Genomic DNA, 57,158 nt, shown 5'->3' on the forward strand with positions numbered 1-57,158 from the left:
GGCGCTCTGCAATGGCGCGGCCGATGCCCGAGGAGGCGCCAGTCACGATGGCATGACGGGCGGCAGCGGCTTGCGGTGCGGGGCGGGTTGGCATGCTTAGTCCAGCGGCGCGATTTCCACGTCGACCTCGTCGCGTTCGTGGAATGGCTCCAGTTGATCGGGCGATGCACCGTTGTCGGTGATGAGCGTCCAGGGTCGTTCGATAGGCGTCCAGTGCTGCTGGGTGGCGCGCCCGAGCTTGTCCGCCGTGGCCAGCACGATCACCTGCGCGGCCTGACGGATGACGCATTCCTTCAGATACGCCTGATCGGCCGACGCTTCACACAGGCCGTTGGTGGCGACCACGCCGTCGGCGCTCAGAAATGCCTTGTCGACACTCACGCGGCCGAGCGACAACTGCGCGAGCGGCCCAAGCGTGCTCATGCTCGACGGGCGCACATCACCGCCGATGAGCGTGACCGGGATGCCGCCAGCCGCCAGCGATGTCACGACCATCAAGTTGTTCGTGACAACGTGGATCTGCTTGCCGGACAGGTGACGCGCCAGTGCCGCGGTGGTCGTGCCGCCGTCGAGGAAGATGGTGTCGCCGTCGGCGATGTGTGCTTGCGCGAGGCGGGCAATCGCTTCCTTCTGCTCACGTGCGCTGCTGCGGCGCTCTTCCAGCGGGGCTTCGGGTTCGTGCGAACCGACCGCCGCCGCGCCGCCATACGTGCGCAGGATGCGGCGATCGGAAGCGAGCGCGCGCAGGTCGCGGCGCACGGTGGCTTCCGACATGCCGAAGTGCTCGCACAGTGTGGCGACGTCGTTCATTCCGCCCAGCACGGCTTTCAGCATGGCCTCGCGGCGCTTCGTGACTTTCATGTCTGCAAATATCCAACCGACCTCAGATGGGGAGCCACTGTAGCAAATCGGCCCCAAACGGGGTCAGCCGCGCACCCACGATTCGTCAACCGTCACGTATTTGATGCGCTGGCGGAAATAGGTAAAGGCGATGTGCAGCGCGCCGTCGTTCCCTTGCACGATGGAGGGATACGAATACTCGCGGTTGCGCTGGTCGGCAGAATTGTTGGTCATGCAATAACCGTCGCCAATTTCAATGTTGCGGCGGCGCCAGGTGTGGCCACCATCTTCCGAGATGGCCAGCGACAGCGGCGCACGCGGGGCGCCCCAGAAAGCGGTGCCCCGCGTGGATGCCTGCTGGTCGCGCAGCTCGCCATGGTCTTCGGCGTCTTCAATGTCGTCGTACAGCGAGGTGCGTCGACCGGTGCTGTGCGAGGCATCGCTCTCGTTGTAGACCAGCGCGAGATGACCGTTTCGCAGTGCCACAAACTGGATCGACGAATTGTTGTTGGGCAGCGTTGTCGGCTGCGGTGCGCTCCAGGTACGGCCGTCTTGCGAGCGGCTGGCGTAGATATGATCTGCCCAGCGGCTGCGGTACAGCGCCAGCAGGCTGCCGTCGGCCAGCGTCTGCACGTTCATGTGCACGCAGCCGATGCTGTCGGGCACGTCGTGGCGGCTCCAGGTGCGGCCCTGGTCTTCGGAGATCATGACGGCGCTGATGTCGTCATTGCCGACCCAGCGTTCGCCTGGTTGCGTGCGGCACAGGAAGACCGGGCAGGCCCACGCGCCGTCGGGCAGCACGACGATTGGCTGGCGCACGAAGGTGCCGGCCTGGTCGAACAGCGTATCGATGGGCCCCCAGCTTCGGCCGCCGTCTGTCGAGATACGCCGGCGCACGATGGCTGTGTTCTGGTGTCCCGAAAGCTGCGCGGTGTAGATCAGCCAGAGTTCGCCGGTGGGTGTGGTGAACAGTACCGGGTTCTGCTCCGATCGTGTCGGGTCTTCCGATAGCTTGGTCGCAGGCTGCCATTCGGAGGTGCCTGCCGCCAACCGAGACAGGTAGATCGATACATCGGGAATGCCTTCCTGCGTGCCGCCAAACCACACGCACAGCAAGTCGCCGTTGGGCAGCGCGTGCAGGTTGGCCGCGTGGTTTTGAACGCAAGGTGTGGGCAGGAACGCTTCGCGGCGCTCGGCGTCGGTATAGGCAGCTCGCACGTTCGAATCGAAGGCGGCGTAGGCCGGAAGGGTGGCAGTCATGTTATGTCTCAGTTCAATGCTCGGTGTCTGGGGATCAATGCGCCGCGTTGTTTGGCTTGATGTTGGCGACGGGTGCGCTGGCCTGTGCAGGCTCAGCCGCGCGAAAGAGCAGCTTCTCGACCACCAGAACGAGGGCGGGCGTGACGAGCGCGATGTACATGTTGTCGACGCCGAACGGGTTGCCGAGCAGATACCAGATGGTGGTTGCAATCGCGGCCAGGATCAGGCCCGAAACGGCTCCACGACTGCTGTTGAAGAACGGCAGATAGATGCCGATGAGCGCAACGATGGACACCGACAGCCGCAGCGCCCGCGTGAAGAACGATAGCGCCAGGATTTGCGGCACGAACAGCACGAACACCAGTGGCAGCACGCCCACCGCCAGCGAGATCCAGCGTGTCATGCGCATTTCCTGCTCGGCCGACGGGCGATAGCGCGGCACATAGAAGTCGGTCACGATGAGCGAAGCAATGGCGAGAGCCACCGTACACACGCTCACGAAGATCGACGCCACCAGCGAAGTCGTTACCACGCCGGCCAGCAGCGGATGCATGTGTTGCAGAAAGACCGGTAGCGCATACAGGCTCTTGATGCCCGGGTACAGATACTTGGCGGCCACGCCGATGAAGCCCAGCGCAATCGAGATCGGCACGCACAGCACCGCCGCCATGAGCGAAGCCGAGCGGGCGGCTTCAGGGCTCTTGGTGGAAGAAATGGCTTGAATGATGAACTGGGTGGAGAAGATCGCCCCGGCCGAACCGATGATCCACGCGCCGATGGTGCCGCCGGACAGCGCACCCTTCCACGTGAAGTAGTGCTCCGGCATGGCCTGCGCCATCGGGGCAATGCCGCCAGAGAGCTTCCACGCCACCGCGACGATGATGCCGATGCCGACCACCTTGACCGCGCTGTGCACGATGGTCAGATACGCCACGCTCTTGAGACCGCCCCACACGAAGTAGATCGTGCTGACGGCAGCCGTGATGAGCGCCGCGATCGGAAGGTCGATGTGCATGACGGTGGAGATGGCCGCCGCGCCGCTGACATAGTTGCCCACGTTCACCAGAAACAGCGCGTAGATCATGATGGCCGACACCACCAGCTTGGCCGTGTTGCCGTACTTCTTGGCGATGAAGCCGGAGATGGTGAACTGCCCCGACGCATACAGACGCTTGGCCATGAACAGGCCAAACAGCAGAAAGCCGATGGCGGCGGAGATGACCGACCACGACGCTGCAATACCCACGCTGAAGGCTTCTTGCGAGGTGCCGATGGTCGACTTGGCGCCGATGTATTCCGACATCAGCAGCACGGCCACCACCACGGCCGGCATCGAGCGACCGGCCACCATGAATTGCTCGGAAGTGCGGCTGCGCAGCCGGATGCTGGCCACGCTGGTCACCACGATATAGACCACGACCATGGCGATGATCATGGTGGTGTCCCAGGTCGAAAACGAGGTCATCTTTTGTCTCCTGATTCTTGAGCGAATGGCTCCGGCCAGCCCGGCGTGTCTCCGTCGGGTCAGGCATTGCGCGGGGGCGCTACATCAATTCGTGCTGCATGGATGGGATGTCAGGCCGCACGTACGGCTTGCGGGTCATCGTGTCGGGTGGCGAGTTCACAGGCCTGGCGAAACGCTTCGAGCATGCTGCGTTCATCGGCGATGCCCTTGCCGGCAATGTCGAACGCGGTTCCATGGTCGACCGAAGTACGGATTACCGGCAGGCCCACGGTGACGTTCACACCGGCTTCCAGGCCCATCACCTTGACCGGTCCGTGGCCCTGGTCGTGATACATCGCCACCACCATATCGAAGTCGCCACGGCCGGCGCGGAAGAACAGCGTGTCGGCGGGCAGCGGGCCCTCTACGCGCCAGCCGCGTGCCTGCAGCACCTGCACGGCGGGGATGATCTTTTGCTCTTCTTCGCCATGGCCGAACAGCCCGTTTTCTCCCGCATGCGGGTTGATGCCGCAGACACCGATGCGCGGGTTCTCGATGCCGGCGCGTACCAGCGTGGCGTGCGCGCGTTCGATGGTGCGCTGGACCAGGCCCGGCTCGATGCGGCGGATGGCGTCTAGCAGCCCGATATGGGTCGTCACGTGGATCACGCGCAGGTTGGGCGCCACGAGCATCATCGAAACCTCATCGATGCCGGTCAGGTGCGCCAGCATTTCGGTGTGGCCCGGGAAGATGTGGCCGCCGGCGTGCAGCGCTTCCTTGTTCAGCGGCGCGGTACAGATGGCATCCAGTTCGCCAGCGGACGTCAGCTCGACGGTGCGGGCGATGTACTGATACGCGGCATCGCCCGCGATGGGAGAGAGCTTGCCGTAGGGCAGGTCGGCAGGAATGAGGCCGAGGTCGATGCAGTCCACTACGCCGTAGCGGAAGCCGGCATCGGCAGGGCGCTCGATCGAGCGAACTTCCAGTGCCACGCCGGTACGTTGGGCGGCATCGCGCAGTCGTGCCGTGTCGCCAATCACCAGAGGTCGGCATTGCTCGTACACCGCGCGGTGTGTGAGCGCCTTCATGATGATCTCGGGGCCGACACCGGCGGCATCGCCCATGGTGATGCCGATGACAGGACGATAGGTCATTGCGTGAGTTCCTTTGGGTGGGGTGCTGGCTGCGGTTTCGATCAACCGTCGCCAAGCGGCATGCAGGGAGCCGGGTGTGCCGAAGCCCCCCGCCTTGGTGACGACCGGCAGCACGCGGCCGACGCCAGTAAGTTGGGCATGCAGCAGCGGCATGCCGGATTCGATTTCGTCGCACAGGCGCAGCGCGTCGATGCCGGCGGTCGACAGCACGGCGCGCGCGGTCTCGCCGCCGGTGGCGATCAGCCCGCCGGCATGCGGCAAGGCCGGCGCCAGCAACGTGGCGAGGCGGCGGCAGAAGTGCAGGCCGTCGGCGCCGTTGCCGCGCGTGGTTTGGCTGAGCGTGACTAGCACGTCGCGGCCTTCGCACAGCGCATCGATGACGGTCTGGGTGATGTCCGCCTGCGGTGTGTCGAGCGCTTCCACGGGCAGCTTCAGCGACAGCAGGCGCGCACCGGCAGCGGCCTTCAATTCCGACGCCTGCGCATGGGACACGCTGGACATGCTGCCCACCACCGTCAGCACCGGCCCGGCGATTGCGGTTGCCGCATCGCCTTCGACAGCGGCGTTGGCGCTGCCGAGCCCCGCCGCGCGAATCAGCGCGGGCGCCAGACCGGCGGAGCCGACCCAGAACACATGCGCCAGCCGCACGGAGGTCTCGGCGATGTGCGCGAGGTCGTCATCGGTCTGGGCGTCGCACACCACGGCTTGCACACCGTCCGCCTGTAGTGCCGCCAGGCGACCGGCCAGCGCGGCGGCACCGGCGCGGATGTCGTCAAGCGTCAGCACGGCGGTCTGAAGGCCCTGGCGCTCCAGCATGACGCGCAGATCGGCGCGGCCGCCGATGCTTTCGTTGCGCCACACCTCGGTGTCTTCCACGGCCACGCCGTACAGCCACTGGCGGCCGTCGCGGGTGGTGCGTCCGGCTGCCGGAAACGCCGGCGCCACGATGGCCAGGCCCGCCAGCGGTGCAAGCGCGGCCACCTCAGCAGCGACGTTGCCGCGCAGGGTCGAATCGATCTTCTTGTAGAGCCGCGTGGCTGGCCGAGCCAGTGCATGCCATGCCGCCACCTGCGTGGCCGCCGCATCGACGGCATTGGCGCGCCGCGTGTCGGTGTCCAGTGCGAGGACGTCGGCGGTGGTCGGATACCCGATGGGGTGTCCAACATCGGCGCGCAGCATGACCGCGCTGCGCAATCCGGCCCGCACGCCGGCCACCGCGCAATCGGCGGCGCCCGACAGGTCGTCGGCCAGGATCAGCAGCTTCGGAGCGGTGTGGGCGGACGTGTTCACGGCAGCAGGCGCTGGTAGATAGCCTTGATGTCTGCGTGGCTCAGCGGCTTGGGGTTGTTGCCCAGCAGACGCTTGACCTTCGACGCGGCCTCGGCCAGCACGTCCAGGTGCGTTTCCGACACGCCGAACTGGCGCAAGTCCTGCGGAATCTGCACAACGTCGGTCCACTCGGTCAGCCGTTCGAGGAGCGCATCGGCGGCGGTCTCGTCGTCACTGTCATGGCTGCTGATGTCCAGTGCACGTGCCACGTTGGCCAGCCGCCCGACGATGGCATCCTTGTTGAACGACATTACGTGCGGCAACAGCATCGCGTTGGCCACACCGTGCGTAATGCCGAACATGCCACCGAGCGGATACGCCAGCGCATGCACGGCGGCCGTGCCGGCGGCGGTCAGCGCCAGGCCGCCGTACATCGAACCCAGCATCATCGCCTCGCGCGCCTTGACCGAGCGGCCGTTCTGATATGCCTCGACAAGGTTCGCGGCGATGAACCGCATCGACTCCATCGCAAACATGTCGCTCACCGGGTTGGCCTTGGTCGAGATATACGACTCCAGCGAATGCACGAATGCGTCGATGCCCGTGGCTGCCGTGATCGGTTTGGGCAGGTCGAAGGTCAGTTCCGCATCGAGAATCACCAGTTGTGGCAGCAGATGTCGGCTGACGATACCCACCTTCAGTTCTTCATCGGGCAGCGTGACGATGGCGTTGGGCGTGACTTCAGAACCCGTGCCCGCCGTGGTTGGGACCAACACCAGCGGAATGCCGGGGCGCTTGATCAGATCAATGCCGAGCCATTCGCGCAGCGGCTGTTCGTTGGTCAGGCGCACTGCAAACAGCTTGGCCGCATCCAGCACGCTGCCGCCACCGATTGACAGGATGGCATCCGGCGCAAACGGCGCGATCTGCTCGCGGAAGACGGTCTCGACGTTCTCAATCGTCGGTTCCGGTTCGACGCCGCGTACGATGCGCGCCTCGATGTCGCGCGCGGCCAGCGCTTGCACCACGCGGCCGATCACGCCGTTCTGCTCCATCACCGGTTGGGTGATGAGTGCGATGCGTTTGACGGGCACATCAAGCAGCGCGAGCTTTTCGGGCAGCAATGCCAGACTGCCTGCGCCGTGGACGATGTGCTTGACGGTCTGGAAATGGTAGGTGGAGGACATGGCGATCGATGATGTTGGGGCGGGCGGCAGTGCTTAGGCGACGTTCAGCGCGGCACGGTAGATGGCGAGCGCTTCAGCCAGGCGTTCGCGGCTTTTCTCATCGAGCGGCTTGGCCGGCGAGCGTGCCGGCCCTGCGGGCATGCCGAGCATCTCGGCGGCGGTCTTCAGCACTACGGGCATGGTGCCGAGCGCAAACGCGTCACGCAGTGCACGCAACGATTCCTGTGCAGCACGCGCGGCCGGAATGTTGCCCGCCTGGAATTGATTCCAGATCGACATGACCACGTGCGGCACCGCATTGGTGGTGGCTGCCACCGCGCCGTCGCCACCGGCAATCAGTGTCCAGAGGATCATCGAATCGGTGCCGGTGAACACGGCAAAGTCGTCACGGCGCAGGTTGATGAGCTGCAGCAGGCGGTCGAAATCGCCACCACTGTCCTTGATGGCGCGGATGTTCGGGATGTCCGCCAGCCGGCGCACGGTGTCGACGGTCAGCGTCACGCCGGCCTTGGCCGGAATCGTGTACAGCAGGATCGGCAGCGACGTCGCGCGCGCGATCTGCTCGTAATGCGCAAACAGCTCCGGCTGCGTGGCGCCGTTGAAGTAGGGCGTGATGACGGATACGGCGTCCACACCCACGTCTTGCATCTTGTGGTTGAGCGCGATCACATCACGCGTGGCATAGGCGCCGGTGCCCGCCACCACGGGCACGCGGCCGCGCGCCTGCTCGACGGTAATACGGGCGATGCGCAGCTTCTCTTCTTCGCTCAGCGCAATGAATTCGCCGTTGGTGCCGAGCACGAAGAGCCCGTGGACGCCCGCGTCGATCAGCCGATCGATCAGCACGCGCAGGCCGTTTTCGTCCACGTCTTCCGTCGGGGTCATCGGGGTGATCAGGGCAGGGACGATCCCTTTGAACGACGCGGTCATGTGGCAATCCTTTCGTGGTGGGCTGCGGCCCGTGGGTCAGCTTGAACCGGAGGGATGCACGGCTGAACGCCTCAAACATCGATCGGTCCAGTCATTGTAATCAATAAAATGATTGAATCGATCAATGTTTACCCTGATCCCACTCCGCTGCACGAAAGCTGAGCAGGCGCCGTATCGCGCACTAACGCTACTCTTCTTGGGTGTGGGTGAGGCGGCGTGCTCTTATGACACGACTAATTTTTGATCGAATCAGTCACGCGTGGGTCGCCCCGGTCATCCCATTCGGCAGTTGATTTACGCGGGCGCGTATGGACGTGGGGTGGACTACCGCCAGTCCTGGAATGGAAGCAGCCTATGAACGGGTTTGCTATCCCTTTGGAAATATGGCTGCGTGCATGCCGAAGTAGTACCGAGGCGCGCTCGTGGCACTTGCCTCGACCACGACTTTCTTGTCGGGGCCGATGGGGGTGGACAGCAACCACGGACAGGCGATCAGCCCCACTCGCCGGCGCGGCGAACGGGTAACGACCTTTCCGGCGGGAGGCATGAGGTCTCTCCACGCAAAGGGATTCCCGACTACGCACTAGCAGGGCTCCGCAACGATGGCTTTGTAACGGGCATGGGTGGTGTGGGCGCGCTTTTCGCCTTGGCACTGGCAAACACGCTAGTTGTTCGTCCACCAGCGACCAACTGCTCAAGCTGGGTGCGCTGCAGGCGAGGAGCTTGGGCGCTTCTCGCTTGCGGGATGCAGCACGGGAATGCCCTTAGACCTTGCGGCAATGCGGTGCCCGCGTGAGATCGAGAAAGCCCTGTGTGAGATGCCACTGCGCGAGTGCTGCCAAGCGCTGGCGTAGCGTGTTGATGGAGAGCGTCTGAGCGTGGTGGGCCAACTGTGCGCTGTCCGCGCTTGCTAGCAGGAACCCACCCCATTCGACCTCGAAATGACGGACTGCGGGCTGATAGCTGTGGCGCGTGAGTTCTCCCTTGAGGAAGGAGTTGGGCCGCTATGACAACTTAAATCTGATGTAGCATACCCCCCTATAGTATATTTTGGTTGAGGTGATGAATGAGCCACACTATCCGCGAGAAGCAGAAGCTACTTAATCGCGTTCGCCGGATTCGCGGCCAGCTCGATGCCATCGAGCGCGCCCTGGAGGAGGAGCAGGGATGCGCCCCCGTACTGCAGCAGATCACAAGCTGCCGAGGCGCCATGAATGGCCTGCTGGCCGTGGTGCTGGAAGACCACATCCGCACCCACCTGACCGAGGTGGATGACGAACATGAGCACGCCGACGGCAGCGCCAAAGAGCAGCTGATCGAGGTCGTGCATAGCTATTTCAGGTGAGCCGGCCATGAGCAATTTCTACGACACGCCGTTCCACGCCAGCCACGACCACGTGTTCCTGGGCGAGGGACATGAAAAGAACGAGCGCAAAACCTGGGCCGTGATCGTGCTCTGCACGCTCATGATGGCCGCCGAGATCATCGGCGGAAGCGTGTTTGGCTCGCTGGCACTGGTGGCCGATGGGCTGCATATGTCGACGCACGCAGGCGCCATGCTGATCGCTGCGCTGGCTTACACCTATGCGCGACGTCATGCGAACGACCCGCGTTTCGTGTTCGGCACAGGCAAGCTTGGTGATCTAGCCGGCTTCACCAGCGCCATCATCCTGGCGATGGTTGCACTGTTGATCGGCTACGAAGCGGTGGCGCGATTCTTCTCGCCGGTGCCGATCCACTTTAGCGAGGCGATTCCGATTGCGGTCGTCGGTCTGCTGGTGAATATCGCCAGCGCCTGGCTGCTGAGCGGTGGCGACCACGGTGGTCACAGCCATGGCCACAGTCATCACCATGGTCACGCCCACGGACACGACCACGGCGCAGCCGGACTTGGCGACACGCATCCGCATGGCAGGGAAGTGCAGCACATCGACGCGCCCGGGGGCGTGTTCGCACTGTCGATCTTCGAAGATGGCGTACCGCCAGTGTTCCGGTTAGCTGGAGAAACCGCTCCGCTGCCGGGCGATGTGGCGACGGTAACCACCATTCGGCCGGACGGGAGCCGCCAGGAATTCCTGCTGGTCCGCAAGGCAAACTATCTGGAATCCACCACCGAGATTCCGGAACCACATGCCTTCACTGCCGTACTCGGCATCGGCGGCCAGGAATACAGCGTGGCCTTCGACGAGCATGACCACGATCACGCCGACGGTCACGGGGCACACCATCGCGACCACAACATGCGCGCGGCCTATGTGCACGTTCTGGCGGATGCCGCCGTCTCTGTGCTGGCCATTATCGGTCTGCTGCTCGCCAGAACATTTGGCTGGCTCTGGATGGACCCCCTTGCAGGCGTCGTCGGTGCGGTGGTCATCGCCAACTGGGCGTACGGATTGATGCGCGACACCGGCGGCATTCTGGTCGACGTGACGCCGGACAAGCATATCGGCAGGCGCATCAAGACGGCGCTGGAGTCCGATGGCGACACGCTGCTCGACCTGCACGTGTGGCGCATCGGCCCTGGCCACCTGGGCGCGGTGGTCTCGGTGAGCACAGGCCAGGCGCATCGCGGGCCGCAGTTTTATCACCAACGGTTGCGGCGACTCCAGGCACTGTCGCATATCACCGTGGAAGTTCACGCGTCGCCGGGCAAATAGCCTATTGGTCGACTCGGACATTTGCTCCGCATCACCAGCATGGGGCGCGGCACCCTGCCATGCGTGCCGCATCTGCCCGACCACAACAAAACACATTCGCGGTCTGACCGCAGATTCTTTCGACCATGTACGGCCCATCCGCATTTGTGCGCATTTGCGCAGCAGCGCTCGCCCTTGCTGCATGTGGCGTTTCCGGCCCATCGCGTGCGCACGGCATTGCGGGCAACCGCTTTTTTCCAGGGACACTTAATTTCGATGACCCAGCCGTTGCTGACGAACTCTCGATCACCGCGGGTGCGGTAAAACGCCCTGATGACAGCGGAAACGTCACCGATCGCGCTGCAACGATCTCGTTCGCGAGGCTCCTGACGCCCGAGGTCTCGATCGGTTTTGACACGGGCTTCATTCGGCGCGACTGGGGCAGCATGCGTCAGCCCGGCGCAACCGGTTCCGACGTGGTGCTCAAGTCCAGGCTCTACGAGGACGATCTGAACGAGACGCTTGTTGCCGGCTCGCTCATCTATGGACTGCCCCATACCGGGGCCAAACGGCTCGGCGCCAACACTTCAGCGACCATCGCGCCCAGCCTTTATATAGGCCAGGGGTTCGGCGCCTTGCCTGACGCATGGTCTTGGTTGCGGCCATTCGCCATCACAGCGGGCGTCAGCGTGGCTGTGCCGACCGGCAAAACGTCGGGCAACTTGAGCTATGACCCGACGACGCGGCAGTTCAACAGTGTGAGCACAGCCAACGTCACCGCGGTGCACTGGGGATTCGCATTGGAGTACAGCACGCTCTATTTGACGGATCGATTTGTGCCAGGCGTGCTGCCCAAGGAAGAACCCCTGCACCAGTGGATTCCCTTGGTTGAGTTCGCGTTCGACTCGCCACGCGGGCAACGCACGCGCGGCACCGTCAACCCAGGAATCGCCTATGTCAAGGATACGTGGCAGGTCGCCGCGGAACTGGTCCTTCCTGCAACCCACGGATCGACGCGAGGTGTCGGCGCAACTATTCAGGTGTTGTTCTTCCTTGATGATTTCCTGCCGTTGCTGTTCGGCAAGCCGATCCTGGCTCGCTAGCGGGTTGTCTTGCTGTGCGCAGCTACGGTGGCAGTCACACCGATTGAAAGGGTCGACCTGTGGCCATGTCCATGTCGCCCACGCAGGCGTGCAATCCTTGACCGGGCCACTGAAATAGATCCCCGCGGTATCGCTTAAGAATCCGTTAAGAAGAATTCGAGAGCATTAAGGCATTCCTCAGTGCGAGAGGCCGCGATGCCAATCTCAAAGTTTCCTCCTGTTGCCTGCCTGCATTCGGTCTTGGCGTTAGCGCTAGCCGCTGCCGCTCCCCTGGCACATGCGCAAGCGCCCGCGCAACTGCTTGATCAATATCGAGCGCAGGCCGGAGCCCCCTCCGACCCGTCCCGCGGCCAGGAATTTTTTACATCCAAGCATGGCCGTGAATGGAGCTGTGCGTCTTGCCATGGGAACCCGCCCACGCAGACCGGCCGGCATGCCGCAACTGGCAAGTCGATCGCGCCGCTGGCTCCGGCATTCAATCCTGAGCGCTTTACCGATGCCGCCAAGACGGAGAAATGGTTTCGGCGCAACTGCAACGACGTGGTCGGGCGCGAGTGCACGGTGGCCGAAAAAGCAGACGTGCTGAGTTGGCTGATGACCCTCGGGAAGTAGGGCCATCCAGCAACCCGTTCAATTCCTGACCTGATGCGGAGTATCCAAATGTCTGGCCGTTTCGTTGTTACAGGCCGAGCTGCACGCGCTTGCCTGGCAATCGCGGGCCTCGGGCTGTCGTTTCTTGCCGCCGCCGAAGAGGGGCCTGGCATGCGCGCTGCACCGCTGCTGCCCAAGTATCGGCAGGAATGCGCGTCTTGCCATATCGCCTATCCGCCCGGAGCGCTACCCGCCAGTTCCTGGCAGCGCATTCTGGGCAACCTGCAGCACCACTACGGGACGGATGCTTCGTTGGACCCCGCCACCGTCAAGCAACTCGATCAGTGGCTCACGGCCAACGCGGCGGATCGCTCAAGGTCAATACCCCCGCCGCCCGAGGACCGGATCACCCGATCGGCGTGGTTCGCCCGCACCCACGACGAAGTGCCGGCTGCAGTGTGGCGCCGGCCTGCCATCAAGAGCGCCTCGAACTGCGCTGCCTGCCATACCAAGGCGGATCAAGGCGACTTCAATGAACACAATGTCCGCATCCCGCGCTGAAGCCATGAAAACCGATTCCATCACCCGCCGCATCCTGGTTTGGGATGCGCCGACCCGCCTCTTTCACTGGCTGCTGGCGCTGAGCTTCCTGGGTGCCTACTTGACCGCGGAAAGTGAGCAGTGGCGCCTTGTCCACATCACACTCGGATACACGATGGCGGCGCTGGTCGGCTTTCGACTGGTGTGGGGCATAGTGGGCACGCGATACGCTAGGTTTTCCAGCTTCGTACGGTCCCCCGCTGCCGCACTCCGCTATTTGACCAGCATCATGCGCGGGCGGCCGGAGCACCATATTGGCCACAACCCCGCTGGTGCGCTTGCTATCATCGCCTTGCTGCTGATGGCGTGCGGCCTGGCAGGAACGGGCTGGGCCACCTACAACGATGTCGGCGGTGACTGGCTCGGCGAACTGCACGAGGGCTTCGCCAACGCAATGCTTGCACTGGTGGGCATTCATGTTCTCGCCGTCTTTGCCAGCAGTTGGCTGCACCGTGAGAATCTGGTTGGCGCGATGATCAGCGGACGCAAGACCGGCCTGCCGAACGAGGGCATCCGCCGTGCGTGGTCGAGTGTCGCGGGCCTGATGTTGGTGGCTGTGCTGGGCTTCTGGTGGATGCAGTGGCAGTCCGCGCCGCCGGCCGGGGTCACTGACCGTCCCGCGGCCTCCGCGAAGCATCACGACGCCGACCGCGACGACTATTGATCCAAACCGGTACCGAGCGGAGATCTCATCCGTGCGCATCCTGCTTGTCGAAGACGACCCCCTGCTCGGAGACGGCATTCGTGCGGGCCTGCAGCAGCAGGGCTTCCAGGTCGATTGGGTGCGCGACGGCGAGGCAGCGTGGCGGGAGTTGCGCACGGACGCCTACGTCGCCGCAATACTCGACCTTGGGCTGCCCCGCATGGACGGCGTGGACGTGCTGCGAAAGGTGCGTGGCGCAGGCATTGCGGTCCCCATCCTGGTGTTGACCGCGCGCGACGCGATACCAGATCGCGTGCGCGGTCTCGATCTCGGCGCCGATGATTACATCGTCAAGCCCATTGATCTGCACGAACTCAGCGCGAGACTGCGCGCGCTGGTGCGCCGCGCGCATGGTCATCCCACGGAGCAGTTGCGGGCGCGCGGTATTGTTCTTGAGCCGGCGTCACGCACGGTCTTCTGCAACGGTCGAGCCGTCGCACTGTCGACGCGGGAATTTGACCTGCTGCATGCCTTGATGCTGAACGCGGGGCGCGTGCTGTCACGTGAGCAGCTCGAGCAGTGCCTATACCCCTGGGGGCAGGAAGTCGGAAGCAACTCCGTGGAGGTGCATATCCATCATCTGCGCGTCAAACTTGGCAGCGACCTCATCGTGACCGTGCGCGGCGTCGGCTATATGCTGCCGCGTGACAATGCCGAAGCGCCATGACGCGACCGCGCTCGCTCCAAGGTCGGCTGCTGTTGTTGGTGCTTGGCGCCGTCGCCGGCCTATGGCTCATCACCGCATTGATCACGTGGTACGACGCCCAGGACGAGATCGATCAACTGCTGGACAGTCATCTAGCGCAAGCTGGTGCGCTACTGGTCATGCAGCACGCACAGGCCGTCGACGAGGACGATGAGCCGAGTCACGACCTGCCTGTCCAGCATCGTTACGCGCCCAAAGTCGCCTTTCAGGTCTTTCACGAAGGGAAGCTGGGCATCCACTCGGCCAACGCGCCGAACCAGCCGATGGTTGCGCCAGGCGAGCGCAGTGCGTCCGGATTCTCTACGGTGCAAATCGGAGGCAATGCTTGGCGTGTCTTTGTAGCGCAGGGGGTCTACAAGGACATCCAGGTCTACGTTGGCGAGCGCATCGACTCGCGCACCGCAATCCTGTCCGCCCTCTTGCGCAACATGCTGTGGCCGATGGCGTTGGCGTTGCCGTTACTCGCCTTGGCCGTCTGGTGGGCGGTCAAGCGCGGGATGCTGCCGCTGCGCAGATTGGGTAACGCGCTTGCCGAGCGTGACCCGCGAGCACTCGATCCGGTCCGGATGCCCCATGCGCCGGTTGAGATGACGCCCATGCTCGACGCGCTCAACGCGCTCTTTGCCCGCATTCAGACCATGCTCGACGCCGAGCGCCGCTTCACTGCCGACGCCGCCCACGAATTGCGCACGCCGATTGCCGCAATCAAGGCCCAGGCCCAGGTGGCAATGGCCGCCGAAGAGGACGCCATGCGTCGCCACGCCTTGGTGGGAACGTTGGAAGGATGCGATCGCGCTGCCCATCTGGTCGACCAATTGCTGTTGCTTTCGCGTCTGGAAGCGAACGCCGGCATTTCGATTGAACCGATCGACCTTGGTGCGCTGGCTAGACAAGTGATGGCAGACATTGCGCCAATAGCCTTCGGCAAGAAACAGCGCATCGCACTAGAGAATCCGGAGCGCTGCATGGTCGCGGGCAACAGGGCGTTACTGGCCTCACTTGTTCGCAACCTGATCGACAACGCCATACGCTACAGCCCCGCCGAGGCACAAATCGTCGTGACGGTCGCGCACCGTAACGGAAGTGCCGCGCTTTGTGTGGAAGACAGCGGCCCCGGGCTCCCCGCCGCCGAACAGCACCGACTTGGCGAGCGCTTTTTCCGTGTCGAGGGAACGGACCAGAGTGGTAGCGGCCTTGGATGGTCGATCGTGCGCCGGATCGCGGCGGTTCACGGTGCAAGCGTAACGGTTGACCGCTCGCCGGGTCTCGGGGGATTGCGCGTCGACGTTATCTGGTCGAACCTCACATCCAGTGGGTCCGGAACCCACCAATAGGTCATGCGCGACTTCATCCCTTCATTGAAGTCATGAAGAATACGAGCCAGCGGTGCGACTCGGGGAGCGTCCCGATGTGGAAAACGGCTCCGGTCTCTCTCATGCGCAATCGCTTGGCAGCGGGGCTGCGCCATTGACCGCGCGCCGCTGCTCAACCTGGAACCCCATCCCCACGTTCACTGCTCGGACAATCCATGCAACAGATAAAAGAAATCGATCTTGAGATCGCCGCCGATTCCGAAGACAGCATGGCCAAGCAGGCCGCTGCGCGGCGCAGCACCCTTGTGAGCGTCGCCGTCAATCTTGGATTGACGATAGCGCAGGTAGCGGCTGGCATGCTGGCCGGCTCGCAGGCGCTGATCGCCGACGCCATCCACTCCTTGTCCGACCTGATCTCGGACTTCGTGGTGCTATTTGCTAGCCACCATAGCCAGAAAGGGCCGGATCAGACACACCACTATGGCCACCAGCGCTTCGAAAATGCCGCTTCGCTCGTGCTCGGTCTGCTCCTGCTGGCAGTGGGCGTGGGCATGCTCTGGAACGCGGTACTCAAGCTGGAGCACGCCGAGGCTATCCAGCCGGTGCGGCTTATTGGCCTATGGGTCGCGCTGGGCGCTCTGGCCGCCAAAGAATTGTTGTTCCGCTACATGCTGGCGGTGGCAGAAAGGGTGCGTTCGAGCATGCTGGTCGCCAACGCCTGGCATGCCCGTTCCGATGCCGCATCGTCGCTGGTGGTGGCGCTTGGCATCGTAGGCAACGTGCTCGGGTACCGTCTGCTCGATCCAGTGGCGGCGCTTGTCGTGGGCCTGATGGTGACACGCATGGGCTGGCAGTTCGGCTGGGAAGCCCTGCACGATCTGATGGATCGTGCCGTTGATGAGGAGACCGTGGAGGCGATCCACCAGGTCATGCTCGCGACGACGGGCGTACTCGGCGTACACGACGTCAAGACACGCCGTATGGGCGACATGATTCTGGTGGATGCACACCTCGAAGTTGATGCGCGCGTCAGTGTGCGCGAGGGCCACGACATCGCACTGGAGGCTCGCCGCCGCGTGATGGAGCGACGCGACGTGCTCAATTTAATGACGCACGTGGATCCGGTCGATGTGCCCCTCTAGTCGCAGCCTTGCTCCACGTCTTCCTAAAGTGGAGCGAGTATCCGGATGCCTTCTTGTGCCTGCACGCCTCTGCATACTCGGGACACTGGCAAGCTGAGTGGATTGTTCTAGGTCGAGAACTCGAGTGGGGCCGCGTTCAATGTGGCAAGCAGCCGTTGAAGGTGCGATATCAAGAGGGGTACGACCACGAGTACTACATCGTATCTTCCCTGATCGACGGCCATCTAAAGGTCCATGCCAAGGCGTTCTTGAGGCTGGAGATCCTTGCGGGGCGCTGATTCCCCTTGGCCACCAGAGGCTCGCCCGCATGCTGTGCCTCGGCAATTGCTTCTTGTAGGTGACGAAGCCTATCGGAATGTCTTGCAGGGAGAAGAGCGGAGTTTAGTGCGGCAAGGCCCCGCAGTCTGCCGCGTGAGACACAATCAATGGTGCTCTCTCTGGCGCGCGTCTTGTGTGCTAACTAACTGAAATATAAGGATTTTCCTATTTTCGGCATGCCGTGCTGCGTCAGAGAGTTCCACATTGAGTGACCAAAGTTCCAGATTCATGAATCTCGACATCGACAACAACTTCCGCTACGCCCGTTCTTGAAATCGTAATACCCCGTCCCTATAATTAGCACTCGCCGGGCAGGAGTGCTAACAAAACCTCCGGTCCCCGATGCTTTCCCGATGCGCCGCGCTCTGCGGCGCGTTTTGTGAATAAACACTCACTTTGCATTGAGGAGTTGTGTATGAACCTGCGTCCTTTGCACGACCGCGTGATCGTGAAGCGCCTGGACAACGAAACGAAGACCGCTTCGGGCATCGTCATCCCTGACGCCGCCGCTGAAAAGCCGGATCAAGGCGAAGTGCTGGCCGTCGGCCCGGGCAAGAAAGACGACAAGGGCAATGCGATCGCGCTGGACGTAAAGGTCGGCGACCGCGTGCTGTTCGGCAAGTACGCCGGCCAGGGCGTCAAGGTGGATGGTCAGGAAGTCCTGGTCATGCGCGAAGAAGACATCATGGCAGTGGTGGCGAAGTAAGCGGGCGCTCAGTCGCATTGGCTTACCAGTAAGCCATTCCTCATTGTCTGCCCCGCGGATTCCCCCGGCGCAGGCAACATCCAAAGATTTCGGAGATTCTCAAGATGGCAGCTAAAGACGTAGTGTTCGGCGACGCCGCACGTGCCAAGATGGTCGAAGGCGTGAACATTCTCGCCAACGCAGTGAAGGTGACCCTGGGCCCGAAGGGCCGTAACGTGGTGCTGGAGCGCAGCTTCGGTGGCCCGACCGTGACCAAGGACGGTGTGTCGGTCGCCAAGGAAATCGAGCTGAAGGACAAGCTGCAGAACATGGGCGCGCAAATGGTCAAGGAAGTGGCTTCCAAGACCAGCGACAATGCCGGTGACGGCACCACCACCGCAACGGTGCTGGCCCAGTCGATCGTGCGCGAAGGCATGAAGTACGTTGCCGCCGGCATGAACCCGATGGACCTGAAGCGCGGCATCGACAAGGCTGTCGGCGCTGCCGTCGAAGAGCTGAAGAAGATCAGCAAGCCGACGACCACCAGCAAGGAAATCGCTCAGGTTGGCGCCATCTCGGCCAACAGCGACGAATCCATCGGCCAGCGCATCGCTGAAGCCATGGACAAGGTCGGCAAGGAAGGCGTGATCACGGTGGAAGACGGCAAGTCGCTGGCCGACGAGCTGGACGTCGTGGAAGGCATGCAGTTCGACCGCGGCTACCTGTCGCCGTACTTCATCAACAACCCGGAAAAGCAAGTTGTCCAGCTGGACAACCCGTTCGTGCTGCTGTTCGACAAGAAGGTCAGCAACATCCGCGACCTGCTGCCGATCCTGGAGCAAGTGGCCAAGGCTGGCCGTCCGCTGCTGATCATCGCTGAAGACGTTGAAGGCGAAGCCCTGGCAACGCTGGTGGTCAACAACATCCGTGGCATCCTGAAGACCGCCGCCGTGAAGGCTCCGGGCTTTGGCGACCGCCGCAAGGCCATGCTGGAAGACATCGCCATCCTGACGGGCGGCCAAGTCATCGCTGAAGAAGTCGGCCTGACGCTGGAAAAGGCAACCCTGAACGACCTGGGCCAAGCCAAGCGCGTTGAAATCGGCAAGGAAAACACCACGATCATCGATGGCGCAGGCGATGCCCGCAACATCGAAGCCCGCGTGAAGCAAGTGCGTGCCCAGATCGAAGAAGCGACCTCGGACTACGACCGTGAAAAGCTGCAAGAGCGCGTGGCTAAGCTGGCCGGCGGTGTTGCCGTGATCAAGGTTGGCGCTGCCACCGAAGTCGAAATGAAGGAAAAGAAGGCCCGCGTGGAAGATGCTCTGCACGCAACGCGCGCTGCCGTGGAAGAAGGCATTGTGGCTGGTGGCGGTGTTGCACTGCTGCGTGCCCGTGCGCTGATCTCCGGCCTGAAGGGTGCCAACGCTGACCAGGACGCCGGTATCAAGATCGTGCTGCGCGCCATGGAAGAGCCGCTGCGCCAGATCGTCACCAACGCTGGCGACGAGGCTTCGGTGGTGGTGGCCAACGTCATCGCCGGCCAGGGCAACTACGGCTACAACGCCTCGACCGGCGAGTACGGTGACCTGGTGGAAATGGGCGTGCTGGACCCGACCAAGGTGACCCGCACCGCGCTGCAGAACGCTGCTTCGGTCGCTTCGCTGATGCTGACGACGGACTGCGCCGTGGCAGAACTGCCGAAGGACGATGCTGCTCCGGCAATGCCGGGCGGCATGGGTGGCATGGGCGGCATGGACGGCATGATGTAATTTGCCGTACCGGTCCTGGCCCGGCCATCCTTCGGGATGGCTGTTCCAAACAAAAAACCCCGTGGGTGCGAGCCTGCGGGGTTTTTTGTTGGTCGCTTTGTTAAGACGGTGTTAACGCTGCAAGGCAGTGGGCTTCGCTACAATCGGCCCACCCGCGAGCCTCAGCGTCGTCACGTATCGATGAGCGTCCTGAAGCGGGGCACGATAACAACTCAGGGAAGGGAAAACAGATGAACGACATCGCACGCGAGTCCGTCCTGGGCAGCGCCCCCGCTCCAGCTGCGCCGCAACCCTTGCGGCTGCGCTTTATTGGCAGCGGCTCGGAATACTTCCGCATCTGGATCGTCAACCTGCTGCTGATCATCGTCACGCTGGGCATCTACTCGGCCTGGGCGAAGGTCCGCACGCTTCAGTATTTCTATCGCAACACCCAACTGGCGGGGTCCAGCTTCGATTATCACGGCAGCCCGATCGCCATTCTCAAAGGCCGCGCGATCATTTTCGTGCTGGCGTTTGCATTCAACCTCCTTGGTCATTCGTCGCCGCTGTTGGGGCTGGCACTGCTTATCGTGATGGCCGCCGCGTTTCCGTGGCTGCTCGTGCGCTCGCTACGTTTCCGCATGGCCAATTCCAGCTACCGCGGCTTGCGCTTCGCCTTTACGGGCAAGGATGCCGAGGGCTACATGGTGTTTCTGGTGTGGCCGATCCTCAGCGTGCTCTCGCTGTACCTGCTCGCACCGCTGGCGCACCAGCGCTTCAAGCGTTTCCAGCACAAGAACACGCGCTTCGGTACCGCGCAGTTCGATTTTTCCGGCACGCCGGGCAACTTTTATGGCGTGTATCTGCGCACCTTCGGGCTGGCGATACTGGCGCTCGTGGTGGCCTCTTGTCTCGCGTTGCTACTGGGTGTGTCGTTGCACCGTGCGCCGGGAGTGGGCCAGATCTTCGGCTTCATCCTCATCGGCCTGTTCATGTATGCCGCGATGCTGTTCCTGACGCCTTATTTCCTGTCGCGCCTGCAGAACGTGGTGTGGAACCACACCACGCTGGGCGCGCATCGCTTCCAGAGCCAGGTGGGTGCGGGCAAGCTGTTCTGGATTTTCGTGTCCAATGCGGTGCTGATCCTGATCACCATCGGCTTGTTCACGCCGTTCGCACGCGTGCGCACGGCACGCTACAAGCTCGACTCGGTGACGATGATCGCGGCCGGTTCGCTAGATACCTTCGTTGCCGGCGAAACCACCAACGTAGGCGCGCTGGGCGACGCCACAGTGGACTGGTACGACATCGATATCGCGCTGTAAACGCGCTGCAAGGCAGGGGCACCCGCCGTGATTCTCGCGACCTACTTCGACGGCCGTACCTCGCGCGCGCAACCCGTGCGTCTTGCTGTCGAGGCGGGCGAGGCGGTGCTGTTCGAGCCCGAGGGCACGGTGCTGCGCCGCGCGCCGCTCGCTACGCTGCGGGTGTCGGAGCGCGTCAAGCATGCACCGCGCTTGATCACCTTCGAAGACGGCGCGTTTTGCGAGATCACCGACCCGGCGGAGCAGACGTCGCTGAATGCGCTGCTGCATCGCACCGGCTATCGCGAAGGCTGGGTCGTGCGGGCGCAGAACAGCTGGAAGCTGGCGCTGGGCTCGCTGCTGGCCATGGTGGTGGTGCTGGCGCTGGGGTATCGCTACGGCTTGCCCTGGGGCGCCAAGGTGATGGCCGGCATGGTGCCGCAGCGTGCGGAAGCGCAACTCGGGCGCAGCACGCTCAAAGCAATGGACGAGCGCTGGTTGCGGCCCAGCAAGCTGCCAGCCGCGCTGCAGGACCGCATCCGCGCACGCTTTGCAGCACTGCACAAGCCGCCGCAGGCCACGCACACGTATCACATCGTGTTTCGGGACGCCGACATCGGCGCCAATGCCTTTGCGCTGCCCGGCGGCGATATCGTCGTGACCGACGCGCTGGTCAAGCTGGTGGGTGAGGGCGATGGTCTGACGGGTGTGCTGGCGCACGAGGCGGGTCACGTTGAATATCGCCATGGGCTGCGGCAGGTGATTCAGTCATCGGCCATTGGGGCAACGGCGGCGCTGCTGTTTGGCGATGTCTCGACGATTCTGTCGGGCGTGCCGGCGGCGCTGCTGACACTGCGCTATTCACGCGACTACGAGCGCGATGCCGACCGCTATGCCGCGTTGCTGCTGCAGGAGAACGGCTTATCCGTTGCCGCATTTGCCGACGTGCTGCAGGCGCTGGAAGACACGCATGGCGGCACGCGCAAGGCAGATGCCGCCAAGAAGACCGATGCCGCCAGCGATGACGATGCAGCGGCGTTCTTCTCGTCTCATCCGCTGACGCGCGAACGCATCGACACGCTGCGCCGTTTTGACCGCACGCACGGCGGCAGTGACAACAACGACGCGGACTGACGCGGCATCAGCGGAATGTCCAGAACCGGTGCAGTACGAAAGTGAGCGGTGGCACCGTCGACAGGATGCCTGCCAGACCGATCCAATAGCTCAAGCCCAGCGTCTGGGCGATCCACGAAATCATGAGCGTCAGCGCCAGGCCCAGCAGCGAGACGGCGTAGAAGCGCAGGAAGTTCGCGCGCCCCGGCTTGGCTGAGAAGCTCCACAGCGCGTTGAGCAGATACGAGCACACATTGGCGCAGACAAATGCCGCGCCATTGGCCTCCACCTGAGAGGCCGAGACGCTGCTGATGAGGGCAGTGGCAATCGCCACATGCACGCCGGTGGCCACCACACCCGAGACCCCGAAGCGGAACACGCGGACCAGCAGCATGCGATCCGGCAGCGGCAGCGCGGTTGCCAATGCGTTCATGACGCTCGATTCAGCGTGTCGCATGATGCGTCTCCGGTTGGTGTTTAGCGTCGTGCTGCTTGACTGCGCTGGCGTTCTCCCTGCGGCTGGCGCGGTCGGGCGCTGGCAATCGGAATCACCTGACGGTTGTTGCTGCCCTGCACGCGGCTGCGTGGACGGCGCTCCTGATAGCGGCGCTTGACGAGGTAGATGGGTCGGCCCTTGGCCTCGTCATAGATGCGGCCAACGTATTCGCCGATCATCCCCAGGCCGATCATCTGCAGCCCACCGAAGAACAGCATCAGCGACAGCTCCGAGGCGTAGCCCGGTACGACCACGCCGAAGATCATCGTGCGCAGGATGATGAACGCGCCATAGCAGAACGCCAGCGCGGCAACGAGCGCGCCCAGGTACGTCCAACTGCGCAACGGCAGCGTGCTGAAGCTTGTGATGCCTTCCAGCGCGAAGTTCCACAGCCGCCAGCCGGAAAACTTGGACGTGCCCGCGCTGCGTTTCTCACGCTCGTACTGCACGATCACCGTGCTGAAACCGACCCATGCAAATAGGCCCTTCATGAAGCGGTGCCGCTCCGGCAGTTGCTTGAGTGCGTTCACCACGGCGCGGTCCATCAGGCGGAAATCGCCCACGTTCTCGGGCAGTTTCAGGTCGGACAGCCGATTGTGGATGCGGTAATAGGCGGCAGCCGTCACGCGCTTGAGAAACGAGTCGCATGCGCGGTTGGCGCGCTGTGCGAGCACGACTTCAGCGCCCTTGCGCCAGTGCGCGACCAGCGTAGGAATCAACTCCGGCGGGTCCTGCAGGTCGGCATCGATGGGGATGACGGCATCGCCCAGTGCCTCGTCCAGGCCAGCGGTGAGCGCGGCTTCCTTGCCGAAATTGCGGGTCAGGTCGACCACGCGGACGCGCGGGTCCGCATGCGATACGGCAACGAGCTTGGCGAGTGTGTCGTCGGCGCTGCCGTCGTTTACGCACACGATCTCGAACTGCATGCCATCGATCGATTCGAGGATCGGGACCACGCGGGCGAAGAACAGATGCAGCGCTTCGCCTTCGTTGTAGAACGGCGCGACGAGGGAAAGCAGTGGCGCGTCGTGTGGGTCTTGATGATTCGGCTGCATGGCTTCCCCCAAAACTTTGATGACGATGTGCAGACCTATGGCTGGTCTGTCGATGGTTATGCGGTAGTGCGTGCGCTCGCCGCTGCCGGCATGCTTGTCGCAGCCGGCAGGCCGGACTTGGGGCTGGTGGCGGTGTGCACGCGCGGGTGCGTGAGCGTGCGGTGGACGATCATTGCCATCATCGCCACCAGGAAGAACGGCCCCACTTGTGGCAGGTGAAAGAGCGGATTGGTGAACTCGAACACCGGCAACAGCCATGCCGCAACCAGCAGCCCGCGCTCCGTGCTCGACAGCCCGAAGCGGATGCCGTGGCTGACGTAGCCCGCAATCGCCACGACGAGCCAGGTCAGCTCATACGCACGCACGTACGGCGAGATCAGCAGCGTAGCGGTTGCCAGCGCAGCAATACGCAGCCCCGTATCGGTCGTGCGGCGCCATACGGTGGCGGTGGCAAGCAGCGCCAGCACGGCCACCGACACCTGAATCGCATAAGCCAGCTTGATACCGATGCCCGCTGCGCGCGCCGCCGCGAGGAACGTGGGCATGACATACCACGACGTGCCGCCGTGTTCGACCAGGTTGGTCTCTGCCCAGTGCGCGCTCTGGAAGAAGGCGGGCACGGTGTCCCAGCCGCAGACGGTAATGCTGATGGCGCTGAACAGCACGGCGGTGACTGCCGCGCTTGCCATCGTCTTCCATGCACGGGTGACGAGCAGCACCACCGGAAACAGCAGCGCCAGTTGCGGCTTGATGGCCAGCAGGCCAATGGCCACGCCGGCCAGCACGGGCCGCTTGTCGATCCATGCCACAGCCGTGGCGGCCAGCCCCGCGGTGAGCATGGAGTTCTGCCCCATCAGCACCGTCACGAACACGGCCGGCGAGCTGGCCACCGACATCCACGTGTGCAGGCGCGCGTCCACCTTGTCACCAAGGAGCCTGGTGGTGGCCCTCACATAGAACCAACCGGTGGCCAGCATGAACAGCAGATAACTCGGCCACAGCGGCAACAGCGACAAGGGCAGCACCACCAGCAGAAAGGTCGGCGGATAGAGCCAAGGCAGGATGCGCTCGCTGCCGGCTTCCAGCGTGCCGTACTGGTTAATTACCACCATGATCTTGTCGATGTCGTAGGCGTGCAGCGGCTGCTCGTGCAAGGCGATGTGCGACGCGCTCCAGAACACCGAGAAGTCCGACGCCGGGCCGGTGATGCGCGTATCCGTGAAGCCGTTCGTCACCCAGGCGCCCAGCGCGAAGATCAGCACGAACACCGCCAGCATCAGCTTGCTGCCCTTGCGCACCGTGTTGGCGTTTATCCAGTGGCGATCGGCCATCGGCTGCTCGTGTTCCGGTTGTGACGACTGGTCCATGGCGCTTTCCTCGTGGATGGTCTGCGTGCCTAGTTCGCGAGGCGCGGTGGCACATAAGCGCCGTAGTTGGTGCCGGAACCGCCGCCGCTGACTTTCGTGTTGGTGGTGAAGTTGCCCTCGATGTAGGAATGCGACCCATTGGTGACGATCTTCGTGATCGTGAAGCCGGCAAATGCAACCACGGGTGAACTCGATCCAGGGACGACGTTGGCCACCACAGGCATCGTCACGGTGTATGGAAGGGATGGGATCGCGTGGTAGACGCTGGTCTTCACGCCGGTGGAGATGTTGATGGTGTCCCCAACGTTGATAGTGGTCGGGTTGCCGCTGCTGACCAGACCCTTCTCCGTATTTGCGTCGGTAGGGCCGTTGAAACCCGTCCACTCCCCACTGGCGCAAGTTGGACTGCTTGCCGGATAGCTCGTGTTGATGTCGATGACGTATGGCTTGCCGGTCGACGGATCATTCAGAGGTTGGTTGGTGGTGTAGTTCCAATACAGATCGAACAGGCACTTGTTGAGCGCCACAGGAAACAGCGCCCCCGGGTTGGCCGTGCCCGGCGCCGCAATGACAGCGACTGCCGTGGCACGGATGTCCGCCGTGCCGCCTCCAAACACCCATGTCAGCCAGCCTTTGACGGCGCCACCGTTGACACCCGAGGCGCGCGTAATGGTGACTTGCACGCCCGGCACATCGTTCTTCCCCGGTGAGATGGTCTGCGCCTGCATGCCGGCTGGGCTGCCGGTCAGGTTCCAATAGCCGGCTGTGACGGTGCCGGTGGCGAGGGTCTTGCCGTCGGAAGCATTGAGCGTGACCGCGTTGGTGCCCTTGGAGACGGCGTTGCTCCACTGCGGCGTAGGGCTGATCGGGTTCAGCCCCGCCGCGCCTGCCAGGGCGGCAGCGTCCGCGGCGTTCTGCAGCTCATTGCGCACGACATACAAGTGCGCCACGTCGACGGCGATGGCACCGATCGACAGGAAGACAACCAGCAACATCGGGGCGATCATTCCGACCGCGCCGCGTTGCCGTAGAGAGAGGGCTTGCTGGGTCATGGCATACCTCGCACAGTGCAGGAGCTGCGGGTTACTCGCAGAGCATGGTGGTCTGCGCGCTCATCGCCAGGGATCCTGTGAACGGCGCCAGCTTGCCGAGCACGAGGCCGGTGAACGTGTACGACACCGTGACGGTGAGTGGGTTACCGGTGGCCGAGCACGTGGTGACCGAGCCAACCGTGCAATTGGCCGCCGCGCCGAAGGTCACGAGCCGGTTCTGGCAGTAGTTGGTCGCCACGCTCTGTATCTTGGTGCTGGTCGGCACCGGCGAGCTGAAGACTACGCCCGCTCGTGCTGCCTCGCGGCTTGCATTGGTGATGACGGCCTTGTCGTACCACGCCGCGCCAAATTCGACGATGCCGAACACGACCAGCAGCAGGATCGGAAAGACCAGGGCGAATTCGACACCGGCGGCGCCGCGCATCTTGCGCGTGCGGGCAGGGCGGTGCGCGGTACGTTGGGAGGCTCGGGAGCGCATGATGGTCTCCTTGACGCGATGGCGGGTCGGCTGTTTGACTTCGACTTACTGTTGTGCCGCGACCGAGCGCAGTGCGCCGATCACCTGGATGGCTGCCGGGCCCAGCAGCACGACAAACAGCGACGGGAAGATGCAGAAGATCAGCGGGAACAGAATCTTGGTGCCGATCTTGGCGGCGCGCTCCTCGGCAAGCATGTGCCGCTTGGTGCGCAGCATGTCCGAATGCACGCGCAGTGATTCCGCCACGCTGGTGCCGAATCGATCGGCCTGGATCAGCATGGCCACCAGCATGCTCACGTCTTCCACGCCGGTGCGGGCGGCCAGGTTGCGCAGGGCTTTCTCACGTGCGAGACCGGCCCGCAGTTCGAGTGTCAGAAGTTCGTACTCTTCGGCCAGCGCGGGGCGCGCGGTGCGCATTTCTTCCACCACGCGCAGGACGGCGGCGTCCAGCCCGAGGCCAGCTTCCACGCACACCATGATGAGGTCAAGGCTGTCCGGAAACGCTTCGAAGATGTCACGCTGGCGGCGGCGGATCTTCGCGCGCAGCACGATGTTCGGCAAATAGAAGCCCAGCAGCGCGGCACCGAACAGCACGCTGAGGAATTCGTTCTGATGGTTGGCATCGAACCGGCCCAGCAGCGCCATCGACAGCAACAGCGGCAGCCCGATCGCCAGCAGCGTCTTGATGCCGAAGTAGATGGCGGGTGCGTCCGGCGAGCGCCAGCCGGCATGCACAAAGCGCGTGCGCAGGTCCGAAGCGTCCCAGCCGTCCTTGGGCAGCGAAGCCTTGGCCAGCGGCTTGGCGATCTGGCTGATCTTGTGCAGCCAGTCGTTGGAAGTGTCCTGGGACACGAGGCTGGGCGCTTCACGATCGATTTGCCCGAGACGCCGCTGCAGCGCACTCGGTCGCAGCACATTGAGCGCCACCAGTACCGCGCCAAAGACGATGATGAACGTGCCGCCAAGCAAGACTGTCTGTGCGATCTGCATGTCCGTTCAGGGTTGCCCCCGCCTCCGAATTCCGTTCTTTGCGCTATGGCGCTGATGTCGCGTCAAATGTGGATGCGTACGATCTGGCGGATCCACAAGACGCCCAAGCAGGTCATCACAATGGCGGTCCACATCATTTGAATACCGGTCGGGTCTTTCCACAGCGTGGACATCAATTCCGGGTTCAATTGGTAGACCACTACCGCCATGCCCGGCGGCAGCGCCGTCAGGATCCAGCCGCCGAGCCGGCCCTCTGCCGAGAGCACGCGTACCTTGTCGAGCAATTGCAGACGCTTGCGGATGAGCGAGCCCACGTTGTCCAGAATCTCGGCCAGGTTGCCGCCAGATTCGCGCTGGATGAGGATGGCGATCACCAGGTAGCGCAGGTCGTCTACCGGCACGCGGTCGATCAGGCCGGCGAGTGCATCGTTCAACGAGACGCCGTAGTTGATCTGGCTGAACACCATCGCAAGCTCGGCACCGATCGGCTGCGGCAGTTCATCGCCCGCCATCTCGAGCGCGCTCGGCAGCGAGTGGCCGGCACGCAGGGCACGGCTGATCAGGTCGGTGGCTTCCGGCAGCTGCGCTTCGAGCTTCATCAGCCGGCGCGTGCGTCGATGCAGCACATAGAACAGCGGCAGCGAGGCACCCGCAGCGGCCAGCGCAACCGATGCAACCCATGGCGGATTGAGCGGTGAGATGCCGATGACCACCGCTACTGGCGCGATCAGGGTGAACACCAGAAACCGCGCGACCGACCAATCGAGCCCCGATTGCAGCAACAGCAGGTCGAGCCGATTGACGCGCGGCAGCTTGCCCAGCAGCGCCGCCACCTCCTGCGACTCCGCCAGCACGCGCTGCTTGAGGATGCTCTCGTCGGCGCCATGCCGTGCGCTGCTGAGCAAGGCCATCTTCAGCCGCTGGCTCAGGCGCTTGGCGGTCTGGCTGTGGCGGCTGTCCCACCACAGATACGTACCCGATACGCCCAGCACAATGGCCACGAAAACCGAGAGCGTGAAACCGATCACCATGGTGTCCATGTCGGTTCTCCTTTAGACCTCGTATTGCACTGAGGGGTCGTACAGCGTTTCGGGCAGATGGATGCCGAAGGCCTGCAGACGTTCCGAAAACTTGGGCCGCACGCCCGTCGCGCAGAAGTGGCCCTTGATACGGCCGTCGGAATCGACGCCCTTGCGGCGGAAGGTGAAGATCTCCTGCATGTTCACGACTTCGCCTTCCATGCCGGTGATCTCCTGCACGCTGACGAGCTTGCGATTGCCGTCGGTCAGGCGCGTGACCTGCACCACTACCGTCAGCGCCGAGGTGATCTGCTGGCGCATCGTCTTGGGCGGCAGTTGCAGGCCCGCCATGCTGACCATGTTCTCCAGCCGGGTGAGTGCATCGCGCGGCGTGTTCGCGTGGATCGTGGCCAGCGACCCTTCGTGCCCCGTGTTCATGGCGTGCAGCATGTCGAGCGCTTCGGCACCGCGCACTTCACCGAGGATGATGCGATCGGGCCGCATCCGCAGCGCGTTCTTCACCAGCGAGCGCTGCGTGATCTCGCCGCGGCCTTCGATGTTGGCCGGGCGCGTTTCCAGGCGCAGCACATGATTCTGGCGCAGCTGCAGTTCTGCCGCATCTTCAATGGTGACGATGCGTTCGTTTGCCGGGATGTAGCCCGAAAGGATGTTCAGCAGCGTGGTCTTGCCGCTGCCGGTGCCGCCCGAGATCAGGATGTTCAGCTTGGCCTTGACCATCGCATCGAGCAGTTGCGCCATTTCCGGCGTCATCGTGCGGAAGTTGACCAGATCCTGGATCGTCAGCGGGTTGACTGAGAAACGCCGGATCGACAGCAGCGGCCCGTCGATTGCCGAGGGCGGAATGATCGCGTTGATACGTGAGCCATCGGGCAGCCGCGCATCAACCATCGGGCTGGATTCATCGATGCGGCGGCCGACGCGCGACACCATCTTTTCAATCACGCGCATCAGGTGCGCGTCGTCGTGGAAGGTCACGCTGGTCAGCTCGAGCTTGCCGCGGCGCTCCACGTACACGTACTTGTGTGTGTTGACCAGGATGTCGGAGACGGTCGGGTCGGCCAGCAGCGGTTCGAGCGGGCCGTAGCCGAGCATTTCGTCCTGCACGTCTGAGACAAGGCGGCGGCGTTCGCTCTCATTGAGCTGGTGCTTGCCTTCGTCGATGATTTGCTCGACCAGTTGTGCCAGTTCGCGTTTGATCTGCTCGGGCGTGAGCTGCTGCAGGCGGCTCAGTTCCACGCGCTCGATGATGATCTGGTGCACATCCTGCGCCACCTGCTGATAGGCTGCGCTGGTGTGGCCGTTCGAGCCGTTGGCGTACGCAACGCGCTGCGGTAGTGCCTCGCCGGCTTGCTGAAAGAGTTGTTCTCGCAATGACATGATGGGCTCCACGCGATCGATGGGTTAGGCACGCCTCAGGCACGCACCGGCGCCGGCACTTGGTTGGCATGGCCGAACAGCTTGCGCAGCAGGCCGTCGCGCTGAGGCTGCGTGGTAGGAAAGAGCTGGTGCGCCATGTCCATCAGCGCGCGGCTGATGTGGCTGTTCTCAGCCACGTCGAGCACAGGGCGGCCTTGGTTGACGGAGTCGCGCACGGGGGTCGGGTCATACGGCAGCACATGCGAGACGGGCATGCCGAAGGCACTTTCCATGGTGTTCTGCGTGAATGGCACGCGCTTGTCGTACTGGTTGACGACGAGCTTCAGCCGTTCCGAGCGATAGCCGAGCGAGTGGCAGATATCCATGAGCCGGCGCCCGGCGCGCAGGTAGGCGAGGTTCAGTTGCAGCACGGCGTAAATCACATTGCTGTGGTCCAGCACCAGAATCGACGCCGGGTTGATGTCCTGCCCCAGATCAAACACCACGACGTCGTACATGGATGCAGCCAGCGTCAGCAGGCGTTCCAGATGCATCGCCTTGATCTCGCCGGCCTTGATCGGGTCACCGGCGCCGGCCAGGACATCGAAATCCGCGCTGACGTGCGTCACGCAGGTATCGAGCAGGGCGGCATCCAGCCGGTCGATCTGGTTGCAGACATTTGCCAGCGTTGCCGGCGGGGTCTGGTCGGTCACCAGGAAGGCGGCGTCGCCGTATTGCTGGCACAGATCGACCAGCAGCACATGCTTGCCGTGCCGCGCACTGAGCACGTGGGCAAAGTTGGCGGCGGTGAATGTGGTGCCGCTGCCGCCCTTGCACGACACGAACGACAGCACCTGGCCTTCGTTGCGCGAGCCGGAGAGCGCGTGGCTCGTGCAGCGTTGCAGCTCGTCGCGAAACTCTTGCGCATCGGGTGGCCACGGCAGTACGCACTGCACACCGGCGCGCATGGCACGCATCAGCAGGTCGGCAGACGGGTTCTCCGTCAGCAGCATGCAGAGCGTGTCGGGGCGGTCTGTCGTCAGGCGACGCAGTTGCTGGATGTCGTCGGTGCTGAAGCTGGCCGCTTCCAGGATCAGCAGATCCGCGCCCTGCGCAAGCCCAGGCTGGCCGAGTGCCTTAGCCGGGGCGGCGCACGTGCGCTGGACGACGTGGCTGGTGGCCTGTGCAATCAGCCCTGCGAGGTATTGCAGGTGTGATTCGTCGGCGGATACGAGAGCGATCTTGGCCATGGCCTGGCTCCTGTGAGCGTCTGGTGACGCGCCGCGGGCGGCGGCGCGTTTTCCTCTTTCTACGTTCTTGCGTGTTGCGACCTACCGGCCCTGGGCATCCAGGCTGCTGCCCGAGCCCACTCCTACCGTGAACGCGCTGACATCGGCCTGCGGCTTGACGAACTGCGCGTTGTAGCGGTCCATGGCGGCGGTGGCGGCACGCCCGTCGACGCCGGTCACCGGGTCGGTGTTGGCCGATGCATTCGGGTTCAGCGTCTGCATGGCCTGCACCGAGCGGACGGCTTCACCGAAGTGCTTGTCGTAGAGCGGGGTGGAGGTCATGCACCCGGCCAGGGTGAGAGCGATTGCGCTGCAGAGTCCCGCCCGCGCCAGCTTCGAAGTGATGTTCATGATGCGTCTCCGTGAAGGTTGTGCGGTCGGGTCAGTCGTGAAAGGGCTGTTCGCCCATCGACACGAAACGGCGTGCGGCGGGTGCTGGCGCCATGGCGGCAGGCGCGGGCGGTGTGCCGTTGTCGGCCGGTGCTGCAGGCGCCGTGGAGCCTGCGGGTGTTTGCGCTTCGGCTGCAGCAGGTGCGCTTGCGGTGGGGGCTGGCGCTTGAACAGGTTCGGCTGCAGGCGCTGCTGCGGCAGTTGCCGCTTCGGCAGCCTTCGGTGCCGGCAGTGCGGAAGCCGGTGCTGCCGTGGCGGCCGGTGCCTTGGCCGGCTTGACCTTGTGCCCTTCCATGTTGCCGTTGAGCAGGATCTCGCCGGTGTTGACCTGGCCGAACGTATCGGTCGGCAACGGGTACTCGGCAGGCAGCGGCTTGACCAGGCGCGGGGTGACCACGAACACCAGCTCGGTTTGATCCTGCTGGAAGCTCGTGCTTCGCGCCAGCGCACCGATCACCGGCAGCTCGCCAACACCGGGGATGGCCTTGAGGCTGCCCGTGATGTTGTTCTTGATCAGCCCGCCGATGGCAAAGCTCTGGCCGTCATGCACCTGCAGCGTGGTGGAAGCGCGCCGGGTGGTGATGAGCGGCAGGATCTGCGTGTTGTTGCTGTTGGGCGCAGTGACTGCCACCCCAGTCGGCGACAGCTCGGACACCTCGGGCGACACCTTCAGGTTGATGCGGCCGTTCTCCATCACCGTGGGGGTGAAGCGCAGACCCACGCCAAAGGTTTCTTCCTGCAGGATGACCGTGCTGGTGCCGCCCACAGCGGCACCTTGCGCCACCGGAATGAACACCTTGCCGCCGGCAAGGAAGCTGGCTTCCTGTCCACTGATGGCCATCAGGCTCGGCTCTGCCAGCACCTTCACGAGCCCGTCGCCCTTCTGTGCATCGAGCGCGAACTTGAGAGGCAGACGGTTGTTCTTGCTGAAGTTGACGATGTCGTTCGAGCCCGACAGGAAGTTGGCGAGGGCGCCCACCGACCAGCTGCCGAAGGCACCGGCCACATTGAGTGCCGAGCCCATCTGGTCGATCAGCGTCTTGGAGACTTCCGCCACCTTCACTTCCAGCATCACTTGTTGCGGGGCTTCCACCGCCATCATGTTGATGATGCGCGGGCTCCGCAGCGGTGCGCCGTTCTGCCCGCCGGCATTCATCTGGCCGGCGGCTTGTTGACCACCGCCGCCTTCTTCCCGCACGGGGCCGCGCGCCTGGCGCGTGACAAATGCATTGGCGATGTCGACGATCTTCTGCGCCTGGACCGAATCGCTCACCGTGCCGCCCAGCACGATGCTGTCGGCGGCGGCAGAGACTTCGACGTTCTTTGCGCCCGGCACCAGGCGGCGCAGTGCGGCTTGCAGGCCGGCCGGGTCTGCACCCACCGACACGTCGATCACCGTGCAGGATCCGCTGCGGCCCTGCACGATCATGTTGGTGGAACCGACTTCCAGCCCCAGCACGTACAGCGTTTGCGGCGACACCAGCATCGCCTGCACCACGCGCGGGTTGCCGACGGTGCGGCTGCGTACGGCTTCGGGCAGCTGCACCATCGTCGACTTGCCGATGGGAACGGTCACCTCGCTGTGTTCGCGCATGGCGCCGGTGCAGTTAGGGCCCTTGGGCGCTGCATCGCGGCTGGCTTCAGCGTTGCTTGCGCTGCCGATGGTCAGTTGGATCGGCCCGTTTGCCGACATGCGCATCGGCTTGGCCGGGGCCGCCGCGTTGTTGGTCAGGATGGCAGATTCCACACCGACCTGCGCGTGCGCCGCACCTGCCCAAAGCCCCCCCAACATGGCCACTGCGGCTGCAGTCGCCTTCATGTACGTCCCCATGCAGCGTGTCTCGCCGCGTTGCGTGATGAGTCGGTTCATGGTGATCCCCCAGATTGGTTGTTCTGCAAGACAAGGCCGGTGATGTGTTGCCTGTGACCGTGCCGGGGCCCTCTTCCTGGGGCCTTTGGTCTGTTCTTCCTGTTGTGTTGTTGATCGTTGCCCGTGAGTTGAGTGATTCGCGTCGCTTCAGAAGCACTCGGCGCCGCGATCCACGCCGGCAATCACGCCGATGCAGTTGCCAGGTGCGCGCTGCACTGCGGCCACGCGGCGTACCACCTGCACCGTCTTGGCCACCGGCACCGCCACGGCTGCCGTGATCGCGGGCTCCTTGAGCAGCGTGCTCTTGGTCGCCCCATTGGTATCGGCGGGTTGCGGGTCGACCTGGTTGCGCAGGACCAGCGAGAGCGTGCCCACGCTGCGTGCAAGGTCCAGCTTCTCGGCTTGTTCGGGCGTGACTTCCAGCGTGACGGCGTTCACGACCTTGGGCTTGGTGTCGTCGCGGTTGACCTCTTGCGCGACGGCCAGCACCAGGATCTTTTCCAGCACGATCTTCGAGATCGATTGGTCGGACCGGTCACCCGCCACCGGCTTGCCGTCTTTGCTGTCTTGCAGCGTGTTGACGATGATGTCGACGTAGCTGCCCGGCAGTGCAAAGCCCGCCACGCCCACCACATCATTCACACGCACGGTGATGGCGCGCTTGCCATCGGCAATGACGGCCGACAGACCACCCGCCGTGCCTTGCGGCGTGAGCTTCGATTCCAGCACCGGCTCGCCGCGTGTCAGGCTTGCGCGGACAACGCGGCCGCTCAGGGCTTGCGTGTCGGAGATGGTGCCCGGCGGCAGACTGGCGGTCGGCCAGTCCACCACCTTGATGAAGTCCGGCGACAGGCGCTGGCCGAGGTCGATATCAGCGGCGGCCACGGCCACCTTGGTGATGCCGCTGCTGCTTTGCTGCGTGAGCCAGCGCGAGGCGAAGACCACCGCCGCAAGGCCGGCGATCGTGGCAATCAGCAGCATCGAGAGAATGCGCAGGTTTTTCATTTCCCAACCCCACTCAGATGGTTCTCAATCCCACCGCCACTTGCGACGAACGCACGTGACGGGCATGCACGGCCGGCCAATGCGCCGGTCAGCCGAAGAAGACGGTGACGAGGGAGGTGCGTGCCAGGATGGACGGGGCCCGCAGGCGTGGCGATGGGGCGCCGCACAGGTCCTGGCTTGCCCGATGGTGCGACTGGATTGACGCATGTCACTTCTCCCCGGTCCTGGACCGTTCTTGCGTGGTCCTTGATGCCTTGTGTGTCTGGCGCGTGCCTGGTGGCGTTCACTCCGTCAGGCTGGCTGCGGCGACGCCGTGTGCTTGTCTTGCACCGCGTCGGCACGCGTCAGGTGTTTCCCCCCTCGGCTACAACACTCCCCACTTCACCAGCAACGTGCCTGCGGCAAAGGCCACCGCGTATGGCAACTGGATCGTTCCGCTGCGCTTGCCCCCGGTTTCCGGAGAAGGCACGGCCTTGCCGCCGAACGGCAGCGACATCAGCAGCGTTGAAACCCCTGCGAACGAGCGTTGCGCGTCACGGCGCAGCAACACCATGGCAAGCGCGAGCACGCCGCCTGCCAGAAAACTCACGAAGGCAATGTGGAAGGCGCCGAAGGGCCCCATGAAGGCGCCGATCGCGCCCATCAGCTTCACGTCGCCGGCGCCCATGCCACCGAGCAGGTAGACGCCGATGCACAGTCCCATGCCCACCGCTGCGCCACCGAGCCAGGCGAGCGCGCCTGCGGGGAAGCCTTGTGTGAGGCATTGCGCGAGAAGCGCAGCCACGAGGCCCGACGCCACCAGCCAGTTCGGGATGCGGCGCGATCGCACGTCGCTCGCTGCGGCCATCACGATGAGCACAATCAGGCTGAGGTTCGCCAAGGCGCTCAGGCTTGTCATGGTGGTCATCTCGGGCTCCTCTCGGGCGATTGTTCTGGCTGTCCGCGCGGCATCGGGTGCCGCGGGCCAGCTTGTATTCCGCCGGATCAGGCCCGGGGCTGCCGGACCTGACCTGGGCGCACTGGCACTGCTCAGGCGGCGGCCGTCGACAGCTGGGTTGCGATCGAATTCCAGATGGCGCCGACCGCGGTCTTGACGGTAGTCCCGTAGGTCACCATCACCAGAGCCACAAAGGCCAGCAGCAGTGCGTATTCCACGCCGGCTGCACCGTCTTCTTCGCGCACGAAACGCTTGATCATGGCTTTCATTTCAATCTCCTCACGTCATGGTTCAAGGAAAGGGCGCACCGCTGAAGATCGGGCGCTGGGTTCTGGCCAGACAAGCCGGCCAAGGCCAAACCAGGGGTTCCGGAGATCGTGTGCGCACACCGGTGCCACACCGACACGAGGCCAGCATGTTCCGGAGCACGACAACACCAAGAGGCTCCCCCGACTTCACCAGTTCTCAGGGCTCACACCGGCGTGGCCGCTGGTGCTCGCTCGCCCGGACATCGCCGCAAATCGCAGCAGGTGCCCACTGGGCGCCGTGGGCTGGTCCACCATTTCTCCAGGGACCGGCTCACGCCTGAAAGTGCAACAACTTCCGTGTTCACCGCAGACGCTCCCGGCGGTTTGCCGGTCCCTGCAGCCGGCTGGCCTCTTTGTGCCAGCGCGTCGACAACTTCCCCGTACGTCTTTTGTTCTGTTCTGTTCGCTGCGCTGCTCGTCTGGCATGCGCTGTGTCCTACCGGCCCGTGGTGCGATTGCGCGCTACCCAGGCCTTGGAATATCAACCACCCGAACCACCGCCCTGCGAGCCCGATGATCCGAACCCGCCGGGTGTCATCAACACCGATGCCGCGTTGCTCCAGAAATCGCCCACGCTGGTTTCGACGCTCGCCATGACGCCAACCAGCACCAAAGCCACCATCACCAGCAGCAGGGCGTATTCCACGCTGGCTGCGCCGGTCTGGCGGGTCTTGATGTGTTGGTCTTTGGTTTCCACGTCCCACCCCCTCAGGTGTGCGCCGGTTCTGTCTTGTCTTTCCGAAACACCGTGCTGCTATGTCGGCGGGACCAACAGAGCGACGACCGTGCCATTGCCGCTAAGTCCTTGATTTTCAATGGCTGGGCAGGCGTGCCAGCGTCCCGCCCAGGCAAAAGGTCAGCGCTTGTTTCCCAAGCGTCACGCCTATTTTGTGTTGCGTGCGATACAGCAAACGATGACGCGCGTAGGTTTGCGCAAATACCAAACGTGAAAGTGATGCATGCGTGTTGTGCGCCGCAAAAAGCCGCGGGTAAGCCCGCACTCGTGCCAGCGGCGTGGTTACGTGCATTCTTGAAACATCAGGGCCTTTGCCTGGACAGGATGTGAGGCGTCGCAGCCGTCCGGTACGGTGTGGCCGTAACGTGTCTTGGGTGGGGTCTTGCAGGAAGAGAGGAGCGCTTTATCGGAGAGGTGGCCTACGGCGGAAGCTGGGCCTGATCTCGACGCCCGATGCGCTGGCAGCCAATCCCTCGTATGGAAGGATTAGGCGCGTGACCGACAGGGGTGGCGCGGCTGGGCGCGTCGAAACCGTTTCAGTTCTGAAACATGGCCCAGCACGGCAGGGGGAAAAACAAATGAAGCGTTGCGCCGTTACAGCACGACCGGCCGGTCGCTCAGCTCATTGGTGCGCGGCGTGCCATCGGAAGGCACGTGCGCGGCGAGGAGGTCGTTGATCTGCGCCAGCGCGTCGAGCACCGGCGCCATGGTCACGCGCTGCGCAAAGCCACGCGTGATGGTCTCGCAGATGGTGCGCCACGCGTGTGCGTCCACCTTGGCGGCGATACCGTGGTCGGCCAGGATCTCGACCGCGTGATCGGCCAGGTTGATGTAGAGCAGCACGCCCACGTGCTCGCGCGTGTTCCACACCTCCAGCAGCCCGAACAACGTCCGGGCACGGTGCCGCGGCGACATCCCGGCCCAGGCGTCGCGCACGGGCAACGAGCTCTCGATGACGACGCGCACTTCGCCGTGGTGGTGTTGTTCGCCTTCGCGTACGGCGGCTTCAAGCTTTTGCAGATCCGCCGGCGGAAACGCCCGCCTTGCATGCGACGAGGTTGTCAGCAGATGGGTCAGGGCACGGCGCGCGCCGTGGTGATGTCGGGTCGTGGAAGCCATGGATGCGTTCACCGGTTACCAGTTGCCGGAGGCGCCACCGCCACCGAAATCACCACCACCCCCGCCGCCAAAACCGCCGCCTCCACCACTGCCTCCACCAAAATCACCGCCGCCGCGTCCCCAGCCGCCACCCAATCCACCGCCCAAGCCACCAATGGTGCCGGGGCCCCAGCCGCGATTGCCCATCACCACGCGCGAGCCGGGGCGGCCGGGCAGGCTGCCCGTCACGCGCCCGCCCGAGCGCATGGCCGCGCTGAGCACGAAGAACACAATGATCGCCAGCGGAAACAGCACGGGCAGCCAATCACCGATGCCGCCGCCGGATTGCTGACGCTTGGCGCGCTCGGCCGGCGGCAGGCTCTCTTGTGCAATGACGGTCTGGATGGCCGAGATACCTGCCGACAGCCCGCCGTAGAAATCGCCCTGGCGGAAGTGCGGCGCCATCACGTCCTGCAGGACACGCTTGGATTGCGCGTCCGTCAGCGCCCCTTCCAGCCCGCGCCCGACTTCGATACGCATCTTGCGCAGCGATGCCGGGTTGTCCTTGGCGATGAGGATGATCGCGCCGTCGTCTACGCCCTTGCGGCCGGCCTTCCACGCATCGGCCACGCGGATGCCGTACGCCTCGATGGGTTCCGGCGCGGTGGACGGCACCATCAGCACGAAGATCTGGCTGCCGCGCTGCTGTTCGTAATCGGCCAGCACCTGTTCGAGCGCGCTTTTCTGCTCGGCGCTGAGCGTGCCGGTCAGGTCGGTCACGCGCGCGGCCAGCGGCGGCACGGCCACCATGTCGCTTTGCGCGCGCGCGGGCAACGCAGTGGCCAGCCACAGCGCCACAGTCAGCAAGAAGGTGAAGCAGGCACGCGCGCGCATCGACATGATCGTTAGCTCGTCAGAACTTCACCGGCGGGGCGGTGGAAATACCCTTTTCGTTCTCGACCGTGAAGTTCGGCTTGACCTGGTAGCCCATCACCTTGGCGGTCAGGTTGGTCGGGAAGCTACGGGTCAGCACGTTGTAGTCCTGCACCGATTTGATGTAACGCTGGCGGGCCACCGTAATGCGGTTCTCGGTGCCTTCCAGTTGCGATTGCAGATCACGGAACGACTGGTCAGCCTTGAGTTGAGGGTAGTTCTCCGACACGGCCATCAGGCGCGACAGCGCGCTCGAAAGCTCGCCCTGCACCTGCTGGAATTTCTGGAACGCCGCTGGATCGTTCAGCACTTCCGGCGTGATCTGGAAGCTGGTGGCTGCGGCCCGGGCCTTGGTCACCGCTTCCAGCGTGTCCTTCTCGTGCGAGGCATAGCCCTTGACCGTATTCACCAGGTTGGGAATCAGGTCCGCACGGCGCTGGTACTGGTTGACCACCTCGGCCCAGGCAGCCTTGGTGGCCTCATCCTTCGCCTGGAAATCGTTATAGCCGCACGCAGACAGGAATGGCGCAGCCAGCACGGCCAACGACAGCGCCAGCCAGCGCAGCACCGAAAAACGCGTCGAGCGGAAGGTCAGGGCAGGGGTCATGAAATCCTCTAGATCTTGAATCCGAAAAGAATGTGGCATGAGACTGACAGCGTCTCACGACGTTCCAGCGCACTTTAGCTTATGCGCTTGACGCCCCAGTCACACATCAGTACGGTATGGGGACGTTTTTGACAATTTCCATGCGCGCGATTTCCCGTTCCTCGTCGATCTGCACGGCACCGGCCTTCAGCCTGTCGGTCGTGTCGACGCTCGCGCGCGCCAAAAAAGCCACCAAACAGCCGCTCGTCTGACCGGAGCGCTGTTCCGTCAGATGGGCGACGGAACAGCGGTTGACCGATACGTTGGACACGGTTGCCTCTCTCCCGCATCTCGCGGGGCCGCATTCCCGAAGCGCTTCTGACGGTTCTTTGACCGGTCGTTGATTCGTCCAGGAGTGTTGTCGTGCTTGAAAATTCATCCACCAATTTGTCCACCAACGAACGTCCGTCGTATGCGGGCATCTGGGTGCCCATCGTGACGCCGTTTGCCGATGACGCAGCGCGATCAGTCGACTACGGCGCGCTGTGTACATTAGTGATGCGGTATCGCGCGCTGGGCGTCGCCGGTTTCGTAGCATGTGGCAGCACTGGCGAAGCGGCAGCGCTGACCGATCAGGAACAGGCCGACGTGCTCGATACGGTACGTGCCGCCGCCGACGGCTTGCCCGTGGTGATGGGCGTCTCGGGCAGCGCTCTCGCATCGGTGCGCGAGCGGATGCTGCGCCTCGCCGAACATCGGCCGGCAGCGTTTCTGATTCCGGCGCCTTCCTACATTCGCCCGTCGCAGCGCGGGATCATCGAGTACTTCACTGCATTGGCCGATGCTTCGCCCGTGCCGGTGCTGCTGTACGACATTCCGTATCGCACCGGCGCACACATCGACACCGAAACGCTGCTCGCGCTGGCGGCGCATCCCAACATCCACGGCATCAAGGATTGCGGCGGCGACGCGGACAAGACGCAGCGCCTGATCGCCGACGGGCGGTTGCAGGTGCTGGCCGGGGAAGATGCGCAGGTGTTCGGCACGCTGTGCGCCGGCGGTGTCGGGGCGATTATTGCTGCCGCGCATGTCCGCACGGAGCTGTTTGTCGAGATGGCAAGGGCGGTGCAGGAGCAGCGGTTGAACGATGCACGGCGGTTGTATCATGCGCTGGCACCGGTGATTCGGATGCTGTTTGCCGAGACGAACCCTGGGCCTTTGAAGGCTTGGCTGGCTGCCGAGGGGTTGATTCGCAATGTGTTGCGGGTGCCGATGATGATGGCTTCTGAGGGTTTGGGGCGGGAGTTGGGGGAGGTGGTTGGTCGGGTTTGAGTTTTCTTGGTGGTTCATCCCCGTTTCAGTCCCGGCAGGGGATGAAACAGGGGATGCACCGCCAAGTCCCATCCCCCAAATACAAAAAACTCAAATACCCTTAAACGCCTTCCGGGCCGCCTCAAACGTCGCATCCAGAATCGCATCATCGTGCGTGGCGGACACAAAACCCGCCTCAAACGCGGACGGTGCCAGATAGACGCCCTGATCCAGCATCGCATGGAAGAACGCATTGAAGCGCCCAACATCGCTCTTGGTGACTTCGGCAAAGCTCGTCGGCACGCCTTCGCGGAAGTAGATGCCGAACATGCCGCCCACGCTGTCCGCGGCAAACGGCACGCCAACTTCACGTGCGATATCGGCCAGCCCATCCACCAGTTTTCGTGTCTGGACAGCGAGCCTGTCATGGAAACCCTCCGCAGCAATCAACCGCAGCGTGGTCAGCCCAGCCGCCACCGCAAGCGGATTTCCCGACAGCGTCCCAGCCTGGTACACGTTGCCCAGGGGCGCCAAGAACCCCATGATGTCGCGGCGGCCGCCAAACGCAGCGGCCGGCATGCCCCCGCCGATGACCTTGCCCAGGCACGTCAGGTCCGGCTTGATGCCGTACAGCGCCTGCGCGCACCCGAGCGCCACGCGAAAGCCCGTCATCACCTCGTCAAAGATCAGCACGGCGCCGTGCTCGGTACACAGCGCGCGCATGGCCTGGTGGAATTCGTTGCTGCCACGCACGAGGTTCATGTTGCCGGCCACCGGCTCGACGATCACGGCGGCGATTTCCTTGCCGTGGCGGGCAAACGCCTCGCGCAGTGCGGCCACGTCGTTGTACGGCAGCACCATCGTGTGCTTGACCACGTCTTCCGGCACGCCGGCGGAAGACGGTGCGTTCTGCGTCGTATCGGCAAACGTCAGCAGGCCTGAACCGGCCTTGACCAGCAGGCTGTCGGCGTGACCGTGGTAGCAGCCTTCGAACTTGACGATCAGGTCACGCCCGGTAAAGCCACGCGCCAGGCGCAGGGCGCTCATGGTCGCTTCGGTGCCCGACGACACGAGCCGCACCTGTTCGATCGACGGTACGAGCTTGCAGATTTCCTCGGCCATGACGACTTCAGCCTCGGTAGGCGCCCCGAACGAGAAGCTGTCGGCCGCCACTTCCTGCACGGCACGCACGACCTCCGGATGCGCGTGGCCAACGATCATCGGGCCCCACGAGCCGACGTAGTCGATATAGCGGGTGCCGTCCGCGTCCCACAGGTACGGGCCGGCTGCCTTGGCAATGAAGCGCGGGATGCCGCCCACCGAGCGGAAGGCGCGTACCGGGGAGTTCACTCCGCCGGGGATGGTCTTCTGGGCACGTTCAAACAGGGCGGCGCTGCGGGAGGGAGTCGACATGGAGGGTGTTGGGAGAGAGCGTGGCGCCGAGCAGAGCGGCGCTGCGGCACGGTTTAAAGGCGGTTCGAGGCGATTATGTGGTGGTTTGCCGCAGATCCGGGTTGGATGCAGTCAAACACCGTGTCTGCCCGCTGCCTGTTCTGGCGCAGCCGGGCGTGATTCGGTACCATCTGGCCTGCCATTTTAATAGACGGAACCACCGAAGCTTTGCCCTATGGAACAACAGATTGAATACAAGACGTGGATGTGCCTGATTTGCGGCTGGATCTACGACGAAGAACAAGGCGCCCCGGACGACGGCATTGCGCCCGGCACGAAGTGGGAAGACGTGCCCATCAACTGGACGTGCCCCGAGTGTGGCGCGCGCAAGGAAGATTTCGAAATGGTGCAGATCTGATTCGGATCTGACCTGTCTCCCGTCGGCAAGTGAGTGTTTGCCCTCTTGCTGACAGCCAAGTATCAGGAAGTGACGGTTCGATGAATGGGCTCGTCGCTTCCATGCCACAAGCGCTCGGCGGACGGCCGGCGCCATTGACGGCGAATAGGTGACTTGTCACACTTCGTCAAATTCTGAGCTTCACACTTCATAAGCGGGCCGGGGGGCGTAGTTTTGAAGTCGTCGCCAGCGTGGGCCTTTTCCGTTTGGAGGGCGCGCTGCGTGGCGATTTGCCGCGATCCATCCGGTCAGAATGTCGTGGCGACCCGTGGTCGCGCACTGCGAGAACATGATGCAATCCGCGCGGGTGGAACAACTGGCTGACTCTCAACCGCTAGCGAACTCTCCGCTGGCGCATTCCCTGACAGGCTGCAAGGTGCTGGTAATCGACGATTCCAGCACCATTCGCCGTACCGCGCAGATTTTCCTCACCCAGGCCGGGTGCCAGGTCGTGCTGGCCGAAGACGGCTTCGACGCACTGGCCAAGGTGGGTGACCTGAAGCCCGATCTCGTGTTCTGCGACATCCTGATGCCCAATCTAGACGGCTACCAGACCTGCTCGCTGATCAAGAAAAGCCCAAAGTTTCATGCCACGCCTGTGATCATGCTCTCTTCGCGCGACGGGATTTTCGACCGTGCGCGGGGCAAGTCGGTCGGGGCGGTGGACCATCTCGCCAAGCCGTTCTCGAAGGAAGCGCTGCTGGAGGCGGTCCAGACGCATTTGCCGGTGGCGCGAGCTGCCGCGCAGTGACGGCATCTCTCTTAACGAAGGACTGTTTGTATGGCAATCAAGAAAGTGTTGGTGGTCGATGATTCTCCGACCGAAGCGCTGCACCTGTCGGAGATCCTCGGCAAGAACGGTTTCAAAGTGACGGTCGCTGCCGATAGCGAGCAGGCCATGACCAAGCTCGAAGCCGAAACCTTCGACCTGATCCTGATGGACGTGGTGATGCCGGGCCAGAACGGCTACCAGGCGACCCGCGCCATCAAGAAGGACGAGCGCTTCCAGGGCATCCCCGTGATCATGTGCACGACCAAGGGCCTGGAGACCGACCGCGTGTGGGGCATGCGCCAGGGCGCATCGGACTACATCGTCAAGCCGGTCAAGGCCGAAGAGCTGCTCGAGAAGATCGCCAAGCTGGCGCAGTGATCCTGCGGCAGTTCGCTTAGAAGCGCGACGTCGAGACCGCGCGCAGCAAAGACCCAGCACCGGACATGAGCCAGACGTGAACGAACAGCGCACCAACCTGACCTCCCGCCAGCGCCTGCACGAATACCAGGCGATGCTGGCACGCCGCCTGCAGGAGGCGCGCGCCAAGTCGGCGACGGAAGGCTTTCTGGGCGTGCAGATCGGCGAGCACCACTGGCTGCTGTCGCTGACCGAAACCGGCGAGGTGTTGGACTACCAGCCGCCCGCACGCGTGCCGCTCACACAGCCGTGGTACCTCGGTCTCGTGAATGCGCGCGGCAACCTGCTGGGCGTGATCGATTTCGGCTTGTTCTGCGGTGAAGCGCCGACGGGCAATGGCAGCGGCGCCAAGATCGTGGTGCTGTCCAAAGACCCGCAGCGTGCGTGCGCGATTGTCGTGCCGCGCGTGGCCGGCCTGCGCAGCCTGAGCGATCTGCAGCCCGCGGAAGCCACGGCGGAAGAGGGGCGTCCGTGGTTGGGGCGCGCCTGGCGCGACGCGCAGGGCACGCAATGGCGCGAACTGGATGTGCGGCAGTTGCTGGCCGATCCGGCGTTCCTGCAGGTCGGCCGCAGCCGCACGTAAAGCGATTGGGCAATCAGGTCGTAGAGCCTTAGAACCAACAAGAACGATTGGGCACGCCGCAACGGGAGCGGGGTGCGCAGGGGCAAGAGGCGGTGCGTGGCGCGCGAAACAGGGCGCGCCAGGTGGCCAAGTGTATTCACAGGCTCCGCCGAAGGTGCGTATCACGCCAGGTTGAACAAGGCGCGGACGCGGACGGGAAATCCATGCGGCTGATCTCGACAGAACGAGACGGCAGCATCGACAAGACAAGAGGGTCCTATGGGGTTCAAGTGGTTCAACGCAGGTCGCCGTGCCGGTGAGGCTGGGGCGCCCGAGGTTGCAGCGGAGGGCGCGTCGGCGGCTTCCGTGCAGTTGGCGCAGTTGGACAATGCGTCCCATACGGATGACGATAATCCCGCTGGCACGCCCACGCAGCTGGGCCGCTCGCCCATGGACGCCGTGGTCGGCTGGATGGAGCGCGTGCCGATTGCCGCGCAGCAGCGTGTCTTCACGATCGGCCTGGTGGTCGGTCTGCTGGCCCTGCTGATCTCGGTGTACCTGGATAACCGCCAGGCCAACAACGGTTCGGTGCAGATTGAAATTGCCGGTGACACGCTGATGCACTCCCAGCGTCTGGCCAAGGCGGTGCCGGTGGCGCTGCTGGGTAACACCAACGCATTCGCCCAGCTCAAGGAGAGCCGTGCGCGTCTGCAGGAAAACCTCGATGCGCTGAAAAACGGCAACTCCGAGCGCGGTGTACGCGCCTCGGGTGGCGATGCCGAAGCGTTGCTCGACAAGTCGATCGAAGAGTGGAAGCGCAGCGACAAGAGCGCCCAGGCCATTCTGGCGCAGGAAAAGACGCTGGTGGCGGTGGGTAAGACGCTGAACGTGTTCAACGCGTCGAACCCCGAACTGCTGGAAGAAGCGGAGCAGATCTCGTCGATGAAGCTGCAGACCAACGCGCCGGCCCGTGAAGTGGCCGCCTCGTCGCAGCTGGTGATGTTGACGCAGCGTCTGGGTAAGAACATGAACGAGTTCCTGGCCGGCGAAGGCGTGAACCCGGAAACGGCGTTCCTGCTCGGTAAGGACACCAACACCTTCCGTGAAACCCTGAACGGACTGCTCAACGGCTCGGAAGCGCTGCGCCTGTCGGCCGCCACCGATGCCGAGACGAAGGGCTACCTGCAAGAACTGTCGACCCGTTTCGACAACGTGCAGAAGACCACGCAGATCATTCTGGAAAACCTGCCGGGCCTGATCGCCGCCAAGCGCGCCCAACAGCAGATCTTCAACGACAACGAAAAGCTGCGTGCCGAGCTGTCTGACCTGCAGTCTGCCTATGCCGGCAGCGTGCGCAGCCGCCCCATGACGCTCGGTGCGGTGGTGCTGTCGGCCATCCTGACCGTGGTCTGCCTGGCCGGCCTGGCCGCCCTGTACCTGCGCGATTCGCGCGTGCGTACGATGGAAGCAGAAGCGCGCCAGCGCGAAGCTGAAGAGCGCCGGATGGTGGAAAAGCGCAACAACGATTCCACCCAGGCCGCAATTCTGCGTCTGATGAACGAACTGCAGGACATTGCAGACGGTGACTTGACCAAGCAGGCCACCGTGTCGGAAGACATTACAGGCGCCATCGCCGACTCGGTGAACTACACCGTGGAAGAACTGCGCGAGCTGGTCGGCCGGGTGCAGCAGACGGCCGAGCAGGTGACGCAGGCATCGTCGGCGGTGCAGACCACGTCGGAAAGCCTGGTGGCCGCATCAGAAGAACAATCGCGCCAGATTCGTCAGACCGGTCAGTCGGTGGTGGAGATGGCCGACCGCATTACGCAGGTCTCGCGCGGTGCTGCTGAATCGGCCAACGTTGCACGCGCCTCGCTGGCCGCTGCCGAGCAAGGTCAGCAGGCGGTGCAGAACGCCATCACGGGCATGAACGACATCCGTGACCAGATTCAGGAAACCTCGAAGCGGATCAAGCGCCTGGGCGAATCGTCGCAGGAGATCGGTGAAATCGTGGAGCTGATCTCGGACATTACCGAGCAGACCAACGTGCTGGCACTGAACGCTGCCATTCAGGCGGCATCCGCTGGTGAAGCCGGTCGCGGCTTCTCGGTGGTGGCAGAAGAAGTGCAGCGCCTGGCAGAACGTTCGGCCGAGGCAGCCAAGCAGATCGGCGCGCTGATCCGCACGATTCAGACCGACACGCAAGACGCGGTGCACGCCATGGAGCGCAGCACGGCGGGTGTGGTGGAAGGGGCGAAGCTGTCCGATAACGCCGGTGCTGCACTGGTGGAGATCGGTCGCGTGTCGCGCCAGCTTGCCGAACTGATTGAGAGCATTTCGCAGACGACGTCGCACGAAGCGACGCTGGCTTCGGACGTTGCGCAGAACATCGAACAGATCCTGCACATCACGGAACAGACGTCGACCGGTACGCGCCAGACCGCGCAGTCGGTGCGCCAGCTCACGCAGCTTGCCGAAGAACTGCGTGACTCGGTGGCGCGGTTCCGCATCGCCTGATCTCGTCACCTCTGGATTTCGGGCGGGAACGCCGAAGGGGCCACCCCGGGGGCAATCGCGGCAACCGCCACCTGCTTTTTGGAAGCACACATGCGTCATCAATCTTCCGCCCAGCCCGAATCCGCCTCTGTCGAGGCGGTGGGAGCCCCAGCCGGGCGTCAGAAATCCGGCCCCAAGCCTGCCGTGCCCGCGCGTGATCTCTCCGCGCTGGCGTGGGTCGCGCCCAACATGCGCGCTGCGCTGGACGATGCCGTGCGCGAGTTCGGCGAATACGTGGCCGATGTCATCGCCGATCCGGAGGTCATCGGTGCGCGCGATACGACGTCGCTGCGCCTAGCCGGCCAGTATCTGCACCAGGCTGCCGGCGCGCTGCTGATCGTGGGTCTGCGCGGTGTCGACGTGTATTGCCAAGCCGCCAAGCGCCTGCTCGAGGCGGTGGATGCCGGCAGCGTCGCCGCCGACGCCCAAACGCTGGACGTGTTCTCGCGCGCCGTGCAGGCGTTGCAGGAATACGTTTCCGACCTCATGGCTGGCATGGCCGAAGAGCCGCTGCGCCTGTTCCAGCCGTATCAAGCCGTGCTGTCCCGCCTGGGCGAAGAGCGCATCCACCCGGCTGACCTGTGGGCCGATGAGCTGCGCCACCTGCCGGCGCTGCTGCTGCCCTCGCGCGATTTGCCGGGGCTGGCGCGCCTGCGCCGCAAGTTCGAATTGGCGTTGCTGACCGCGCTGCGTGCGCCTGCCTCGAACGCCGATGGTGCGGTGGTGGATCCGTCGGCCGCGGCAGCGGCCTACGCGCCGCTGGAAGACCTGCTGCATGGCATCCGTGCGCTGGAGCGCGAACCGCGCCGCGCCGGGGACGATCTGCAGCGCGATCTGTGGCTCGTGCTGGCCCTGACATTTGGCGCCCTGCGTGCGGGCCTGGTGCCGGCCGACATGACCGCCAAGCGCCTGGCCGCACGCGTCAACCTGCTGCTGCGCCAGTACTCGCACAACAACGTCCACTTGCCGCAAGGCCTGCTGACCGACGCGCTGTATTTGCTGGCCGGCATGGCGTACAGCAACGCACCGGCAGTGCCGGTTGGCGACGACACGCTTGGCCCGGATATCGTGGTCTGCGTGCAGGCCTTCGCGATTCCGCCCACGCACGCGCCCGCTGGCGCACTGCACACGCGTCAGTACTACGCACTGCTGCCGACCGACGCCAGCGACACGCTGCAACGCGTCGGTCGTTCGCTCGAAACGCTCAGTCAACAACCTGCACCCGCGGCGGACGAACTCGATGCTGCACTGCAGACCCTTGCGCTGCATGCCGATGCGCTGGGGCAGCCGGCCCTGTCCGACCTGTCGAACCGTCTGACCGAAGCTGCCGGGCAGGACGTTGCGCCCACGCTGCAATTCCTCTCGCGCATGCTGGCCCGCCCGTGGGCGGTGCATGGCGAATCCGGCGACTTGCGCAGCGCGTGGTTTGCCGCCCGCTGCAGCGAACTGGCCGAACACGCCCGCGCGACGCAAGACGGTCACGCCGTGCCGGCTCCCGCATGGCTCACGCTCCTGGCCGAAGAAGCTGCACAACGCCGCGCGCATGCCGAGCAGGTTCGCGCGCTGCAAACGTTGCTGGCCTCTGCCGAAACGCACCTCGATGCGTTCGAGCGCGAAGGCGTGGAAAGCGGCGGCCTGCAGGAAGCCGCCCGCCTGTTCGGCGAGATGCAAACTGCCTTTGCCGCGCTCGACGCCTATGAGGCAGTGCACGCCACCGAAGCTGCCCAATCGACCATCAACGCGCTGCAAGCCGCGGGCGAGGGCGCAACTGCCGATCGTGAGCGCTACCTGGCTGCGCTGGCTGCCAACGTCAGCGGTCTGCAGGCCTTGCTTGATGCGTTGTCTGCCGGCACAGAACTGACCGGCGGCCAAGTCGACGAGATCGTCATTGAAGGCCAGCTGACGCCCACCGAGCGCGAAACCGCATGGCGCGAGTTCGCCTTCGACACCGAATCCGGCATGCTGGCCCGCCGCGAGCCGCAATCCGAAACGCTCGTCGGCGCAGACATCGCCAATGCCGATGCCGCGTCGCCGCTGCAATCGTTGCTTGATCGCCTGCTGGCCAAGCAACCGGTCGACCCGACCGACCCGCTGGCTGCGGAGCTGCGCACTGCGCTGCAGGAAGCGCGCGATGCCGCCGCCATCGACGACGATCCGGCTCGCCGACGCCGCCTGGAAGAGGCGCTGGCCCAGTTCGATGCATGGCAGGTTGGCAGCCCCGGCGCGCTTGAGCGGATGCAGGCCGCATTGGCGGCACCGGTTGCTGCGCCTGCGGCCGCCGCGCCTGCGCCAACTGCCGCACGGGATACCCAATCCATCGACGCCGAGCTGCTCGACATCTTCCTGTCTGAAGCCGAAGAAGTGCTGGCCGGCGTGCGCGCCGACCTGCAGGGTCTGCAGGCCGCTGCCGACATGGGCACGGGCGGTCTGGCTGCCGGTTCGGACCTGGACTTGCTTACGCAGTTGCGCCGCGCGTTCCACACGCTCAAGGGCTCGGGCCGCATGGTCGGGCTCACGCGCTATGGCGAGGCGGCCTGGGCCATCGAGCAGGTGATGAATGTCTGGCTGGCCGAGAGCCGTGTGCCGACGCATGACCTGGCCGCGCTCCTGACGCGCGCCGAGTCCGAGTTGTCAACGTGGGCCGCTGCCATCGCGCAATCGCCCCAAGCCGATCACGCGATTGAACCGCTGGTCGCCGCCGCAGAGCGCGTGCGCCATGGTGGTCCGTTCGTGTGGCTGGAGGCCGTGCCCGAAACGCAGGCCGCTCCCGAACACGCTGAGCCGCAAGTGCCCGAAGCACCGGCTGCGGAACCCGCATTGCACGACATCGACGCGATGCAGCCGATGGAGTTGACTGCACCGGATGTGCCCGTTGCAGAAGCCGAAGAAGCCGTCGCGCTCCAGTGGGAAGACGAACCTGCGCTGCCCGACGTCGAGGCGCCGATGCCCGAGGCGACCGCACCGCTGGTCGAGCATGAGGCAGTCGAGCCGGCTGCAGAGCACGTCGAAGAGACGATTCAGGACGCTGCCGCTGAACCGGTTGCCGCCGATGCCGACGCCAAGGTGATCCCGTTCCCGTTCGCGCAGACCGGCGAGCTGGAGGAAGCACCGCACGACGACGGCGTGAAGGAGATTGGTCCGGTCCGCATCAGCGTGGCGCTGTACAACGTCTACCTGCAGGAAGCCGATGATCTGATCCGCCGGCTCGGCGTGGATTTCTCGGAGTGGCGCCACGAAGGCCGCACGCCGCCGAGCGAGCTGGCCCTGCGCGCCGCGCACACGCTGCAAGGCAGTTCCGCCGTGGTTGAGCTGGAGCCCGTGCGCCAGTTGGCTGGGGCGCTGGAGCAGGTGCTGCTGAATCTGAACAGTCGCCCGGTGGCGATGCATCCGGGCGACTTCCGCCTGCTCGATCAATCCATCGAGCGCATGCGCGGCATGCTGCATCAATTTGCCGCCAGCCTCTGGCCCGACGCCGACGAGCCACTGCGCCGCAGCCTGGACGAGCTGTGCGAGCGCCTGCTCGTGCGTCCGCGCCTGCCGCTGGGGCCGGCGCCCACTGCCTTTACCGAAGCCGAACAGGCCGAGAACGAAACCCCCAGCCAGGCTGGCGAGCCCGAGTTTGAGCCGGCACAGGTTGCGCCGACGTTCGTGCCCGTACACGAGTCGCCCGTTGCCGAGCCGGCCGTCGGTGAGCTGGTTCGCCAGGCACCGGCCGACGCGCTCGACCCGGCGCTGCTGGAAATCTTCCTGGAAGAAGCGCACGTCGCGCTGCCCGAGCTGGGTCAGCATCTGCGCGCTTGGGAAGCCGCGCCGCAGGACCGCAATGCCGCCGGCCTCCTCCTGCGTAACCTGCACACCGTCAAGGGCAGTGCGCGCATGGCCGGTGCCATGACGCTGGGTCAGGCCGCGCACGAAATGGAAAGCGCCATTGAAGGCGGTCTGCGCCAGAACCGCGTGGACGATGCGCTGTTCCGCAAGCTCTACGTCTGGTTCGACCGCATTCAGGCGCACGTCGATGCGCTGGGCGCGGGCAACCTGCTGCCGCTCGACGCCGGCCTTGCCGATGCCGCCGATGTGCAGCAGACGGCCGATGCGCAGGCATCGTCCTCCGCGTCGATGCTGCCGGCAGTTGCAGTCTCGACGAGCGTGGATCTGACCGGTACGCGGAGCCCCGAAGCCGAGGCGCTGGAAGTGGCCGAACGCCAGCGCGCGATGGTGCGGGTGCAGGCGCGTGCGCTCGATTCGCTCATCAATGATGCGGGTGAAGTCGGTGCGGCGCGTGCGCGCCTCGAGTCGGAAGTCGATGCGCTCAAGACCTACCTGTCGGAACTGAACGACAACGTGGCGCGTTTGCGCTCGCAGGTGCGCGAGATCGAAATCCAGGCCGAAACGCAGATGGAGTCGCGCATTGCCGATGCGGCTGCACATTCCGAGTCGTTCGACCCCCTGGAGTTCGACCGATTCACGCGCTTGCAGGAACTGACGCGGATGATGGCCGAGTCCGTCAACGACGTGGCGACGGTGCAGCAGAACTTGTTCCGCGGTTTCGATCAGGCGTCGCTCGATCTGGAAACCCAGGCACGCCTCACGCGCGGCCTGCAGCGCAGCCTGATGCGCGCGCGCATGGTGCAGTTCGATACCGTGGCAGACCGTCTGTATCGCGTGGCCCGCCAGGCTGCGGCGGAAACCGGCAAGGAAGTCCGTCTGTTCATCAAGGGCGGTACGGTGGAACTGGATCGCAGCGTCCTGGACCGCATGGGCGGGCCGCTCGAACACATGATCCGCAACGCCGTCGCACACGGCATTGAGTCGGCCGACGAGCGCCGTGCCAAGGGCAAGAATCCGGCTGGCGAGCTCACGCTCGAGGTGCAGCAGGAAGGCAACGAAGTCGTGCTGCACTTCGTTGACGACGGTGCCGGCCTGAACCTCGACCGCATTCGCGCACGCGCGCTGGAGCGTCAACTGCTGGCCGCTGACGAAGAAGCCAGCGACGCGCGCCTCACCGAGATGATCTTCACGCCGGGCTTCTCCACTGCCGATCAGGTGTCGGAACTGGCCGGTCGTGGCGTGGGCATGGACGTGGTGCGTGCCGAAACCGTCGCCCTGGGTGGCCGGATCTCGCTGCAGACCACGCCCGAAGTCGGCACGCGTTTCACCATCCACCTGCCGCTGACGACTGCGATCACGCAGGTGCTGTTGGTGCGCGTGAACGAGCGTGTGTACGCGATTCCGTCGGGCATGATCGACCACGTACAGCAACTGCGCCCGCAGGCGCTGGCCGAGGCGTATAACGCCGCCGCGCTGCAATTGCCGACCGGCCCCGTGCCGTTCCACTACTTTGGCGCGCTGCTCGAAGAAGCGACATCCGTCACGGGCGCGCGCAAGTACTCGCCGGCGGTGGTCGTGCGCAACGGTGCCGAGCGCGCCGCCGTGCACGTCGACGAAGTGATCGGCAACCGCGAAGTGGTGGTCAAACACATCGGCCCGCACCTTGCACGTCTGGAAGGTATTGCCGGTGCGACCACGCTGGGCGACGGCGAGATCGTGCTGATCTACAACCCCGTGGTGCTCACGCAGCGCTTCGAGCGCGAAGCCGCCGCACGTGGCCCATCCGATCAGGAAGCGACGGGCGCCGTGGCCGAGCTGCACCGCGACGGCAGCATCGACGCCGTGCCGGGCCTGGCCACACAGCCAATCGTGATGGTGGTCGACGATTCGCTCACGGTGCGCAAGGTCACGCAGCGTCTGCTCACGCGCTCCGGCTACCAGGCCGTGCTCGCGCGCGACGGCGTGGACGCGCTGCGTCAGCTTCAGGAAGTCACGCCCGACGCGATGCTCGTTGACATCGAAATGCCGCACATGGACGGGTTCGACCTCACCCGCAACGTGCGTGCGGATGAGCGCATCGGCGCCACGCCGATCATCATGATCACCTCGCGTACGGCCGACAAGCACCGCCGTTACGCGGCTGAGATCGGCGTGAACGTCTACCTGGGCAAGCCGTACAACGAAGAGGAGTTGCTCCAGCATCTGCGCAACCTCATCGGCGAGCGCGCGCCGGCGGCCAGGGCAGGCTGACGACGCGCTTCACAAAAACAACAAGGGGCCGGTGTTCTACCGGCCCCTTGTTGTTTGCTGCGTGGCGATCTTCAATCGTCGTTGCTGGATTTGCTCATTGCCGCCGCTTCAGCGCCCGATGTGCGATGTGCCTTGGTCACGGCATAGCGGTCCAGCGTGGCCGCACGTGCGCCTGCGTGGTCGATGATGGGGCGGGGATACGTCTCGCCCAGCACGACGCCCGCTTCCTTCAGCACATTGGCTGGTGCCGTCCACGGTGCGTGGATGTATTTGTCGGGCAGCTTTGCCAACTGCGGCAGGTACTTGCGGATGAAACGGCCCTGCGGGTCGAACTTCTCCGACTGCGTGACGGGGTTGAAGATGCGGAACCACGGTTGCGCATCGCACCCACTGGACGCCGCCCACTGCCAGCCACCGTTGTTGGCTGAGAAGTCGAAATCGTTCAGCACGTCGGCAAAATACTGCTCGCCGCGCCGCCAATCGATGCCAAGGTCCTTGATGAGAAAACTGGCCGCCACCATGCGCAGGCGGTTGTGCATGTAGCCGCTCTGGAAGATCTGCAGCATGGCCGCATCCACCAGCGGATAACCAGTCTGTGCACCTTTCCACGCTTCAAAGCGCGCGTCGCCGGTGTCGCCGTCCACCCAGCGGATGCGATCGAATTCCGGATGGAACGCGGCGCCGTCGGCCAGATCCGGGCGGTGATGCAGGATCATGAAATAGAAGTCACGCCAGACCAGTTCCGACAGCCACGTCGCCGCGCCCCGGCTGCCGCGCAGCATGGCGGCATGTGCGCGCGCAGCGAGCGTGCGGATCGATACTGTGCCAAAGCGCAGGTGCGTGGACAGATAGCTGGGTCCGCGCACGGCGGGAAAATCGCGGCGCGCATGGTAGTCGTCCATGCGGTCTTCAAACTCGTCGAGCAATGCCTGGCCCCCCGACATGCCGGTGGGTAGGGCAATCTCCGACAGATTGGTGTGCGCGAAGCCCATCGCTTCCAGCGCAGGCGTTGGGTGCGCAAGTGCCTCAGGCGGCCTCGCCAGCGCGCCCAAGTAGGGCTCTGTCGGATACGCGCGCAAGTCGAACGGCGTCAGCGCTGCCAGCCAGGCATTCTTGTAAGGCGTGAAGACGCCGTACGGTCTGCCCTGCCCGTTCAGGATTTCGTCGCGCTCGAAGATCACCTGATCCTTGAAGTCGAACCAGGCGCACGGCTGCTGGGCGAGCACTTTGCGCACCGCTTCATCGCGCGCCTGCGCGGAAGGTTCTTCGTCATGGTTGGCGAAGACGGCCTCGATGTTCAGCTTGCGCGCGATCTCCGGAATCGCGTGGCGAGGGTGGTCATGCACCACGATGAGGTCGCCGCCGGCCTCGCGTAACGCGCTGCGCAGTTCCTCGATGGACGCGCGGATGAACTCGATACGGCGGTCGGCCTGGAGCCCGCGCGCGAGCAGCGCGTCGAGGATGTCGCGGTCGAACACAAACACGCAATAGACCTCGCGGCAGTGCCGCAAGGCATAATGCAGCGCCGCGTGGTCGAAGTGCCGCAGATCGCGCCGGAACCACACCAGACCTCGCTGGAAGTGCGCTCCGATGTTGTACGGCTGGCGGCTTGGGGCGGTGGAGGGCATCGGATGGAATCGGTTGCTCTTTAGACTGGCCGAGCGTATCGCAAAATTCGCCCCTTTTTGTCTTGTTCACGTTGTTGTCATGGCTGATTCTTCTCGTCTACCGCTGTATCGCATCCTGCAATCCCAGGGCTTCGGCACGCGCCGCTATTGCAAGGACCTCGTCCTCGCGGGGTTGGTCTTCATCAACGGCGTCGAGATGGAAAGCCCCGATGCGCTGGTCGATACCGCCGGCCTGGTCCTGGATGTCGACGGCGAACGCTGGGCATACCACGCCCGCGCCTATCTGATGCTCAACAAGCCGGCCGGCGTGGAGTGCTCGCAAAAGCCGAAACATCATCCGAGCGTGTACACGCTGCTGCCGGTGCCGCTGCGCGAGCGGGCCGTGCAGTGCGTCGGACGGCTCGACCAGGACACCACGGGGTTGCTGCTGCTGACCGACGACGGCCAGTTCGTTCACACTGTCACCAGCCCGCGCCACCAGGTGCCCAAGGTGTACGAAATCACCACCGCCGAGCCCGTGACGGATGCGCAGATCGCCCAACTGTGCGCCGGCGTGCTGCTGGCCGACGAAAATGAAAACGTTGCCGCCGCCTGGGCCGAGCGCGTCGACACGCACCACCTGCGCATGGCCCTCACGCAGGGCAAATACCATCAGGTGAAACGCATGGTGGCGGCCGCCGGCAACCACGTGGACGGATTGCACCGCAGCGCCATCGGCGGGTTGTCGCTGGGTGATCTGGCGCCGGGCGAATGGCGCTGGCTGGAAGCCGCGGACTTGGAGGCGCTGAACATCACGCCGCCGCACGCAACCGTGACGAGTGCCTAAAGCGCCACAATGCGCCACCCACAAAAAACCTTGCGCCGAGGGCCGATTCCTCCAAATGAGAGGGGCAGCGGCCGAGGGCTTTTGGTAAACTCCCCCCATGGCCTCGCCTGACGCACTTATCAATCTCACGAATCAGTTCCTGATCGCTATGCCCGGCATGGCGGATTCCACGTTTTCGGGCACGGTCGTGTACATGTGCGAGCACAACGAGCGCGGCGCGCTCGGGCTCGTGATCAACCGCCCCATCGATATCGACTTGGCGACGCTGTTCGACAAGATCGACCTCAAGCTCGAAATCCACCCCCTCGCAGAACAATCCGTGTACTACGGCGGCCCGGTGCAGACCGAGCGCGGCTTTGTGCTGCACGACGCCACGGGCGCGTATTCGTCGTCGCTGGCGGTGCCGGGCGGGCTGGAGATGACCACCTCGAAGGATGTGCTGGAAGCCGTCGCCCAGGGTGGCGGCCCACACCGCTTCATCCTGACGCTCGGGTATGCCGGTTGGAGTGCCGGCCAACTGGAAGACGAAATCAGCCGCAACGGCTGGCTGACCGTCCAGGCCGATCCCGAGATCATCTTCAACGTGCCCCCCGAAGAGCGGTTTGCCGCGGCGCTGAACCTGCTCGGCATCAACCCCGCCATGCTGTCGGGTGAGGCCGGGCATGCCTGAGCCGGCACGTCCGGCCACCGCTTCCGTGCCTGTGGAAGGCACCTTGCTGGCATTCGATTACGGCGAAAAACGCATCGGCGTGGCGCTGGGCAATACGGTTTCGCGCTCGGCGCGGGCGCTGGAAACCATTCCGAACCGTTCGGTCGATTTCCGCTTCGCGCAGATAAGCCGGCTGGTCGGCGAATGGCAGCCTGTGGGCTTCGTGGTCGGCATGCCCGTCCACCCCGATGGCGAAGAGCAGCCGATGATCAAGCTCGCCAAGCGCTTCGGCAATCAATTGCACGGCCGCTATGGCCTGCCGGTCACCTGGGTGGACGAGCGCTATTCGTCGATCGCCGCACAGGATGCCGGTGCCTCCGACGATGTGCTCGACGCAGAAGCCGCGCGCATCATCCTCCAACAGTTTTTCGACGAACACGCATGACATCGCAACAGATCGATGCCGAGGCGCTGTACCAGAGCCTCGTTGCACAACTGCGCACGCGGCTGGCCGACGGCCACACCTGGTCGGTGGCCGGCATTGTCAGCGGCGGCGCATGGATCGCCAAGCGGCTGGCACATGACCTTGGCCTGCCGGAATACGGCGTCGTCAACGTTGCGATGCACCGCGACGACTACGCCAAGAAAGGCCTGCACGCCAAGGCGCAGCCGACCACGCTGCCGTTCGATGTGAACGAGCGCCGCATCCTGCTGGTAGACGACGTGCTGGCCAGCGGCCGCACCATCCGCGCGGCCATCAACGAGCTGTTCGACTACGGGCGTCCGGCGGCGGTGGAGCTTGCCGTGTTGGTCGACCGCGGTGAACGCCAGTTGCCTGTGGCCCCGGATTACATCGGTGAACGCATCACGCTGCCCGCCGACGAATCGCTCGTGCTGAGCGAAGCCGGCGAAGGCGCTGGCGCGCGCTTCACCTTCACGCGCGAGCCCAAGGGCGCCTGACTTCAAGCGCGCACCGCACCTGCCTTGATCTGACCTGACCTGTACCGACCTCGTCGCCTTTCGTTTCTCCATGCCCAAGACTTTTGCCAACCCGCAGCTCACGAAAAACGGCGAGCTCAAGCACCTGCTGTCGATCGAGGGACTGTCACGCGACATCCTCACGGACGTGCTGGACACCGCGCAGCAGTTCGTCTCCGTATCGGATTCCGACCGCGAGGTGAAGAAGGTGCCGCTGCTGCGCGGCAAGAGCGTGTTCAACCTGTTCTTCGAGAACTCCACGCGCACGCGCACCACGTTCGAGATCGCCGCCAAGCGGCTGTCGGCGGACGTGATCAACCTGAACATCAATGCGTCTTCCACCAGCAAGGGTGAGTCACTGCTCGACACGATCAACAACCTGTCGGCGATGCAGGCGGACATGTTTGTCGTGCGGCATGCCAGTTCCGGGGCGCCGTACCTGATCGCCGAGCACGTTGCGCCGCATGTGCACGTGATCAATGCGGGCGATGGCCGTCATG

Annotated in this window: 54 protein-coding genes (2 of these 54 only partly in view); 25 read left to right on the plus strand and 29 right to left on the minus strand. The window is 64.2% G+C overall.

The features are described 5' to 3' along the window. From ACUXH0_RS19115 to ACUXH0_RS19150, 8 genes are all read right to left on the minus strand, one after another. A protein-coding gene (locus tag ACUXH0_RS19115) for an SDR family NAD(P)-dependent oxidoreductase (protein ID WP_182594512.1) crosses the window boundary here: on the minus strand, positions 1-94 show its 5' end (the start). Its footprint begins 614 nt before the window's first position; 94 of the gene's 708 nt are visible here — the first part of the coding sequence; its start codon is at positions 92-94; the stop codon falls past the left edge of the window. Between the two features lie 2 nt (positions 95-96). Continuing rightward, the gene (locus tag ACUXH0_RS19120; RefSeq protein ID WP_004629760.1) at positions 97-861 is read right to left on the minus strand and encodes a DeoR/GlpR family DNA-binding transcription regulator; all 765 of its coding nucleotides are present in this window, start codon (positions 859-861) and stop codon (positions 97-99) included. Between the two features lie 63 nt (positions 862-924). After that, positions 925-2,100 (minus strand): sialidase family protein, encoded by a 1,176-nt coding sequence (locus ACUXH0_RS19125; RefSeq protein WP_004629758.1) that lies wholly within the window; start codon positions 2,098-2,100, stop codon positions 925-927. Between the two features lie 34 nt (positions 2,101-2,134). After that, positions 2,135-3,565 carry a sodium:solute symporter family protein gene (locus ACUXH0_RS19130; RefSeq protein WP_182594513.1) on the minus strand — a complete coding sequence of 477 codons (1,431 nt, stop codon included), beginning with the start codon at positions 3,563-3,565 and terminating at the stop codon, positions 2,135-2,137. A gap of 110 nt (positions 3,566-3,675) precedes the next feature. Beyond that, the gene (pdxA, locus tag ACUXH0_RS19135; protein ID WP_182594514.1) at positions 3,676-5,988 is read right to left on the minus strand and encodes a 4-hydroxythreonine-4-phosphate dehydrogenase PdxA; all 2,313 of its coding nucleotides are present in this window, start codon (positions 5,986-5,988) and stop codon (positions 3,676-3,678) included. Next, entirely contained in the window at positions 5,985-7,154 is a 1,170-nt protein-coding gene (locus ACUXH0_RS19140; RefSeq protein WP_182594515.1) for an iron-containing alcohol dehydrogenase, read from the minus strand. The genes pdxA and ACUXH0_RS19140 overlap by 4 nt, the downstream gene beginning before the upstream one ends. A gap of 33 nt (positions 7,155-7,187) precedes the next feature. Continuing rightward, positions 7,188-8,084 carry a 4-hydroxy-tetrahydrodipicolinate synthase gene (gene dapA, locus ACUXH0_RS19145; RefSeq protein WP_004629750.1) on the minus strand — a complete coding sequence of 299 codons (897 nt, stop codon included), beginning with the start codon at positions 8,082-8,084 and terminating at the stop codon, positions 7,188-7,190. Between the two features lie 764 nt (positions 8,085-8,848). Beyond that, entirely contained in the window at positions 8,849-8,974 is a 126-nt protein-coding gene (locus ACUXH0_RS19150) for a hypothetical protein (protein WP_259393726.1), read from the minus strand. A 176-nt stretch (positions 8,975-9,150) separates the two neighbouring features. Here ACUXH0_RS19150 and ACUXH0_RS19155 point away from each other — a divergent pair, with 176 nt between their 5' ends. The 13 genes from ACUXH0_RS19155 (at position 9,151) to ACUXH0_RS19215 (ending at position 22,067) form a co-directional block, all read left to right on the plus strand. Next, complete coding sequence (locus tag ACUXH0_RS19155) at positions 9,151-9,429, plus strand: metal/formaldehyde-sensitive transcriptional repressor (RefSeq protein WP_004629747.1); 279 nt, start codon at positions 9,151-9,153, stop codon at positions 9,427-9,429. 7 nt (positions 9,430-9,436) lie between these two features. Continuing rightward, positions 9,437-10,741: a CDF family Co(II)/Ni(II) efflux transporter DmeF gene (dmeF, locus tag ACUXH0_RS19160; RefSeq protein ID WP_182594516.1), complete on the plus strand. Its 1,305-nt coding sequence runs from the start codon at positions 9,437-9,439 to the stop codon at positions 10,739-10,741. 125 nt (positions 10,742-10,866) lie between these two features. Beyond that, entirely contained in the window at positions 10,867-11,823 is a 957-nt protein-coding gene (locus ACUXH0_RS19165) for a hypothetical protein (protein ID WP_182594517.1), read from the plus strand. A 195-nt stretch (positions 11,824-12,018) separates the two neighbouring features. Then, the gene (locus tag ACUXH0_RS19170; protein ID WP_004629741.1) at positions 12,019-12,435 is read left to right on the plus strand and encodes a DUF1924 domain-containing protein; all 417 of its coding nucleotides are present in this window, start codon (positions 12,019-12,021) and stop codon (positions 12,433-12,435) included. Between the two features lie 48 nt (positions 12,436-12,483). Continuing rightward, positions 12,484-12,975: a diheme cytochrome c gene (locus tag ACUXH0_RS19175; protein ID WP_004629738.1), complete on the plus strand. Its 492-nt coding sequence runs from the start codon at positions 12,484-12,486 to the stop codon at positions 12,973-12,975. Then, on the plus strand, positions 12,947-13,678 hold the full coding sequence (locus ACUXH0_RS19180) for a cytochrome b/b6 domain-containing protein (RefSeq protein ID WP_024973445.1): 732 nt from the start codon (positions 12,947-12,949) through the stop codon (positions 13,676-13,678). Before ACUXH0_RS19175 ends, ACUXH0_RS19180 begins: the two co-directional genes overlap by 29 nt. A 31-nt stretch (positions 13,679-13,709) precedes the next feature. Further along, on the plus strand, positions 13,710-14,384 hold the full coding sequence (locus ACUXH0_RS19185; protein WP_004629735.1) for a response regulator transcription factor: 675 nt from the start codon (positions 13,710-13,712) through the stop codon (positions 14,382-14,384). Further along, positions 14,381-15,757 (plus strand): ATP-binding protein, encoded by a 1,377-nt coding sequence (locus tag ACUXH0_RS19190; protein ID WP_182594518.1) that lies wholly within the window; start codon positions 14,381-14,383, stop codon positions 15,755-15,757. The genes ACUXH0_RS19185 and ACUXH0_RS19190 overlap by 4 nt, the downstream gene beginning before the upstream one ends. Positions 15,758-15,951: 194 nt before the next feature. Continuing rightward, entirely contained in the window at positions 15,952-16,878 is a 927-nt protein-coding gene (locus ACUXH0_RS19195) for a cation diffusion facilitator family transporter (RefSeq protein ID WP_004629731.1), read from the plus strand. Positions 16,879-17,611: 733 nt separating this feature from the next. Further along, positions 17,612-17,902: a co-chaperone GroES gene (gene groES, locus ACUXH0_RS19200; protein ID WP_004629730.1), complete on the plus strand. Its 291-nt coding sequence runs from the start codon at positions 17,612-17,614 to the stop codon at positions 17,900-17,902. A gap of 104 nt (positions 17,903-18,006) precedes the next feature. Then, on the plus strand, positions 18,007-19,650 hold the full coding sequence (gene groL, locus ACUXH0_RS19205; RefSeq protein WP_004629728.1) for a chaperonin GroEL: 1,644 nt from the start codon (positions 18,007-18,009) through the stop codon (positions 19,648-19,650). A 230-nt stretch (positions 19,651-19,880) separates the two neighbouring features. Then, the gene (locus ACUXH0_RS19210; RefSeq protein WP_182594519.1) at positions 19,881-20,954 is read left to right on the plus strand and encodes a YjgN family protein; all 1,074 of its coding nucleotides are present in this window, start codon (positions 19,881-19,883) and stop codon (positions 20,952-20,954) included. A gap of 27 nt (positions 20,955-20,981) precedes the next feature. After that, positions 20,982-22,067, plus strand: coding sequence for a M48 family metallopeptidase (locus ACUXH0_RS19215; RefSeq protein WP_004629725.1), 1,086 nt, complete (start codon positions 20,982-20,984; stop codon positions 22,065-22,067). 7 nt (positions 22,068-22,074) lie between these two features. On the opposite strand, the gene ACUXH0_RS19220 is transcribed toward ACUXH0_RS19215, so the two are convergent. The 19 genes from ACUXH0_RS19220 to ACUXH0_RS19310 form a co-directional block, all read right to left on the minus strand. After that, on the minus strand, positions 22,075-22,503 hold the full coding sequence (locus ACUXH0_RS19220) for a GtrA family protein (RefSeq protein ID WP_182594520.1): 429 nt from the start codon (positions 22,501-22,503) through the stop codon (positions 22,075-22,077). A 20-nt stretch (positions 22,504-22,523) separates the two neighbouring features. Beyond that, complete coding sequence (locus ACUXH0_RS19225) at positions 22,524-23,597, minus strand: glycosyltransferase family 2 protein (protein WP_182594521.1); 1,074 nt, start codon at positions 23,595-23,597, stop codon at positions 22,524-22,526. A 56-nt stretch (positions 23,598-23,653) separates the two neighbouring features. Continuing rightward, positions 23,654-24,964: a glycosyltransferase family 87 protein gene (locus ACUXH0_RS19230; RefSeq protein WP_182594522.1), complete on the minus strand. Its 1,311-nt coding sequence runs from the start codon at positions 24,962-24,964 to the stop codon at positions 23,654-23,656. Positions 24,965-24,993: 29 nt separating this feature from the next. After that, complete coding sequence (locus ACUXH0_RS19235) at positions 24,994-26,016, minus strand: TadG family pilus assembly protein (RefSeq protein ID WP_182594523.1); 1,023 nt, start codon at positions 26,014-26,016, stop codon at positions 24,994-24,996. A 31-nt stretch (positions 26,017-26,047) separates the two neighbouring features. Further along, a complete protein-coding gene (locus tag ACUXH0_RS19240; protein ID WP_182594524.1) occupies positions 26,048-26,494 on the minus strand; it encodes a TadE/TadG family type IV pilus assembly protein in 447 nt (148 codons plus the stop codon). Between the two features lie 45 nt (positions 26,495-26,539). After that, positions 26,540-27,484: a type II secretion system F family protein gene (locus tag ACUXH0_RS19245; RefSeq protein WP_182594525.1), complete on the minus strand. Its 945-nt coding sequence runs from the start codon at positions 27,482-27,484 to the stop codon at positions 26,540-26,542. A 62-nt stretch (positions 27,485-27,546) separates the two neighbouring features. Beyond that, entirely contained in the window at positions 27,547-28,524 is a 978-nt protein-coding gene (locus ACUXH0_RS19250; RefSeq protein ID WP_182594526.1) for a type II secretion system F family protein, read from the minus strand. A 12-nt stretch (positions 28,525-28,536) separates the two neighbouring features. Then, positions 28,537-29,901 (minus strand): TadA family conjugal transfer-associated ATPase, encoded by a 1,365-nt coding sequence (locus tag ACUXH0_RS19255; RefSeq protein ID WP_182594527.1) that lies wholly within the window; start codon positions 29,899-29,901, stop codon positions 28,537-28,539. Between the two features lie 35 nt (positions 29,902-29,936). Then, entirely contained in the window at positions 29,937-31,130 is a 1,194-nt protein-coding gene (locus tag ACUXH0_RS19260) for a CpaE/TadZ family protein (protein WP_182594528.1), read from the minus strand. Between the two features lie 81 nt (positions 31,131-31,211). Then, a complete protein-coding gene (locus ACUXH0_RS19265) occupies positions 31,212-31,520 on the minus strand; it encodes a hypothetical protein (protein ID WP_182594529.1) in 309 nt (102 codons plus the stop codon). A 31-nt stretch (positions 31,521-31,551) separates the two neighbouring features. Beyond that, complete coding sequence (locus ACUXH0_RS19270) at positions 31,552-33,429, minus strand: type II and III secretion system protein family protein (RefSeq protein ID WP_182594530.1); 1,878 nt, start codon at positions 33,427-33,429, stop codon at positions 31,552-31,554. Between the two features lie 147 nt (positions 33,430-33,576). Continuing rightward, positions 33,577-34,434 (minus strand): Flp pilus assembly protein CpaB, encoded by an 858-nt coding sequence (cpaB, locus tag ACUXH0_RS19275; protein WP_182594531.1) that lies wholly within the window; start codon positions 34,432-34,434, stop codon positions 33,577-33,579. 364 nt (positions 34,435-34,798) lie between these two features. Further along, entirely contained in the window at positions 34,799-35,332 is a 534-nt protein-coding gene (locus ACUXH0_RS19280) for an A24 family peptidase (protein WP_182594554.1), read from the minus strand. Between the two features lie 131 nt (positions 35,333-35,463). Beyond that, positions 35,464-35,640 (minus strand): Flp family type IVb pilin, encoded by a 177-nt coding sequence (locus ACUXH0_RS19285; protein ID WP_027678035.1) that lies wholly within the window; start codon positions 35,638-35,640, stop codon positions 35,464-35,466. Between the two features lie 520 nt (positions 35,641-36,160). After that, positions 36,161-36,376 carry a Flp family type IVb pilin gene (locus tag ACUXH0_RS19290; protein WP_182594532.1) on the minus strand — a complete coding sequence of 72 codons (216 nt, stop codon included), beginning with the start codon at positions 36,374-36,376 and terminating at the stop codon, positions 36,161-36,163. A gap of 633 nt (positions 36,377-37,009) precedes the next feature. Beyond that, complete coding sequence (locus ACUXH0_RS19295; RefSeq protein ID WP_182594533.1) at positions 37,010-37,534, minus strand: TPM domain-containing protein; 525 nt, start codon at positions 37,532-37,534, stop codon at positions 37,010-37,012. 15 nt (positions 37,535-37,549) lie between these two features. Then, positions 37,550-38,413, minus strand: coding sequence for a TPM domain-containing protein (locus tag ACUXH0_RS19300; RefSeq protein WP_024973425.1), 864 nt, complete (start codon positions 38,411-38,413; stop codon positions 37,550-37,552). A 13-nt stretch (positions 38,414-38,426) separates the two neighbouring features. Then, positions 38,427-39,053: a LemA family protein gene (locus ACUXH0_RS19305; RefSeq protein WP_004629669.1), complete on the minus strand. Its 627-nt coding sequence runs from the start codon at positions 39,051-39,053 to the stop codon at positions 38,427-38,429. Positions 39,054-39,159: 106 nt separating this feature from the next. Beyond that, complete coding sequence (locus ACUXH0_RS19310; RefSeq protein ID WP_182594534.1) at positions 39,160-39,363, minus strand: hypothetical protein; 204 nt, start codon at positions 39,361-39,363, stop codon at positions 39,160-39,162. Positions 39,364-39,455: 92 nt separating this feature from the next. Between ACUXH0_RS19310 and dapA (ACUXH0_RS19315) the strand changes: the two genes are divergently transcribed. Further along, positions 39,456-40,364 (plus strand): 4-hydroxy-tetrahydrodipicolinate synthase, encoded by a 909-nt coding sequence (dapA, locus tag ACUXH0_RS19315; protein ID WP_182594535.1) that lies wholly within the window; start codon positions 39,456-39,458, stop codon positions 40,362-40,364. A 90-nt stretch (positions 40,365-40,454) separates the two neighbouring features. On the opposite strand, the gene hemL is transcribed toward dapA (ACUXH0_RS19315), so the two are convergent. Further along, positions 40,455-41,756: a glutamate-1-semialdehyde 2,1-aminomutase gene (gene hemL, locus ACUXH0_RS19320; RefSeq protein WP_182594536.1), complete on the minus strand. Its 1,302-nt coding sequence runs from the start codon at positions 41,754-41,756 to the stop codon at positions 40,455-40,457. Between the two features lie 214 nt (positions 41,757-41,970). On the opposite strand from hemL, the gene ACUXH0_RS19325 reads away from it, so the two are divergent. The 6 genes from ACUXH0_RS19325 to ACUXH0_RS19350 all read left to right on the plus strand — a co-directional run bounded on the left by ACUXH0_RS19325 (position 41,971) and on the right by ACUXH0_RS19350 (position 52,577). Next, the gene (locus ACUXH0_RS19325) at positions 41,971-42,153 is read left to right on the plus strand and encodes a rubredoxin (protein WP_003261842.1); all 183 of its coding nucleotides are present in this window, start codon (positions 41,971-41,973) and stop codon (positions 42,151-42,153) included. Positions 42,154-42,445: 292 nt separating this feature from the next. Next, positions 42,446-42,943 (plus strand): response regulator, encoded by a 498-nt coding sequence (locus ACUXH0_RS19330; RefSeq protein WP_004629648.1) that lies wholly within the window; start codon positions 42,446-42,448, stop codon positions 42,941-42,943. 30 nt (positions 42,944-42,973) lie between these two features. After that, on the plus strand, positions 42,974-43,342 hold the full coding sequence (locus tag ACUXH0_RS19335) for a response regulator (protein ID WP_004629647.1): 369 nt from the start codon (positions 42,974-42,976) through the stop codon (positions 43,340-43,342). 76 nt (positions 43,343-43,418) lie between these two features. Then, positions 43,419-43,964 (plus strand): chemotaxis protein CheW, encoded by a 546-nt coding sequence (locus tag ACUXH0_RS19340; RefSeq protein WP_182594537.1) that lies wholly within the window; start codon positions 43,419-43,421, stop codon positions 43,962-43,964. 258 nt (positions 43,965-44,222) lie between these two features. Beyond that, positions 44,223-46,460: a methyl-accepting chemotaxis protein gene (locus ACUXH0_RS19345; protein WP_182594538.1), complete on the plus strand. Its 2,238-nt coding sequence runs from the start codon at positions 44,223-44,225 to the stop codon at positions 46,458-46,460. 90 nt (positions 46,461-46,550) lie between these two features. Continuing rightward, entirely contained in the window at positions 46,551-52,577 is a 6,027-nt protein-coding gene (locus ACUXH0_RS19350) for an Hpt domain-containing protein (RefSeq protein WP_182594539.1), read from the plus strand. A 71-nt stretch (positions 52,578-52,648) separates the two neighbouring features. On the opposite strand, the gene ACUXH0_RS19355 is transcribed toward ACUXH0_RS19350, so the two are convergent. Further along, positions 52,649-54,205 carry a cryptochrome/photolyase family protein gene (locus ACUXH0_RS19355; protein WP_182594540.1) on the minus strand — a complete coding sequence of 519 codons (1,557 nt, stop codon included), beginning with the start codon at positions 54,203-54,205 and terminating at the stop codon, positions 52,649-52,651. Positions 54,206-54,284: 79 nt separating this feature from the next. On the opposite strand from ACUXH0_RS19355, the gene ACUXH0_RS19360 reads away from it, so the two are divergent. The 5 genes from ACUXH0_RS19360 to ACUXH0_RS19380 all read left to right on the plus strand — a co-directional run. Continuing rightward, complete coding sequence (locus ACUXH0_RS19360) at positions 54,285-55,031, plus strand: pseudouridine synthase (protein ID WP_004629633.1); 747 nt, start codon at positions 54,285-54,287, stop codon at positions 55,029-55,031. 97 nt (positions 55,032-55,128) lie between these two features. Beyond that, complete coding sequence (locus tag ACUXH0_RS19365; RefSeq protein ID WP_012435022.1) at positions 55,129-55,701, plus strand: YqgE/AlgH family protein; 573 nt, start codon at positions 55,129-55,131, stop codon at positions 55,699-55,701. Next, positions 55,694-56,125: a Holliday junction resolvase RuvX gene (gene ruvX / locus ACUXH0_RS19370; protein WP_004629630.1), complete on the plus strand. Its 432-nt coding sequence runs from the start codon at positions 55,694-55,696 to the stop codon at positions 56,123-56,125. The genes ACUXH0_RS19365 and ruvX overlap by 8 nt, the downstream gene beginning before the upstream one ends. Next, positions 56,122-56,640 carry a bifunctional pyr operon transcriptional regulator/uracil phosphoribosyltransferase PyrR gene (gene pyrR / locus ACUXH0_RS19375; RefSeq protein ID WP_004629628.1) on the plus strand — a complete coding sequence of 173 codons (519 nt, stop codon included), beginning with the start codon at positions 56,122-56,124 and terminating at the stop codon, positions 56,638-56,640. Before ruvX ends, pyrR begins: the two co-directional genes overlap by 4 nt. A gap of 70 nt (positions 56,641-56,710) precedes the next feature. Next, on the plus strand, positions 56,711-57,158 hold the 5' end (the start) of the coding sequence (locus tag ACUXH0_RS19380) for an aspartate carbamoyltransferase catalytic subunit (protein WP_004629626.1). 524 nt of this gene lie beyond the right edge of the window; only the first 448 of its 972 coding nucleotides appear in the window; the start codon lies at positions 56,711-56,713; the stop codon falls past the right edge of the window.

Source organism: Ralstonia sp. 110700041-2 (genome assembly GCF_056280165.1).

What these genes read in the sequence shown, in the direction of transcription:
- ACUXH0_RS19120 (WP_004629760.1), bottom strand. Translation starts at nt 861, where the DNA reads ATGAAAGTCACGAAGCGCCGCGAGGCCATGCTGAAAGCCGTGCTGGGC.
- ACUXH0_RS19125 (WP_004629758.1), bottom strand. Translation starts at nt 2,100, where the DNA reads ATGACTGCCACCCTTCCGGCCTACGCCGCCTTCGATTCGAACGTGCGA.
- ACUXH0_RS19130 (WP_182594513.1), bottom strand. Translation starts at nt 3,565, where the DNA reads ATGACCTCGTTTTCGACCTGGGACACCACCATGATCATCGCCATGGTC.
- ACUXH0_RS19140 (WP_182594515.1), bottom strand. Translation starts at nt 7,154, where the DNA reads ATGTCCTCCACCTACCATTTCCAGACCGTCAAGCACATCGTCCACGGC.
- dapA (WP_004629750.1), bottom strand. Translation starts at nt 8,084, where the DNA reads ATGACCGCGTCGTTCAAAGGGATCGTCCCTGCCCTGATCACCCCGATG.
- ACUXH0_RS19155 (WP_004629747.1), top strand. Translation starts at nt 9,151, where the DNA reads ATGAGCCACACTATCCGCGAGAAGCAGAAGCTACTTAATCGCGTTCGC.
- dmeF (WP_182594516.1), top strand. Translation starts at nt 9,437, where the DNA reads ATGAGCAATTTCTACGACACGCCGTTCCACGCCAGCCACGACCACGTG.
- ACUXH0_RS19165 (WP_182594517.1), top strand. Translation starts at nt 10,867, where the DNA reads ATGTACGGCCCATCCGCATTTGTGCGCATTTGCGCAGCAGCGCTCGCC.
- ACUXH0_RS19170 (WP_004629741.1), top strand. Translation starts at nt 12,019, where the DNA reads ATGCCAATCTCAAAGTTTCCTCCTGTTGCCTGCCTGCATTCGGTCTTG.
- ACUXH0_RS19175 (WP_004629738.1), top strand. Translation starts at nt 12,484, where the DNA reads ATGTCTGGCCGTTTCGTTGTTACAGGCCGAGCTGCACGCGCTTGCCTG.
- ACUXH0_RS19180 (WP_024973445.1), top strand. Translation starts at nt 12,947, where the DNA reads ATGAACACAATGTCCGCATCCCGCGCTGAAGCCATGAAAACCGATTCC.
- ACUXH0_RS19190 (WP_182594518.1), top strand. Translation starts at nt 14,381, where the DNA reads ATGACGCGACCGCGCTCGCTCCAAGGTCGGCTGCTGTTGTTGGTGCTT.
- ACUXH0_RS19195 (WP_004629731.1), top strand. Translation starts at nt 15,952, where the DNA reads ATGCAACAGATAAAAGAAATCGATCTTGAGATCGCCGCCGATTCCGAA.
- groES (WP_004629730.1), top strand. Translation starts at nt 17,612, where the DNA reads ATGAACCTGCGTCCTTTGCACGACCGCGTGATCGTGAAGCGCCTGGAC.
- groL (WP_004629728.1), top strand. Translation starts at nt 18,007, where the DNA reads ATGGCAGCTAAAGACGTAGTGTTCGGCGACGCCGCACGTGCCAAGATG.
- ACUXH0_RS19210 (WP_182594519.1), top strand. Translation starts at nt 19,881, where the DNA reads ATGAACGACATCGCACGCGAGTCCGTCCTGGGCAGCGCCCCCGCTCCA.
- ACUXH0_RS19220 (WP_182594520.1), bottom strand. Translation starts at nt 22,503, where the DNA reads ATGCGACACGCTGAATCGAGCGTCATGAACGCATTGGCAACCGCGCTG.
- ACUXH0_RS19225 (WP_182594521.1), bottom strand. Translation starts at nt 23,597, where the DNA reads ATGCAGCCGAATCATCAAGACCCACACGACGCGCCACTGCTTTCCCTC.
- ACUXH0_RS19230 (WP_182594522.1), bottom strand. Translation starts at nt 24,964, where the DNA reads ATGGACCAGTCGTCACAACCGGAACACGAGCAGCCGATGGCCGATCGC.
- ACUXH0_RS19235 (WP_182594523.1), bottom strand. Translation starts at nt 26,016, where the DNA reads ATGACCCAGCAAGCCCTCTCTCTACGGCAACGCGGCGCGGTCGGAATG.
- ACUXH0_RS19240 (WP_182594524.1), bottom strand. Translation starts at nt 26,494, where the DNA reads ATGCGCTCCCGAGCCTCCCAACGTACCGCGCACCGCCCTGCCCGCACG.
- ACUXH0_RS19245 (WP_182594525.1), bottom strand. Translation starts at nt 27,484, where the DNA reads ATGCAGATCGCACAGACAGTCTTGCTTGGCGGCACGTTCATCATCGTC.
- ACUXH0_RS19250 (WP_182594526.1), bottom strand. Translation starts at nt 28,524, where the DNA reads ATGGACACCATGGTGATCGGTTTCACGCTCTCGGTTTTCGTGGCCATT.
- ACUXH0_RS19255 (WP_182594527.1), bottom strand. Translation starts at nt 29,901, where the DNA reads ATGTCATTGCGAGAACAACTCTTTCAGCAAGCCGGCGAGGCACTACCG.
- ACUXH0_RS19260 (WP_182594528.1), bottom strand. Translation starts at nt 31,130, where the DNA reads ATGGCCAAGATCGCTCTCGTATCCGCCGACGAATCACACCTGCAATAC.
- ACUXH0_RS19265 (WP_182594529.1), bottom strand. Translation starts at nt 31,520, where the DNA reads ATGAACATCACTTCGAAGCTGGCGCGGGCGGGACTCTGCAGCGCAATC.
- ACUXH0_RS19270 (WP_182594530.1), bottom strand. Translation starts at nt 33,429, where the DNA reads ATGAACCGACTCATCACGCAACGCGGCGAGACACGCTGCATGGGGACG.
- cpaB (WP_182594531.1), bottom strand. Translation starts at nt 34,434, where the DNA reads ATGAAAAACCTGCGCATTCTCTCGATGCTGCTGATTGCCACGATCGCC.
- ACUXH0_RS19280 (WP_182594554.1), bottom strand. Translation starts at nt 35,332, where the DNA reads ATGACAAGCCTGAGCGCCTTGGCGAACCTCAGCCTGATTGTGCTCATC.
- ACUXH0_RS19285 (WP_027678035.1), bottom strand. Translation starts at nt 35,640, where the DNA reads ATGAAAGCCATGATCAAGCGTTTCGTGCGCGAAGAAGACGGTGCAGCC.
- ACUXH0_RS19295 (WP_182594533.1), bottom strand. Translation starts at nt 37,534, where the DNA reads ATGGCTTCCACGACCCGACATCACCACGGCGCGCGCCGTGCCCTGACC.
- ACUXH0_RS19300 (WP_024973425.1), bottom strand. Translation starts at nt 38,413, where the DNA reads ATGTCGATGCGCGCGCGTGCCTGCTTCACCTTCTTGCTGACTGTGGCG.
- ACUXH0_RS19305 (WP_004629669.1), bottom strand. Translation starts at nt 39,053, where the DNA reads ATGACCCCTGCCCTGACCTTCCGCTCGACGCGTTTTTCGGTGCTGCGC.
- hemL (WP_182594536.1), bottom strand. Translation starts at nt 41,756, where the DNA reads ATGTCGACTCCCTCCCGCAGCGCCGCCCTGTTTGAACGTGCCCAGAAG.
- ACUXH0_RS19325 (WP_003261842.1), top strand. Translation starts at nt 41,971, where the DNA reads ATGGAACAACAGATTGAATACAAGACGTGGATGTGCCTGATTTGCGGC.
- ACUXH0_RS19330 (WP_004629648.1), top strand. Translation starts at nt 42,446, where the DNA reads ATGTCGTGGCGACCCGTGGTCGCGCACTGCGAGAACATGATGCAATCC.
- ACUXH0_RS19335 (WP_004629647.1), top strand. Translation starts at nt 42,974, where the DNA reads ATGGCAATCAAGAAAGTGTTGGTGGTCGATGATTCTCCGACCGAAGCG.
- ACUXH0_RS19345 (WP_182594538.1), top strand. Translation starts at nt 44,223, where the DNA reads ATGGGGTTCAAGTGGTTCAACGCAGGTCGCCGTGCCGGTGAGGCTGGG.
- ACUXH0_RS19350 (WP_182594539.1), top strand. Translation starts at nt 46,551, where the DNA reads ATGCGTCATCAATCTTCCGCCCAGCCCGAATCCGCCTCTGTCGAGGCG.
- ACUXH0_RS19355 (WP_182594540.1), bottom strand. Translation starts at nt 54,205, where the DNA reads ATGCCCTCCACCGCCCCAAGCCGCCAGCCGTACAACATCGGAGCGCAC.
- ACUXH0_RS19360 (WP_004629633.1), top strand. Translation starts at nt 54,285, where the DNA reads ATGGCTGATTCTTCTCGTCTACCGCTGTATCGCATCCTGCAATCCCAG.
- ACUXH0_RS19365 (WP_012435022.1), top strand. Translation starts at nt 55,129, where the DNA reads ATGGCCTCGCCTGACGCACTTATCAATCTCACGAATCAGTTCCTGATC.
- ruvX (WP_004629630.1), top strand. Translation starts at nt 55,694, where the DNA reads ATGCCTGAGCCGGCACGTCCGGCCACCGCTTCCGTGCCTGTGGAAGGC.
- pyrR (WP_004629628.1), top strand. Translation starts at nt 56,122, where the DNA reads ATGACATCGCAACAGATCGATGCCGAGGCGCTGTACCAGAGCCTCGTT.